45 protein-coding genes (1 of these 45 only partly in view) are annotated in these 54,554 nt (G+C 31.2%); 39 read left to right on the top strand and 6 right to left on the bottom strand.

Annotation, left to right across the window (positions count from 1 at the left end; genetic code table 11):
• On the bottom strand, positions 1 to 868 hold an 868-nt coding region (locus tag GXK57_RS26915; RefSeq protein WP_279285517.1), incomplete at its 3' end, for a DNRLRE domain-containing protein.
• 908 nt (positions 869 to 1,776) lie between these two features.
• Between GXK57_RS26915 and ribD the strand changes: the two genes are divergently transcribed.
• The 8 genes from ribD (at position 1,777) to GXK57_RS18480 (ending at position 14,847) form a co-directional block, all read left to right on the top strand.
• Entirely contained in the window at positions 1,777 to 2,868 is a 1,092-nt protein-coding gene (ribD, locus tag GXK57_RS18515; protein WP_160679157.1) for a bifunctional diaminohydroxyphosphoribosylaminopyrimidine deaminase/5-amino-6-(5-phosphoribosylamino)uracil reductase RibD, read from the top strand.
• A 109-nt stretch (positions 2,869 to 2,977) separates the two neighbouring features.
• A complete protein-coding gene (gene ribA / locus GXK57_RS18510; protein ID WP_160679155.1) occupies positions 2,978 to 4,165 on the top strand; it encodes a GTP cyclohydrolase II in 1,188 nt (395 codons plus the stop codon).
• Positions 4,166 to 4,298: 133 nt separating this feature from the next.
• Positions 4,299 to 4,448 carry a hypothetical protein gene (locus GXK57_RS18505; protein WP_160679153.1) on the top strand — a complete coding sequence of 50 codons (150 nt, stop codon included), beginning with the start codon at positions 4,299 to 4,301 and terminating at the stop codon, positions 4,446 to 4,448.
• Between the two features lie 250 nt (positions 4,449 to 4,698).
• Positions 4,699 to 7,338 (top strand): hypothetical protein, encoded by a 2,640-nt coding sequence (locus GXK57_RS18500; RefSeq protein ID WP_160679151.1) that lies wholly within the window; start codon positions 4,699 to 4,701, stop codon positions 7,336 to 7,338.
• Positions 7,339 to 7,340: 2 nt separating this feature from the next.
• Positions 7,341 to 9,101, top strand: a complete 1,761-nt coding sequence (locus GXK57_RS18495) for a cellulose biosynthesis cyclic di-GMP-binding regulatory protein BcsB (RefSeq protein ID WP_160679149.1) — start codon at positions 7,341 to 7,343, stop codon at positions 9,099 to 9,101.
• A 206-nt stretch (positions 9,102 to 9,307) separates the two neighbouring features.
• A complete protein-coding gene (locus GXK57_RS18490) occupies positions 9,308 to 9,475 on the top strand; it encodes a zinc-ribbon domain-containing protein (RefSeq protein WP_128211325.1) in 168 nt (55 codons plus the stop codon).
• Positions 9,476 to 9,810: 335 nt separating this feature from the next.
• Positions 9,811 to 13,194, top strand: coding sequence for an ATP-binding protein (locus GXK57_RS18485; protein WP_160679147.1), 3,384 nt, complete (start codon positions 9,811 to 9,813; stop codon positions 13,192 to 13,194).
• A gap of 207 nt (positions 13,195 to 13,401) precedes the next feature.
• Complete coding sequence (locus tag GXK57_RS18480) at positions 13,402 to 14,847, top strand: DEAD/DEAH box helicase (RefSeq protein WP_160679145.1); 1,446 nt, start codon at positions 13,402 to 13,404, stop codon at positions 14,845 to 14,847.
• Positions 14,848 to 14,935: 88 nt separating this feature from the next.
• Here GXK57_RS18480 and GXK57_RS18475 read toward each other — a convergent pair whose 3' ends face one another.
• Positions 14,936 to 16,942 (bottom strand): sigma 54-interacting transcriptional regulator, encoded by a 2,007-nt coding sequence (locus GXK57_RS18475; RefSeq protein WP_160679143.1) that lies wholly within the window; start codon positions 16,940 to 16,942, stop codon positions 14,936 to 14,938.
• Between the two features lie 430 nt (positions 16,943 to 17,372).
• On the opposite strand from GXK57_RS18475, the gene ptsP reads away from it, so the two are divergent.
• From ptsP to GXK57_RS18435, 8 genes are all read left to right on the top strand, one after another.
• Positions 17,373 to 18,989: a phosphoenolpyruvate--protein phosphotransferase gene (ptsP, locus tag GXK57_RS18470; RefSeq protein ID WP_160679141.1), complete on the top strand. Its 1,617-nt coding sequence runs from the start codon at positions 17,373 to 17,375 to the stop codon at positions 18,987 to 18,989.
• Positions 18,990 to 19,389: 400 nt separating this feature from the next.
• Positions 19,390 to 20,550, top strand: coding sequence for an MFS transporter (locus GXK57_RS18465; RefSeq protein ID WP_160679139.1), 1,161 nt, complete (start codon positions 19,390 to 19,392; stop codon positions 20,548 to 20,550).
• Between the two features lie 336 nt (positions 20,551 to 20,886).
• Entirely contained in the window at positions 20,887 to 21,462 is a 576-nt protein-coding gene (locus GXK57_RS18460; RefSeq protein WP_160679137.1) for an RNA polymerase sigma factor, read from the top strand.
• Entirely contained in the window at positions 21,449 to 22,903 is a 1,455-nt protein-coding gene (locus tag GXK57_RS18455) for a DUF4652 domain-containing protein (RefSeq protein ID WP_160679173.1), read from the top strand. Before GXK57_RS18460 ends, GXK57_RS18455 begins: the two co-directional genes overlap by 14 nt.
• A gap of 439 nt (positions 22,904 to 23,342) precedes the next feature.
• A complete protein-coding gene (locus GXK57_RS18450) occupies positions 23,343 to 24,674 on the top strand; it encodes a tetratricopeptide repeat protein (RefSeq protein ID WP_160679135.1) in 1,332 nt (443 codons plus the stop codon).
• 15 nt (positions 24,675 to 24,689) lie between these two features.
• Positions 24,690 to 25,865 carry a beta-aspartyl-peptidase gene (gene iadA, locus GXK57_RS18445; RefSeq protein WP_160679133.1) on the top strand — a complete coding sequence of 392 codons (1,176 nt, stop codon included), beginning with the start codon at positions 24,690 to 24,692 and terminating at the stop codon, positions 25,863 to 25,865.
• Positions 25,866 to 25,949: 84 nt separating this feature from the next.
• Positions 25,950 to 26,270: a thioredoxin gene (trxA, locus tag GXK57_RS18440; RefSeq protein ID WP_160679131.1), complete on the top strand. Its 321-nt coding sequence runs from the start codon at positions 25,950 to 25,952 to the stop codon at positions 26,268 to 26,270.
• Positions 26,271 to 26,290: 20 nt separating this feature from the next.
• Positions 26,291 to 27,148: an NAD(P)/FAD-dependent oxidoreductase gene (locus GXK57_RS18435; RefSeq protein ID WP_160679129.1), complete on the top strand. Its 858-nt coding sequence runs from the start codon at positions 26,291 to 26,293 to the stop codon at positions 27,146 to 27,148.
• A gap of 18 nt (positions 27,149 to 27,166) precedes the next feature.
• Here GXK57_RS18435 and GXK57_RS18430 read toward each other — a convergent pair whose 3' ends face one another.
• Positions 27,167 to 27,787, bottom strand: coding sequence for a cell wall hydrolase (locus tag GXK57_RS18430; RefSeq protein ID WP_243156469.1), 621 nt, complete (start codon positions 27,785 to 27,787; stop codon positions 27,167 to 27,169).
• A gap of 66 nt (positions 27,788 to 27,853) precedes the next feature.
• Positions 27,854 to 28,813 (bottom strand): hypothetical protein, encoded by a 960-nt coding sequence (locus tag GXK57_RS18425; RefSeq protein ID WP_160679127.1) that lies wholly within the window; start codon positions 28,811 to 28,813, stop codon positions 27,854 to 27,856.
• A gap of 217 nt (positions 28,814 to 29,030) precedes the next feature.
• Here GXK57_RS18425 and cdaA point away from each other — a divergent pair, with 217 nt between their 5' ends.
• The 8 genes from cdaA (at position 29,031) to GXK57_RS18385 (ending at position 38,176) form a co-directional block, all read left to right on the top strand.
• Entirely contained in the window at positions 29,031 to 29,885 is an 855-nt protein-coding gene (cdaA, locus tag GXK57_RS18420) for a diadenylate cyclase CdaA (RefSeq protein WP_160679125.1), read from the top strand.
• Positions 29,855 to 31,075, top strand: a complete 1,221-nt coding sequence (locus tag GXK57_RS18415) for a CdaR family protein (protein WP_160679123.1) — start codon at positions 29,855 to 29,857, stop codon at positions 31,073 to 31,075. The genes cdaA and GXK57_RS18415 overlap by 31 nt, the downstream gene beginning before the upstream one ends.
• A gap of 319 nt (positions 31,076 to 31,394) precedes the next feature.
• The gene (locus GXK57_RS18410) at positions 31,395 to 32,999 is read left to right on the top strand and encodes an FAD-dependent protein (protein ID WP_160679121.1); all 1,605 of its coding nucleotides are present in this window, start codon (positions 31,395 to 31,397) and stop codon (positions 32,997 to 32,999) included.
• 19 nt (positions 33,000 to 33,018) lie between these two features.
• On the top strand, positions 33,019 to 33,690 hold the full coding sequence (locus tag GXK57_RS18405) for an NAD(P)/FAD-dependent oxidoreductase (protein WP_160679119.1): 672 nt from the start codon (positions 33,019 to 33,021) through the stop codon (positions 33,688 to 33,690).
• 540 nt (positions 33,691 to 34,230) lie between these two features.
• On the top strand, positions 34,231 to 35,136 hold the full coding sequence (ptb, locus tag GXK57_RS18400) for a phosphate butyryltransferase (RefSeq protein WP_160679117.1): 906 nt from the start codon (positions 34,231 to 34,233) through the stop codon (positions 35,134 to 35,136).
• Between the two features lie 75 nt (positions 35,137 to 35,211).
• Positions 35,212 to 36,282 carry a butyrate kinase gene (gene buk, locus GXK57_RS18395; protein WP_160679115.1) on the top strand — a complete coding sequence of 357 codons (1,071 nt, stop codon included), beginning with the start codon at positions 35,212 to 35,214 and terminating at the stop codon, positions 36,280 to 36,282.
• Between the two features lie 305 nt (positions 36,283 to 36,587).
• Positions 36,588 to 37,421: an AIM24 family protein gene (locus GXK57_RS18390; protein WP_160679113.1), complete on the top strand. Its 834-nt coding sequence runs from the start codon at positions 36,588 to 36,590 to the stop codon at positions 37,419 to 37,421.
• A 410-nt stretch (positions 37,422 to 37,831) separates the two neighbouring features.
• Positions 37,832 to 38,176: a phenylpyruvate tautomerase MIF-related protein gene (locus GXK57_RS18385; protein WP_160679111.1), complete on the top strand. Its 345-nt coding sequence runs from the start codon at positions 37,832 to 37,834 to the stop codon at positions 38,174 to 38,176.
• A 115-nt stretch (positions 38,177 to 38,291) separates the two neighbouring features.
• Here the strand turns inward: GXK57_RS18385 and GXK57_RS18380 are convergent, their stop codons facing one another.
• Entirely contained in the window at positions 38,292 to 38,945 is a 654-nt protein-coding gene (locus tag GXK57_RS18380) for an amino acid ABC transporter permease (protein WP_160679109.1), read from the bottom strand.
• A 29-nt stretch (positions 38,946 to 38,974) separates the two neighbouring features.
• Positions 38,975 to 39,763 (bottom strand): amino acid ABC transporter substrate-binding protein, encoded by a 789-nt coding sequence (locus GXK57_RS18375; protein ID WP_160679107.1) that lies wholly within the window; start codon positions 39,761 to 39,763, stop codon positions 38,975 to 38,977.
• A gap of 149 nt (positions 39,764 to 39,912) precedes the next feature.
• Here GXK57_RS18375 and GXK57_RS18370 point away from each other — a divergent pair, with 149 nt between their 5' ends.
• The 15 genes from GXK57_RS18370 to GXK57_RS18300 form a co-directional block, all read left to right on the top strand.
• Entirely contained in the window at positions 39,913 to 40,218 is a 306-nt protein-coding gene (locus tag GXK57_RS18370) for a YerC/YecD family TrpR-related protein (RefSeq protein ID WP_160679105.1), read from the top strand.
• A gap of 152 nt (positions 40,219 to 40,370) precedes the next feature.
• Positions 40,371 to 40,988, top strand: a complete 618-nt coding sequence (locus GXK57_RS18365; protein WP_202127745.1) for a DUF4004 family protein — start codon at positions 40,371 to 40,373, stop codon at positions 40,986 to 40,988.
• Positions 40,989 to 40,997: 9 nt separating this feature from the next.
• Positions 40,998 to 41,744 carry a hypothetical protein gene (locus tag GXK57_RS18360; RefSeq protein ID WP_160679101.1) on the top strand — a complete coding sequence of 249 codons (747 nt, stop codon included), beginning with the start codon at positions 40,998 to 41,000 and terminating at the stop codon, positions 41,742 to 41,744.
• Positions 41,745 to 41,764: 20 nt separating this feature from the next.
• The gene (locus GXK57_RS18355; RefSeq protein WP_160679099.1) at positions 41,765 to 42,556 is read left to right on the top strand and encodes a polymer-forming cytoskeletal protein; all 792 of its coding nucleotides are present in this window, start codon (positions 41,765 to 41,767) and stop codon (positions 42,554 to 42,556) included.
• A 183-nt stretch (positions 42,557 to 42,739) separates the two neighbouring features.
• Positions 42,740 to 43,102, top strand: a complete 363-nt coding sequence (locus GXK57_RS18350) for a DUF2089 domain-containing protein (protein ID WP_160679097.1) — start codon at positions 42,740 to 42,742, stop codon at positions 43,100 to 43,102.
• 28 nt (positions 43,103 to 43,130) lie between these two features.
• A complete protein-coding gene (locus GXK57_RS18345; protein ID WP_160679095.1) occupies positions 43,131 to 43,577 on the top strand; it encodes a hypothetical protein in 447 nt (148 codons plus the stop codon).
• An 11-nt stretch (positions 43,578 to 43,588) separates the two neighbouring features.
• Entirely contained in the window at positions 43,589 to 44,887 is a 1,299-nt protein-coding gene (locus GXK57_RS18340) for an MFS transporter (RefSeq protein WP_160679093.1), read from the top strand.
• A gap of 195 nt (positions 44,888 to 45,082) precedes the next feature.
• Entirely contained in the window at positions 45,083 to 45,337 is a 255-nt protein-coding gene (locus GXK57_RS18335; protein ID WP_160679091.1) for a hypothetical protein, read from the top strand.
• A 319-nt stretch (positions 45,338 to 45,656) separates the two neighbouring features.
• Positions 45,657 to 47,006 carry a phosphoglucosamine mutase gene (gene glmM, locus GXK57_RS18330; RefSeq protein WP_160679089.1) on the top strand — a complete coding sequence of 450 codons (1,350 nt, stop codon included), beginning with the start codon at positions 45,657 to 45,659 and terminating at the stop codon, positions 47,004 to 47,006.
• 200 nt (positions 47,007 to 47,206) lie between these two features.
• Positions 47,207 to 48,661 carry a DUF5050 domain-containing protein gene (locus GXK57_RS18325; RefSeq protein WP_160679087.1) on the top strand — a complete coding sequence of 485 codons (1,455 nt, stop codon included), beginning with the start codon at positions 47,207 to 47,209 and terminating at the stop codon, positions 48,659 to 48,661.
• A 92-nt stretch (positions 48,662 to 48,753) separates the two neighbouring features.
• Complete coding sequence (msrB, locus tag GXK57_RS18320) at positions 48,754 to 49,209, top strand: peptide-methionine (R)-S-oxide reductase MsrB (protein ID WP_160679169.1); 456 nt, start codon at positions 48,754 to 48,756, stop codon at positions 49,207 to 49,209.
• Positions 49,210 to 49,400: 191 nt separating this feature from the next.
• Entirely contained in the window at positions 49,401 to 49,793 is a 393-nt protein-coding gene (locus GXK57_RS18315; protein ID WP_160679085.1) for a secondary thiamine-phosphate synthase enzyme YjbQ, read from the top strand.
• Between the two features lie 525 nt (positions 49,794 to 50,318).
• Entirely contained in the window at positions 50,319 to 50,918 is a 600-nt protein-coding gene (locus tag GXK57_RS18310; protein WP_160679083.1) for a nitroreductase family protein, read from the top strand.
• Between the two features lie 545 nt (positions 50,919 to 51,463).
• A complete protein-coding gene (locus GXK57_RS18305) occupies positions 51,464 to 52,885 on the top strand; it encodes a 6-phospho-beta-glucosidase (RefSeq protein ID WP_160679081.1) in 1,422 nt (473 codons plus the stop codon).
• Between the two features lie 383 nt (positions 52,886 to 53,268).
• Positions 53,269 to 54,554, top strand: partial view of a nitrite/sulfite reductase gene (locus tag GXK57_RS18300; RefSeq protein WP_160679079.1) — the 5' portion only. It continues 265 nt past the right edge of the window; only the first 1,286 of its 1,551 coding nucleotides appear in the window; its start codon is at positions 53,269 to 53,271; the stop codon falls past the right edge of the window.

The raw sequence follows: 54,554 nt of genomic DNA, 5'->3' as shown, positions 1-54,554 counted from the left end.
GCCCAGTAATACCAGTAGCACCTGTAGGACCGATAGGGCCAGCGTCTCCAGTAGGCCCAGTAATACCAGTAGCACCTGTAGGACCGATAGGGCCAGCGTCTCCAGTAGGTCCAGTGATACCAGTAGCACCGGTAGGACCGATAGGACCAGCATCTCCAGTAGGGCCGGTAACACCCGTAGCGCCAGTAGGTCCTGTAATGGATATAGATCCTGTTGATCCAGTAGCACCGGTTGTGCCAGTAGGACCAGTAGGACCAGTAGGACCAGTAGGACCAGTGGAACCTGTAGCTCCGGTTATGCAGGTACATCCAGTTGGAGTGCTATCTTCGTAGGTTATTATTAAAGTAGGTCTTCTATCAACAAACTGATATTTGGAAGATCTAAAACCTATTATAGATTGATAGTTGTGTTCTATTCCTACAAGTGTTATTCCATAGTTGGGTATTAAATTGTAATACCAGTTTTTTACTAAGTTTGTTATATCAATGCTTATAAAGTTGTTTATATTAAAATCTGTTACTGTAGTATAATAATTTGTTGGTTTAACATTTGGAGTGTTATTCCAATTAGTTAAGCATTGAGAAAAGTCACTTAGATTTGAATAAATTCTTACTAGCTGAGGTGAAAGCTGAGCATCAATTGACTGCTTTTTAAAAACAAAAAGATTTAATTTCGCTTCTTTTAATATTTTTCCCCTAGGTATCATGCTAGATATATCGAACTTAATTAGGCTCCTAAAGTTATTATAACAAAAGCTATCATTCACTATTGAACCTGTATAAAGAATAGGAGAGTAGCAATTTATTTCATTAGGAGCACCACTACTTATGAAAGTATCCTGAGAAGGATTAATTTTTATTATGGGCACATAATCCTCTCCTTTTTATCAAATTAACTATAGTTAAAGTCTATAGTCTAGATATAATATGTATTAGCTCCTATAAATGTACATAAATATACGAAAGAGATATATTATATTCAATATAAAGTTTTTATTTACAGTTATTTTATAAATTTCAATTTTAGGGAAGTAATACAGATGCTATTCTTTAATTTTAAGAAAAACTTAAGATTATCGTAAGCTTAAATTAACGTTATTCCTATATCATAATATTGTAGCTTAGTTATTGGAAAAAGGGGAATTAATATGAACTCATATAGGGATGAGAAAAATAGTATAAATAATCTAAGTGTTATTTTTGATATTGTTGTAATAATTATTTGTATAGTAGGGATCGTTTTTGCATTGATTAATTAAAGATTAATTTATAATAATAAGGTTTTATCGAGGAGTGCTGTTTTTAGCTCATTGTAATAAGTTATTAGAAAACTAAATAACTTATTACAATGAGCTCTTTATTATTTAGGAAATTATAAAAAAGTTCTCTAGCTAAACCTACCAATACCAATGGTTTATGATAGATATTTATGATAAAAAGTAAAGAGTTATTTCACTTACAATAACTTTTTATCATATGTTCAGAGGAAGCAGATCCTAAAAGTTAATTAAAGAAGGCTTTTTAATAAATTTTGTACTAGGTAGATAAGTGGAATTATAAGTTAAACGATAATTATTATTAATTAATATTGACGATGAATATTAGCTATGATAAATTTATACATAATAAAGTAAATACTTGAAATTATAAATAATGATTAGCTATATGGATATAATAAAATTATATTAATCTGATTTTTTATTATGGAATTAATAACATATTGAATAACATATTTTATACTAAAATTTGGAATATTAGAAATTATAGAGGTGTTTTTATGAATGAAGTATATATGAATATGGCCATAGAGTTAGCTAATGGAGGAAGTGGATTTGTAAATCCCGATCCACTTGTAGGAGCTATAATAGTTAAAGAAGGCAAAATTATAGGACAAGGATATTATAAAGCCTACGGCTGTGAAAAGGCTGAAATAGGTGCAATAAAAAACTCTATTGAAAATACTAAAGATGGAGAACTATTTATAAATATAGAACCAGAGTTATCGATAGAAGATAAGAACTATATAGACTTCGTATTAAATAGTGGTATTAAGAAAATATATTTAGGTATGGAAAACCCGAAAAGTGGATTTAAAGGACAGATGAAAAGAATTTTTTCTAATATGGGTATAGATGTTGAATATAACATACTAAAAGAAAAATGCGAGGAACTAAATGAGATATACACTCACTATGTAAATAAAGGAACACCATATGTATTTACTAAATGGGCTATGACTCTTGATGGGAAGCTTGCAAGCAGAACAGGGGATTCAAAGTGGATAAGTAGTGAGAAAAGCTTAGAATTTGTTCATCATTTAAGACAGAGAGTAGCAGCTATAATGGTAGGAGAAAATACGGTTAAGGTGGATAATCCATTACTTACAACTAGATTAACAGGAATTACTATATCAAATCCGTTGAGAGTCATAGTTTCTAAGTACGGAGACTTACCATTGGACTCCCATGTTTTAAAGGTTGATGAGAATGTTAAAACATTAATTGTAGTATCAACTAAAATAGATGAAAAAAAAGAAAAAGAGATAATAAGTACTGGTGCAGAGCTGGTAAAGGTAGAAGAAGTTGATGGTAAGCTACCTTTTAAAGAAATAGTAAAGCTGCTTGGAGAGAAAAATATAGATTCACTATATATAGAAGGAGGAAGCTCTTTATTGGCTTCAGCTTTTGAAAGTGGAATTGTGAATAAAGTATATGTTGCAATAGCTCCTAAGATAATTGGTGGACAAAATGCAGTGACTCCAGTTGGTGGACTGGGAATTGAAAAGATGAATGATGCTATAAGATTAAAAAAAGTAAGCCATGAGATAGTTGGCGATGATGTAATCATTAAGGGATATATAGCTGAATAAATCAAATAGACTTTATGGAAATCTGTAGTAAAATAATAGCATATTATATTTATTTGAATGGGTTTAATAAAATTAGGATGAAGATTAAATAACTTTTAAGGAGGATATTATGTTTTCAAAAATTAGTGAAGCAATAGAGGTAATTAAGAATGGAAAGCTTGTTGTACTGGTAGATGATGAAAACGAAGAAAATAATGGAGTATTGGTGGCACTATCAGAGTTAATAACTAAGGAAAGTATAAATTTTATGACTAAGCATGGAGCTGGTATTATTTATGCGGCTCTTGAAGAGAATAGGTTTGAAGAGTTAAATCTACCTAAGTTAGTTGATGGAAGCGGAGTCAGCAGTAGAAATGAGTTCTCAATTTCTTTAGATCACGAAAGTACCACTAATGGTGCTTCTGCAGAAGAGAGAGCTATAACAGTAAAAAAACTTATACAATCTGGAGAAACAAGACAAAACTTTAGAATACCAGGAAATATATTTCCATGCAAAGCTGCAACTGGCGGAGTACTAAAGAAAGCAGCAAATGTAGAAGGTGCTGTTGATTTAGCAAAACTTTCAGGATTGTATCCATCTGCTGTCATAACACAAATACTAAATGAAGACGGATCTATCGCAAAGTTAGCTGATATAAAAAGCTTAGCAGAGGAAAATAACTTAAAGATTGTGTCAATTGAAGACATTATAGCGTATAGAAGAGAAAGTGAATGTTATGTTACTAAAGAAGCAGAAGCAAACTTGCCAACAGCATATGGAGACTTTAGAATGGTGGGATTTGTTAATAAGCTAAACGGAGAGCATCATGTAGCTTTGGTTAAAGGAGATATAAGTGAAGAAGATGAAGTCTTAGTAAGAGTCCATTCAGAATGTCTTACTGGAGATGCATTTCACTCATTAAAATGTGATTGTGGAGAGCAATTAGCAGCTGCACTTAATACCATAGAGAAAGAGGGAAAAGGAGTGCTGCTATATCTTAGGCAAGAAGGTAGAGGTATAGGTCTTATAAATAAAATAAAGGCATATAAACTTCAAGAAGAAGGTTTGGATACAGAAGAAGCCAATATAGCTTTAGGATTTCCTGCTGATATGAGAGACTATGGAATAGGAGCTCAAATACTTAGGGAATTAAAGGTGAGAAAGGTAAGATTGATGACAAATAACCCTAAGAAGTTAGTTGGTATAAAAGGTCATGGAATAGAAGTACTTGAAAGAGTGCCTTTAATAATGGATACTAATCTCCATAATGAGAGATATTTTAAGACAAAGAAAGAAAAAATGGGACATTTGTTCTAAAGCTAAAATAAAAGTAATTACTATGTTGAAAAAGCAGAAATTTCTTCTTAAAAAATAAGAAAAGCTGACTATTTAAAAAGATAAATGATAATACTAGATAGGAAATCTTATTTTCAGAGAGGAGAGATTTAATATGCCAAACAATAATAATAATTCTCAAAAAAATAACAGCAAAAGAGATGTTGAGCATTTTAACGATCAACTAGGTGAAAATGCATCAGAAGAATATAGAAGTGAAGAATATTCTAATGCATTAAAAAATGATACTAAAAATAAAAAATAGATATATTAGCTAGATGATATGAGAGTTTAAACATACCATTTATGATTAATTTATAAAATTAGGATTTAGCATAGCTACTGGTGATGCTAAGTCCTTTTCTTTTATTATTGTATTAATTTGAGCAAGCATTTGAATAAACTGTGTTACAACTATGTAGTTTTGGTTAAGTTAGGGGTTTATTGGTATGAATGTATTTTGCACTAAGAGGAATAATATTAGTTGAAAAAATGTAAGTAAAATCGAGGGCAAAATGAGAAAAATAAAGATTAATTTAAATGATTCAACTTTTATAATAATAGCAGTGCTTTTAATATCATTAATATGTTCACTTACCTTATTCATAAGACCATTAATAGGAATGGCAGACAATGGGGATTTCTATAGAATAATAGGTCCTAATGGTTTGTATCATATTTCTAATTGTGATAGTGATGTGTTCTTTGGATACTTTAATAAGCAATATGGCATTTATAAGTACTTTAATGAAAATGGATTTATGCTTTTATCAACGCATGCATTAATAATACAAGTTGCTTTAATTATCAATAAGCTTTTAAATAGCAGAGAGACTTTTGATATAAGATTTTTATCTTTCATTTATATGATTGCTACTAATGTAGCAGCGTATTTTATATTGAAGACTTTCTTGAAAGAGATGCAGTTTAAGAGGTATAAAATTTTTGTCGTAGTGCTTTTCGTTCTAATATTTTGCGATACTGGATATATAGCATACTTTAATTCCTTTTATGGAGAGGCTGTGAATTTTAGTTTTTTTCTATTGAGCATAGGTTTGCTTATATATATGTACTCTTTTGATAAGATTAAGATTCCATATCTTCTCGTATTTTCCGTAGTCTCTTTGATATTTATTGGATCAAAGCAGCAGCTTGCACCAGTTGGAATAATATACGCTCTTATACTTTTTAGATTGATGATAACGGAGTGCTCCAATTCAGTAAAACATACCTTAAAGGTTATTATAGTTTTTTTTGTTATATGTTCTGCAGTTTTTTATTTTTCTATAGTAGGACCATTTGATTATATAAACAGATATCATTCTATGACTAGAGGAATATTGATAGATGAGCTTGGACCAGAAGAGGTTCTAAAAGAGTTCAATATTAATCCTCAATATGCTATGCTTGCTGGTAATACTTTTTATAATCCTATACCAATAATACAACCTGAAGATAATAAACTAGTGAAAGAGTTTTATTCCAAATATTCTTTTGGTTCAATAATAAAATATTACTTAAGGAACCCAGCAGCGATAGGAAAGATGCTAAGTATTGCGTCAGAGAATGCATACAGTATAAGACCAACAGCCATGGGGAACTATGAAAAGATGGAGGGGAAAGCCTTTGGACAGAAAACTTCATTTTTTACTACATATAGTTATATTAAGGTAAGATATTTTCCACATAATATCTTTTTCACAGTGATTCTTATAGCAAGCTATTTTTTCTTTTCTATTAAGGATTATATTTATTATCTTAGAATAAAAGATGTAAAGCATCAATTGATTGAAGAAGTGTTTCTATCTATTTTTCTCATAGGAATTACGCAGGTGTTTGTGTCAATCTTAGGTGCTGGGGATGCTGACTTAAGTAAGCATCTATTTATGTTTAATCTAAGTTTTGATATGCTGCTATATTTTTCTTTTATACGTATATTTAATCATATGCAAAATAGACAAAAGATTAAGGGGAAGCGAGGAATTTTAAATAAGCTTAAGTTAATAATTATTATGAGTAGCTTAACTATATTTTTTTCTTATGATCAATGTAATGCGGCTGAGAGAAAGGTAATGATTTTATATGACTCCTATAAGTATTTTTCAGCGGACTATAGTAATCTAAATTGTTTAGTAAAGCTTGTAATGGAAGCAAATAATTCGGCTATAAGCATTAGAAGAGTACCCTGTGATTTAGGAGATGTGAATAGTTATAGTAAGATAATTGTACTGGATAATGATGATGGTGAGGTAGCTGAAAATACCTTATATAAATTAAGCAACTATAAAGGAAAAGTTATATGGTTATCTAACAATCGTAATAAGATAGATAAATTGATTAATAATCCTGTTAAAACTATGAATATAGCCATTTTTAATCTAGATATAGATGATTATATAAGCAAAAGTACTATCCTAAAAGAGTTAGATCAAGATAAGCTTAGAGAGAATAGGAGATATCTTGTTTTGGAAAAGATATATCCGTTTATAAATTTAACTGAATTTAAAGAGAAAGTGGATTTTTTTAGTACTAAAAACATTCCTTTTGTATGTGAGGTAATGCCGATTTATGAAAATATAGATTTTATCTCTATGAAGAAGTTCACAGATTCCTTGGTTTATGCGCAAAACAAAGGGGGAGCAGTGGTATTACATTCACCTGTTTCTTATATATCTGATCCTAAAGGAGAAGAGGTTATTGAAAAAACTCAAATAGCTTTTTCTAATTACTTGAAATATAAGGTATATCCAGTGGCTGTTAGTATTCCAGATAGATGGATTTATAAAGATGATTATGGTTCAATGTTAAAATTATCAAACTCAATATTAATTGAGAAAGATAAAAAAGATAACATTATAGATTCTAATATATTAAGTGTAAATACTTATGAAACTGTAATAGAAAAAGTGGATATAGGAGATTTTATTAAGGATCCAATAAATCAAATCAGTCCAATAGGAATAACTATAAATTCTGACATAGGCTTGGTGGAACTTAAAGAAAATATTTTTTCTTTAAGCAGGGGAGGGATAAATTTTAGTGACTTAAGGGACATAAATCTTAGAATTAGATTAAAAGATGATGAGATAAGAGGTAGTGATCATAAGATCTATCTAAATGGTAATTTACAATATTCTAGGTCTGTGGGGGAATAGTAATGAACCAAAGACGTTTTCAAAAAAAAGTAATTTTATTTGCCCAATATGTTCTTCTATTTTTTATGTTGTTGAGTTTACCAATACAGTCTGTTAAAGTTAATGCTACGGAAAATAAAATTAAAGATTATTCTAAAATTAATTTGCAACCTAATGCTAATAATGAAAAAAGATTTTATATTAATAATAATCTTGAGATGTTAAATGATACACTTGTTTGTAATACTGACTTTTTGATTAACAAGTGGTGGGATATTCAAAAGCTAGAAGTAGATTTGCAAATGAGTATAAAAAAGAATATAGGAATATCATTGTTAGCAAATGGAAAAGAGTTTTACTCTGATAATTTAAATTATGATTCTAATACCAGTCAGAAGAAGATTAAGGTGCAAATACCTAATAGTTTAATCCGGGAAGGTGCGAATAGGATTTCCTTTAAAACTATAAGTGAAGATAAATTACTAGGCTATGAAGCTATAAATATATCTGATAAATCTAATATAGTAGTTCAGTTTAGGGATAAGGAAGTAACAAACAATATAGAGCAATTTCCATATCCATTTCTTAGGATAAGCGAGAATAAAAATTCTAATTGCAGTATTCTTATACCAAGAAACTATACAGATGAAGAATTGGAAGGTGCTCTGTCACTATCTTCCTACTTAAGAAGGCTTAGTTTAAATAAAGAGTTTAGAATAAGTCTAAATAGGTATACTCCAGAGCTATATAATGGGAATAAAGATATAATATTTATAGGAAATTATTCAAATATTCCTTCTGAAGTAGCAGCAGATTATATAAATCCTAAGAATATAGATTATAACAAAACTGCAGTTATAGAAAAGGTAAGGGTTAAATCTAAGAAAAACAAGGCTGGTCATAGTGCACTTATTATTCTTTCAGATGATGATAGCTTAAAAATGAAGGCTATAAAAGTATTAATGGATAAAAAGTTAGTAGATAGCATAAAATCAAATATATTTACAGTGGATAAAAATACAAGTTCAATAACTGATAAGAAAGTTAGTTCACCTGTAATACAAGAATTCAAAGAGCGTAATGATAAAAAGAGATATTCTAGCTATAGATTTGAAAATTACCCAAAACCATTTATTATAGATAATAAGTTTAATAATACTGCATTGATATTACCAGCTTATTTAAATGAAGATGAACTAAACAGTTTATGTTATATGGTTTCATACTTAGGAAGTAGTGTAAATGATGAATCAGAAACACTTAAAGTTATCAATTGCAATAAGTTTAATGATGAATATAAGAATATGAATTTAATAATATATGGCACTGCTAAGAATAATAATATAATAAGATCTTTAAATGAAAAGCTATGGTTTAAATATAAAACCGATTATACAAAACTTTTACAAAATGAAAAGTTTTGTTTTTATGATGACTATGCAAGTAATGCAGCCTTTTTCCAATTTGATAAATCTCCATTTGATGAAAAAAATGCAGCATTAATATTGACCTCACCTAGTAATGACACATTGAGAAGATCTATAGAATATTTATCTTCATCAAGGTTTTCTTCGAAAATCTTAGGTGATGGAGTAGTGATAGATAGGTATGGAAATTTAAAAAACTTTAAGTTCAAGGAAGAAATGGCTGAGCCAATAAGTAGTCAGTTTAAAAAGTTAGACGATAAACCTAAAAAATTAATAATACATTCCATAATTCTTCTTATTGTTTTATCTACAATATTATTATTAAGTTCCATAATTAAGAAAGTAAAAAGAAAATAAAGCATTCTCATATGATGTGGATAAAATGGAATAAAATGTTTAATAAAGTTCTTGCTAAATACTTTTATGTGTGTTATACTGAATTCGTTGTGATAAATTTTAATACAACGTAAAGATTTAATTAATATGATAGAACATACCTTTTTAGGCATATACTAATCCTATTTTTAAATCTTAATATATGAATAAAAAGGAGAAATGTTCAAATGGCAGATAAGAATTTAGTTTGCAAAGATTGTTCAAAAGAATTTGTTTTCACTGAAGGAGAACAAGCATTCTACAAAGAAAAAGGATTCGAAAACGAACCACAAAGATGTCCAGAATGCAGAAGAGCAAGAAAGCAACAAAACAATAACAGAGGATTCAGAAGATAATAATTGACTGAATATAGGCTATCTAAGAGAATTACTTCTTTTAGATAGCTTTTTTACTGTTAAGAAGAAATTATAAAACTAATTACTAGGTAAACCTAGTAATTTAAGGGTGTATAATAGATATTTAGGTTAACAGTAAAAAAGAAATCTTATTGGCCTGTCAGAATTTCTTCACATATCTTCAGAAAAGGCAGATGTGTAAAAGTTAGTTGGACTTAATTTCCATTATGTTAAGTAGTCTTTTTCTGGTAAAATCAATTAGAACTATATAAACTTAGAAACTAATCGATAATTATATATTTAGTTTAATAAAAATATACATAGAGGGGTTAAAAATGAAGTGTTTTAAATCTCCAAAGTTGAGAGTATCAATTATGCTCTTCGCGGTCATATTATTATTCAGTTCTTTAATTATGAATAGTATAAACATAGGAAAGAGTAGTAGTTTGCCACAGGCGAGGTTAGGTGTAATTGATCTGAGAAATTGGAACTTTCAAAAAGATGGATTGCTAAATCTAAGTGGTCAGTGGGAATTCTATAGCGGAAGATTGTTTGAACCACAAGAATTGGGTAATGTATCCCTTGATGATAAGCAATATTCTTATATACCTGGTATATTTGCTACTCAAGGATATGGAACATATAGATTAAAGGTTTTAGTAAATAGACCAGAGGAACTCTATTCGCTTAAAATTGATTACATACAAAGTGCATACAAGCTTTGGGTTGACAACAACCTAGTGATGTCAAATGGCACTGTGGGAGATAGTAAGAAGCGCATGATCCCTCAGCTTTTACCTAAGGTTGGAACACTAAGTTCTGGTAGTGGTGAATTTTACATAACTCTTCAAGTAAGTAATTATTATAGTAAGTTTGGCTTTATAGATAACATAGTTATGGGAAATCAGGATAAATTGAGCAGTTATAGAGACAAAAAACTAGCTTTTGACTTGTTTATTTTAGGAAGTACGTTTATAGCAGCTTTATATAATTTGGGGGTTTTCGCTAGAAGAACTAAGGACAAGGCACCGCTGTACTTTTCACTTGTTTGCTTATTGGTTGCTCTTAGAACCATGTTCATAGGAGAACGATTTTTCATAATGTTGTTCCCAAACTTTAATTATGAAGTGTCGGTAAAAATTATGGTTCTTACCTTTTACATATATATCCCTTTTATAATACTATTCATAAATAAGTGTTATGGAGAGATATTGAACAGAAATTTAGTAAGGATAGCTGTAGGTTCTGGAATTGTATATACACTCATAGTTGTTTTGAGTCCTATTAAATACTACTTAGAATATATACTTCCATTCGAAGGTTTTGCATTAGTCATGCTCTTATATATGATGTATAAAGTATATAGTATATATATGATAAGTGGAAAAGCTGACTACATAGCTTTAGTAGGGTTGTTTGCATTATTTATATCAAGAGTAAATGACATATTATATGAATATAGTATAATAATAACTACATCTTTAGCTCCTATAGGAACTCTTATATTTATAATAGCTAATTACTATGTGTTAGCTGGAAGACAGTCTGAAGCTTTCAATAGCTTGGAAGTAGCCAGTGAAAAGCTTAAGTCTATAAATAAATTAAGAGATGACTTTTTGGCTGTTACTTCACATGAACTTAAGACTCCACTTAATGGAATAATTGGATTGTCTCAAAGTTTGATAAATAATAATGCGTTGAGCCATGATGATGACGAAAATGTAAAGCTAATAAATTTAAGTGCCAAGAGATTATCTAATCTAGTGGATGATATGATGGTATTTTCTAGACTAAAGAACGATAATATAGGGCTTTGTATCAAGCCAATTAATATAAGTAGAATAGTGGATATGGTTATAAGATTCTTAGAGATATCAGTAAAAAGTAAAGATATAAATATAATAAACTTAGTTGATAACTCTGTTCCATATATACTGGCAGATGAGGATCGTATTCAGCAGGTATTGTATAATTTGCTGTCAAATAGTATTAAGTTTACTCACAAAGGTGATATAGTAATATCTTATAAAGTTGAAAAAGGATATATAAGTATTTCTGTAGAGGATCAAGGTATAGGAATACCAAGTGATAAGATTAATAATATATTTGAAATATATAAACAAGTTGATGGGGTATCTTTAAACTATGGAGGTACTGGAATAGGTTTGTATATAACTAAGAAGCTTGTTGAGTTACATGGTGGGATAATAAAAGTAGTGTCTAACTATGGAAGTGGTAGTAAGTTTACTTTCACTATTCCTTTATGCTCGGAAGAACAGTTAATTGAATATATTATCGATGAAGAAGAAATCGACATTACTAAAGTTACAGATGAAAGTATAATTAAAAATAAATTGAATAACGAAAAACAAGCTTCAGCTCAGCATGAAATAAGTGAGCTTAATAATGAAGACTCGGTTTCTAGAGTGTATTCCTATAAGATTTTAATAGTTGATGATGAATATGTGAATTTAAAGGTATTAGAAAATTACTTGACTGAAATTCCTTCTTCTATCCTTATTGCTTCTACAGGAAAAGAAGCGTTGCAAGTGATTGAGGAGAATGAAGATATAGATCTTGTAATTCTAGATATGATGATGCCGGATTTATTGGGGTACGAAGTCTGTGAAAGGATAAGAAAGAAGAAAAATATCTTTGAACTTCCTATACTTATAATGACTGCTGATAGAAGAATAGAAAGTATAATTACTTCCTTCCAGTGCGGAGCTAATGATTATCTCACAAAGCCTTTTGATAAGAATGAGCTGCTTGCTAGAATAACAACACTATTAATGCTAAAGAGTAAGGTTAAAGAAACGGTAAATCTTTCTGATCAAGTATTGGCAGCTAACAAAGAAGTTGAGTCTTTAAATGAGCAGAATGAAGAGCAAAATAAGAAAGTGGAAGCTCTCATGGAATATGATAAAATCAAGACTGAGTTCTTTACCAATATATCTCACGAGCTAAAGACGCCGCTAAACGTTATTTCTAGTACAATACAACTGTTAAATTCCTTAGACGAGAATAAAACCTTAGGAGATGAAAAGATAAAGTATTATCTTAGCATAATGAATCAAAATTCCTTAAGGCTTCTAAGGCTTATAAACAATCTTATCGATAGCACTAAGATAGATGGAGGTTATTTAAATCTGCAGCTTAAAAATGATAACATAGTTTATGTAATAGAGGATATATGCCAGTCTGTAACTGAATATGTAAATACTAAAAATATAAGCATAATATTTGATACGGATGTTGAGGAAAAAATAATGGCCTTTGATGAAGAAAAAATTGAGAGAATAATCTTGAACCTTCTTTCCAATGCAGTCAAATTTACTAGAGAAAATGGAAGTATATTTGTGAATATATATGACAAAGATGATTGTATAGAGATTTCCATAAAAGACACAGGTATAGGGATTCCAAAAGAAATGACAGAATATATATTTGAACGTTTTGCCCAAGTTGATAAATCAATTACTAGGCAGAATGAAGGTAGTGGAATAGGACTTTCTCTAGTGAAATCTTTGGTTGAAATGCATGGTGGTACTATAAGAGTTGTTAGCGAAGTAAATGTTGGAAGTGAATTTATAATAGTTATGCCAGCAAAAGTATTGGATGTTGATGAAAACTCTATTGCTTATAAGCAGATTAGAGAAGATTCGAAATTAAAATATGATAAGAGCTTATCTATTGAGTTTTCTGATATATATTTATGATTAGATTTGCAACTAAAGTTTAGCATAATATTTGCAAAAAACACTGGTATTCATAATACCTAAGTTGGAGATATTATAGTATAAATATTTATGGTGGATTGTTTTAATATTATTATAATGATGCTGATTGAAAGTTATAATCAACAATATGTAGCCAATATTAATATGATACATCTTTATAAATAAGAAATAATGAGGTTAAAATATATGAGTAATTTAAGTTTTGAAGAATTAGGAATTAGTGAAGAACTATTAGAGGCGTTACATAAGTTGGGGTACAGAAATCCTTCTAAGGTTCAGCAGCAAGTAATACCTAAGGCTATTGAGAATAATGATATAATAGTAAAGGCTCAAACTGGAAGTGGAAAGACCGCTTCATTTGGAATTCCTTTATGTGAAACAGTTGATATAGAAGAGAGAAGTCCGCAAGCTTTGGTATTGACTCCAACTAGAGAACTTTGCGTTCAAGTTAAGGAAGAAATATCAAATATAGGGAGATTGAAAAAGGTTAAAGCTGTTGCGGTCTTTGGAAAGCAGCCATTTAGTGATCAAGTAAGGGAGCTTAAGCAAAGAACTCATGTAGTAGTTGGAACTCCGGGAAGAACCTTGGATCATATAGATAGAGGAACCATTGTATTAGATAAAGTAAAATATTTTATCATAGATGAAGCCGATGAAATGCTAAATATGGGATTTATAGATCAGGTGGAGCAAGTGATGAAAAAGCTTCCCAAGGATAGAGTTACTATGCTTTTCTCAGCAACTATATCTGAAGAGATAGATGTACTTTGTAGAAAGTATATGAAGGATCCTATAAAGATTGAGATTAATCCTGAAAGAATAACTACAGAGAGAATCAAACATGTTTGCTACAAAGTAGGGTATGATTATAAGTTTAATTTATTAAAAGATATATTGATAACAGAAAATGTAGACAGTTCAATAATATTTTGTAGTACAAAAGAAAATGTTGATGAAGTTAGTGAAAAGCTAAAAGATCAAGGTTTTCCATGCAGTAAGCTTCATGGAGGCATGATGCAAGCAGAAAGATTAGAGGTTATTAATAGTTTTAAAAGAGGGTATTTTAGACTTTTAGTAGCTACTGATGTGGCAGCTAGAGGTATAGATGTCCAAGATGTAACTCATATAATAAACTATGATATACCAATGGAGAAGGAAAGTTATGTGCATAGGATAGGAAGGACTGGCCGTGCTGGTAAGCAAGGTAAAGCAATAACCTTTGTAAATAGCTTTGATAATAGATTCTTGCTACAGATTGAAGAGTATCTAGGATTTAGTATTTCTAAGGAAGAGATGCCTAGCAAAGACTTAGTTTTCAATATGAAAAAGGCTTTTTTAGAAAAGCTTAATTCTAAGCCTGTATTAAAAAAGGATAAAAGCAGTGAGCTAAATAAACAAATATATAAAATATATATAAATGCAGGAAAGAAGAAGAAGATAAGACCTGGAGATATAGTTGGAGCTATTCTTAATATAGAGGGTATTAGCAGTGATGATATAGGGATCATAGACATTCAAGATGGATTCTCTTATATTGATATCCTTAACGGAAAAGGTAATATAGTGTTAGAAGGGTTAAATACATCAAAGATAAAAGGTAAGGATGTTAAGGCTCAAAGAGCAAAAAAATAGCATAGATGGGGATATTTTAAGATTTTATAAAGTTAAATAAACCATGTATAGATAAAGGTTAATATCTATACATGGTTTTTTACTACTATTAGTCATTAACTACTATATTGTACTTTTGGCACTTTAAGGAGACAGTTCTATGGGTTAGTCCTAATGCTTTCCCGGCCTTATTGAAACTCTTATATTTCTCCATAGCAGCTCTTATGATTTGCTTTTCATATTCTTCAAAAGGCAAGATCTCATCGCTATCTATATTTATAACGCTCTTGGTATTAGTAGTAGACTTCTTTAAAAAGGACGGAAGATCGACTTCTCTAATGTACTCATCTGTACATAAATTCATAGCTCGCTCAATTATATTTTCTAATTCTCTTATATTTCCAGGCCAGGAGTAATCCTGCAGCAGAAGTATGCACTCCTTACTTATACCTTTAATATTCTTATTTAATTTTTCATTTAGTTTTGTTATAAAGTGTTCAACTAAAAGCCCTATGTCTTCTTTCCTTTCTTTCAATGGAGGAAGATGGATAGGGAGAACATTGAGTCTGTAGTATAAGTCTTCTCTAAACCCATTATCTTTTATCATTTCTTCAAGATTTCTATTGGTAGCTGCTATTACTCTAACATCTATTTTTTGAGGCCTAAGTCCTCCTAAGCTTTCAATTTCTCTTTCTTGAAGAACTCTTAGTAGCTTAACCTGCATAGAAAATGGCATATCGCCTATTTCATCTAAGAAGATGGTGCCTTCATCAGCTATTGCAAATTTACCAGGTTTACTTTTTACAGCACCTGTAAAGGCACCTTTCTCATATCCAAAAAGTTCGCTTTCTAGTAAGTTCTCTGGTATTGCTGCGCAGTTAACTCTAACAAAGGGCTTATCTTTTCTGTCGCTATTATTATGTATAGCTTTTGCAATAAGCTCCTTACCTGTACCGCTTTCTCCTCTTATTAACACTGTAGAAGTGCTTTTTGAAGCCATTTCGCATATATGCAGTATGTCTTTTAGAGCGCCAGAGGAACCTATTATATCTTTAAAAGAGGATTGTAAAGATGCGTGCTTATTTAACTCCTCTTTATAGTAGTTTAATTCATCTTCAGAGCGTTTTAACTTACCCATTAGTTCTTTGATTTCATTTATTGGCTTAGAAGTAGATATAATTCCTTTAAACTCTCCATCTATAAAAATAGGATCTACAGTTGTTATTATTTCAACATTTTCCTTATTATGAATTACGTTTTCTATTTTTTTTCTTTCAGTAAAGGCTTTTACCCTATATCCGTTAGGAGATAAGCTGAAAATATCTTTTCCTATAACATTCTGTGATGCCTCAGGAAGATGTTCCTTATAAGCTGGATTTGTATAGCTTACCTTTCCATATTCGTCAACAAAGCAGATCATATCATGTGAGGCTTCCAATATTTTGCTGAATTTTTCGTTTAACTCTTTCATTCCAACAAGATCGGAGACATCTTGAAAAACTCCAACTGCACCTATCACAGTATCATTAGTAAAGATAGGGCTTCGATTTACCATTGTAATCTTATTGTTTATATGTTGTATCTGGCCAAATTGTTTTATCTTTCTCTCTATTATTTGAGGTAGCTCACTAGTAGGTATTATATTGTTAACATTTTTTCCTATAACCTCTTCATATTTATGATCAATTATATTTAGAGCATAGTCGTTTATACTTATTATATTGTAATTTAGGTCTATAACGATAATTCCTATAGGGACATTTTCAAGTATTTGGTCATTTGCAATTTTGCTTTCTTCTATAAAGGCATCTATAGAATTCATTAAGGTTGATCCTTGGTTTATATGTGTTTCTATATAATTAAGCAATTCTTGTACTGCATTTATTCCGCCTAAGGTTTCCTCTTTGCATCCAATTAGTATTGTTTCGTTGGAATGAACCCTTAAGGATAATAGCGCAAGCATACTTATACCAAGCCAATCAGTATACTCGCTTTTCTTTATATATAGATTAATATTAAACTTTGACTTTATCTGTGATGCTTTATTTACTATCATTGCTGCGAAACGTGTATGTAATCCATTTGGGTCTTTTATAAATATTTCTTTTGAGTACATAAATCATCCTCCTTAGGCTTGATAAAATTTATCAAGGTGTAAAAGCTCTTGATAAAAAATAACAACCTTGATTATATCATATAAAATCAAGGTTTGTAATAGAATATATTAGAAGATAGAAAAATAGGTTGATAAAAAGTATCAGAAATCAATAATTTTTTTGAAGAGAATAAGAAAAATAATTATTAGTTACAATACATATTGAAGAAAAATTCTTCTTTTAAAGAGAGTTATTGCAATTTTTTTTACATTTTATGGTCTCAATTCGAGAAAAATGTTAAAAATATGTCGATTTAAATAAGTTGGCACGATAATTGCTTTAAATATTAGAGGTTGAAAATGAACAGTTAAAATGTTTATTGTTTGAGATGAATTTATCTAGAAATATAAATAATAGTTTATTGTTTTATTTATAAGGAGGAATAACATAATGAAAAAAGGTATTGCAGCATCAAAGGGTTATGCAATAGGTAAAGTATTTATACAAGAGCATGAAGAAATCGTGATAAGTGACGTAAAGATAAGCGATATACAAGCAGAAAAGGGATTACTTCAAAGAGCATTAGTTTCAGCTAAGGAACAATTAGAAAAGATAAAAGCAAAAGCTGCTGAATCAATGGGAGAAGAAAAGGCTGCTGTTTTTGAAGCTCATATAACACTTTTAGATGACCCAGAATTTACAGGAGCTATGGAGCTTGAAATAGAAAACAATAGCTCAAATGCTATGAAGGCTGTTGCTGATGTAACTAATACATTTGTTATGATCTTCGAATCAATGGAAGATGCTTACATGAGAGAAAGAGCGGCTGATATAAAGGACGTTTCAAAGAGAATAATAGCTAATGTTGCTGGTAAGGTTGATAGTTTTGAAATAACAGAAGAAAATACTATAGTTGTAGCTCATGATTTAACTCCATCAGATACAGCTCAACTTGATAGAAGTAAGGTTGTTGCTTTCTTAACTAACATAGGTGGTAGAACATCACACTCTGCAATCATGGCAAGAACTCTTGAAATTCCTGCTGTTGTAGGTTTAAAAGATATAACTACATCAGTAAAAAATGGAGATATTGTTATAGTTGATGGTATTGAAGGAATTATAATAGTTAATCCAGAAGAAGCTGTAATTGAAGAATACAAGACTAAGAGAGAAAAGTTTATAGCAGAACAAGAAGAGTTAAAGAAACTTATATCTGTTAAAACAACTACTAAGTCAGGTAAGAGAGTAGAAGTGTGCGGAAACATAGGTAAGCCTGAAGATGTACATCAAGTTTTAGCTAATGGTGGAGATGGCGTAGGTCTATTCAGAACTGAATTCTTATACATGGATAGAGATAGTGCTCCAACTGAAGAAGAACAATTTGAAAGCTATAAGTATGTTCTTGAAAAGATGGAAGGAAAGCAAGTTGTTATAAGAACTCTAGATATCGGAGGAGACAAGACACTTCCATATCTTCCACTACCAGAAGAAATGAACCCATTCTTAGGCTATAGAGCTATAAGACTTTGTTTAGATAGAAAAGAAATATTTAAGGTTCAGTTAAGAGCTTTATTGAGAGCTTCAATATACGGAAACTTATGTGTAATGTTCCCAATGATATCTGGCTTAGAAGAATTCCTTCAAGCAAAAGAAGTAGTTGACGAATGTAAGGCTGAGTTAAAAGCAGAAGGAAAAGAATACTCAGAAACAACTCAATGGGGTATCATGGTTGAAATACCAGCAGCTGCTGTTTTTGCAGATGAGCTAGCTAAGTATGTAGACTTCTTCTCAATAGGAACAAATGACTTAATCCAATATACATTAGCTGCTGATAGAATGAGTGAAAAGGTATCATACCTTTACAATCCAATGCACCCATCAGTATTAAGACTTATAAAGATGACTATAGAAGGTGCTCATAAACATGGAAAATGGGTTGGTATGTGTGGAGAAATGGCTGGAGATGAAACAGCTATACCAACACTTGTAGAATACGGATTAGACGAATTCTCAATGAGTGCAAGTTCAATACTAAATGCTAAGAAGATAATAATGGAACAAGAATAATTAACATCCCTAAATGTTAATTCAAATATAAATCAAGCTTATGATAATAGCTAACCCTAAGGCTATTATCTAGTATCCTTTTTAAACCCTATAAAAGGGATGTGAAAATTAAGTTTGATGAGTTTTATAGAAAATAACTCTTATCCCTAAATACAAATACTGAAAATAAAGCTTTTGCTTAGTGCAGAAGCTTTATTTTTTTACTGTTGTAATTTACTGTAATAAAATTTAGTATATCTAATAAATTGTAAGGACGCAAACTTGATACTTCTCTGAAATATTTTCTTTCAATGAAAATTTATTTACATTTGTATAGTAGGATAGTAGTATAGTAAGAGATTTGTACGGACAATAGTTAGTTATAGAAGAGTATTAAACATTGAGGGGAGGATGTGGTGCAATGGCAAGAAGTGAGGTTGTGAAGTTTAAAGAAGTTCAAGTTTGGATAAACATTTGGAGCTGCATATATAACTTATTTATATTAGTATACTTGAAATCCAAGGGGCTAGACAATGTGCAGGTAGGAGTAGTTAATGCGATTAATATCATAGCCGGAACGGGTGGACAACTTATATTAGGATATCTTTGCGATTTAAAAGGAACTATAAAGAAGTTTATGATTCCTATGCTTGTTATACTGTTAGTGATATCTATGGTTGTAAGTTACTTAGGCGGAAATCTGTTGATTATAGCTATAGCAATTCTAGCTTTTATACAGGCACCAGTTGTTATGCTTATGACAACTTGGGCTATTAATAGTTCTGAGGAAACAAGAAGACAGTTCGGAGGAATAAGAGCTTTTGCTGCTTTAGGATTTGCTTTTACATCTTTGATAGCAGGAAAAATATTTGAAGTTATAGGGCTTAATAACATGTTCTTTTTTTATGCATTTTTCATGTTGATTACCCTTATAAGGACTAGAAGCATAAATGATATAAAGATAGCAAGAAGTAGTAATAAGGTAAGTCCTTTCATACTTCTAAAGAATAAAGAGTTTATATTGATAATGATAATTTCCTCGGTTTACGCTTTAGTAATGAATATAATTTCTTTTAGTTCTCTTTTAATGCTAGACTTAGGTGGAACCACTGCCCATGTAGGTATATCAGCCTTTATAGCTGCACTTGTGGAGGCACCAGTGTACTTCGGAGCTCAAAAGCTTATGAGAAATAGGAGGAAAAGTTCTCTTCTTATATTTGCTATGACAGCTTATACTATAAGGTTTATATTCATGTATTTTGCAACCTCTTATGTTCATCTACTTTTATTATCTTTTACACAGGTAATAACATATGCTATTTTTGAAATTGTAAGTAAGTATATGACTAGTGAAGCAGTTCCTTTAGAGCAACAGAATACAGCCTATAGTGTAATAGGAGCTGTTAGCTCTGTACTAGGTGGAGGGTTTTCTATCATTGCTGGAATGCTTATAAATAAGTTTACACTTAAGGTAATACCATTTAGTGCAGCAGTAGCTTCAATTGTAGTTTTGATATTTATACTGGTTTACGCAAAGTTATATGATAAAGATGAAAAAGTTAAACATAGATATACTGCTTAGAAATATGTTTTAGACAGTATGGTTTGAAATTAAACTTTTTTGCTATTAAGTCCAGTATAAGTTTTTTTGTTGGCTAAGCCTAGCAATATCAAGGACTTATAGCAGCTATGGTGAACATTAAAAATAAATATTATTCCACTGCCAGAACTTCTGCATAGATATTGGGAAAGGCAGATACGTAAAAAAGCACACTGAAGAAGGTTCAGTGTGCTTTTTTTTATTCTTTACAGTGAACTAAATTACTATAGTATACGTATATAGGTTGAAATGCATTGCTTATATAAGTATCATTACTTTTTATCTAATATTATAATTACTTTAACTGGGGTGAGTATTTTGAATGAGGACATAGAGCTAGTTACTAATGTACTTAGAGGAAATATAGATAGCTTTAATACTTTAGTTAACAAATATGAGCTAATAGTACTAAGGTTTGTATATTCTATAACCAAAGATAAAGAGGCATCAGAGGATATAGCACAGGAAACCTTTATAACTGCCTACAATAAACTTTATTTATATGATAAAAGATATAAATTTTCTAATTGGCTGCTTCAAATAAGTAAGAACAAGGCTATTGATTTTATAAGAAAATATAAAAGAGTATATGAAGCTAATATAGAAGAAGCTAACAATTTAAGTTCAGGCGAAGCTTCACCAGAAGAACAGCTTGAATATAGTGACTTGAAAAAGGAAGTGCAAACCTTTATAGAATCCTTAGAGGAATTGGATCGCCAAATTATATTGCTAAGGTATAGTGGAGAAAGAACATTTTTTGATATTTCACAGATTTTATCAATTAGCGAATCAACCGTTAAGAGAAAATATTATAGGCTTAGGGAAAAGTTTAAGAAGTCTATAAACTATTGTAAAACCTTTGAGCAGGGAGGTATCTCTAATGAATTGTTATAGTTTCAAGAAAAAGTTAGACTTATATTTGGAAGGAGAACTTCAAAAGGACATAAAAGCTTCTATGGATAAACATATAAGTCAGTGTGAACAGTGTAGAAAAATATATGAAGAAGAAAAAGAAATAGAAGAGTTATTATTTAAAGCATTAAGTTTTGAAAAAATAGATTTTAAAAGCTCAAGAAACGAGATTATTAGCTCTATAGATAAAGATAAATATAAAAAGGGTTATAAAAGTAACGTGAAATTTCATTTTATAAAGAATAAAAAGATGTATGTAATGGCGGCATCCTTTCTATTAATTCTTATAATGATACCCTTTATGAAAAATTATATAGCAGGATTAAGATCTGAAAATCAAATTGCTAAGTCAGTCTCTGCTGATAAAGACAAAAGCAAGACTCTAACCACTGAAAATAACAATAATACCAGCAATAAGATTTCAGGTACAGGTGAAGCAAGCAATAGTTATCAGGATACGGTGAAAAAATCAGATGTAGCTACTATGACCATTGATAAAATGGATGATGTTCTGTCTGATATTAGTAGAAAATATCATCCAGTAGATTTCTATAAATTAAGTGAAGATAAACAAAAGGAAATGCTGCTGAAAGGCCAATCAAAAGCTAAGGCATCACCTAGCAATAAATACCAAGCATATATTATAGGTAAAGGTGAGAATGTTGATAAAGAAGGAGCAGGAGCTTTAGCAATAAGAGATACTTCATCAGGTAAGCTAAAATACTATGAAGTTGGAGAAGATCTGGGAACAGTTTCTCCTCTATATGTGGAGTGGTATGATGATGATAATCTTTTAGTTATTGTAGGAATGGCCTATGGAAAAGTAACTAAGGGAGGCAGTGTTTATTTACTTAACATGAAATCCAATAACACTGTATTAGTATATGGAGCTCAAGTTCCTTTAGAGCAAGTAGTATCTTTAAGTAATAACAAAGGTAGTTTAAACTTGTCAATAATAAAATATAAGGACAATAATATGACTTCTTATGATACCACTAACAAGACCATAAATTATAGCATTGAGGATAAGAATACATTGCTAGATTCAAAACAAAAGCATGATGAGATGTTTTTGTTAGAGGAATACAATAAGTTGTTTAATGGAGATACGTCAATAAAGGAAAGCAATATACTGTCTGGTGGAGTTAAACTAGACTATATAAAAAATGATGCCAATAATTTTGGATTATTATTAAAAGCTAATATAAATAGAGTTTTGAGCATAAATTCTTATGAATACAATAAGTTTATAGAAAAGTTTGGTTTATCAGATTTTAAGGTATATGTAGTAGAGTTGAAAGATGATAAAAACAATTCTTATATTTATCAAATGATTATTTTAGGGAAAGAAAAAAAGCAAAGCAATTGGAAGATATATCATGTGTATACAATACCTCAAGGTTATGCTGATATAAAAAATTAGAGTAAATTGAAAAAATCACTAATGAAAAAAACATCATTAGTGATTTACTCTTTATTAAATAGAAATAAAATGAGATTTAAGGTGAATATAATATTGTAATAAAGATATACTTTAAAGAAAGAGTAAATAGAGAATATGTCGCCTGCCAGAATTTCCTCACCTGCGTTCGGAAAAGGCAGATGCGCAAAAAAAATCACTAATGAAAAAATCATCATTAGTGATTTTTTTTAGCAATATACACAAAATAACTAAAGATAAAGTAAATTAATTCGAAACAACTATTAGTGTGAGTAATGGAATATATTTCATTACTTAAATCTTTGATGATATAATTAAGTTTATAGTAAACATATAAAATTAAAATATAAAGATATAAAACTACAAATATTAGATGAATATAGTATATAAGAATTCATTATATGCATAGGGAAGGAAATCTATGAAGGATTGGAAAAAACGATACGATAAAGCTATACATTTATTTCAAAATGGAGATATCGATAAGGCACTTGCTATATGTGAGGTTCTTATTTCTGAGAACCTTAAAAATACCTCTGCGCTAAATCTAAAAGGGCTTCTTCTATATATTAAAGGTGATTTAAAGGCTGCGGAGTCTACCTGGAAGATAAATAAAGATTTTAATAATGATAGTATATCTAAGAGCTATCTAAAAGATATTGAAAAAGACTGGAGTAGAGCTATATTATATGAAGATGCCTTGAAGGACATAAAAGGTATGTATATAAATGAAGCTGAAAAAAAATTAAAGATCTGTAGCGAAAGTGACTTTAATAAACTTAATGTAAATAATGCTATAGCTTTTTGTTTTATAAAAAGAGGGCAATATGAAAATGCTAAGTCTTGTGTAGATATAGTTAGAGGAATAGATAAAGATAATAAAGTAGCTTTAGATAATCTTAAGGTCATAAAAGAGTTTTCTGAAGAACATAAACCAAAAATAAATTATAAATTAGTTATAGGAATAGTAGCCATATGCGTTGTAAGTGTTGTATCATATGTATCCTATAAGCCTGTTAAGAGATATGTATCAAAGGTGACAACAAATTATTTGGCATCAAAGCAGGAGAAGAGTAAAAACAGTATTCCTATTAATGATAAGAATAATTTAAGTACAAATAAAAATACTACAGATACAAGTAAAAATCAAAATGCTACTGATACTAATAAGAATCAAAATGCATCAAAACAAAATAATACTGCTGAACAAAAGAATAATACTAAAGTAGAGGAAAAAAAGTTCCCAGTAGATGAAGTCAAGGCTGCTGTAGATGCTAAAGATTTTAATAAACTATATACTATAATAACTTCTTTTGATAAAGCAAAGCTTGGAGTTAACGATGTAGTAACTTACAATAGTGGAGAGGATTTACTGAAAAATAATGGAGTTCAAAGCTTTTATGATACAGGAAGTAAGTATTTTAACGCTAAGGACTTTGCAAAAGCTAAAGTAGAATTTGAAAAAGCTATTGCCTTCTCAAAGGGTAATTATTTGGATCAGCATATTATTTATAGATTGGCTACAACTACTGAAAATCTAGGAGATTATGAAAAAGCTCTAGGGTACTATGATCAGTATATCAATAATTACTATGGAGAAAACTATACTGATCAAGTTTTATATAAACTTGCCACAATAAATTCTAATACTGACAAGGCTAAAGCAAAGCAATATGCTCAAAAGATACAAAAGGATTATAGTAAATCTATTTATTATAACACAACCATAAAGTCTATATTAAATTCGCAGTAGAATAGGAGGAAACATATGATTACTGTTATAAAGAACGTTGATGTATATTCACCTAAACATTTAGGTGTTAAAGATGTGGTTATTGTAGGTGATAAGTTAGAAGGTGTATACGATAATATAACTATCCCTACAGATTTTGTAAATATAGCAGTAATAGATGGTAATGGCAAGGTTATGGTACCAGGATTTATGGATTGTCACGTTCATATAATGGGAGGCGGCGGAGAAGGCGGATTTAAAACTAGAACGCCTGAACTTCCCTTTAGTGAAATTGTTAAGGCAGGAATAACTACTTTAGTTGGTTGTGTGGGAACAGATGATGTATGCAGAAATATGGTATCACTACTAGCTAAGGCCCATGCACTAGAAGAAGAAGGCATAACAACTTACTGTTATACTGGATCATATCAAATTCCTGTAAAGACCGTTACCCAAAATATTAAGGGAGACTTGATGCTTTTAGATAAGGTAATAGGAGTAGGAGAGGTGGCGATTTCAGATCATAGAAGCTCTCAACCTACCTATGACCAGTTTGCCAATGTGGTTGCAGAAGCTAGAGTTGGAGGATTGCTATCAGGAAAAGCTGGAGTTGTAAACATCCACTTAGGAGATGGTACAAGAAAGTTAGATTATCTTTTTAAACTTATAGAACAAACAGAGATACATCCTCATCAACTTCTTCCTACTCATGTGAATAGAAATGGTGAACTGTTTAAAGATGGTATAAGATATGTACAAAAAGGCGGCTTTATTGACTTAACAACAAGCTTTGATCCCAAGAATATGGCTGCAGGTGAAGTTAGTCCAAGTAAAGGATTAAAGATAGCATTAGATCAAGGTGTTCCGGATGACCATATAACTTTTTCTTCTGATGGTAATGGAAGCTTGCCATTATTCAATGATGAAACAAGAACTACCGAAGTTGGGATGTGCTTAGTTTCTTCTCTTTACAATGAAGTAAGAAAGGCAATAATAGATGAAAAGATACCAATGGAAAGAGCTATAAAAGTAATAACTTCTAATGTGGCAGATATATTGAAACTTCCATATAAGGGGAGAGTAGAAGCTGGTAAAGACGCAGATTTAGTTTTATTAGATAAAGAGGGATTAGAAGTAAATACAGTCATAGCTAAGGGTAAGGTTCTAATGCAGGATAAAAATATACTTGTAAAGGGTACTTTTGAAAAATAAAAGTGGACGTTTGACTTTTTATAATTAGAATATATAATATAGTTATAAATACCTATTAGGGGTATAATTAGGAGGAAGCTTTTTATGGTTAAGCATGTGGAAGAAAAGGATTTTAATGAAGTTGTGTTAGAAAGTCAACAATTAGTATTAGTAGATTTTTGGGCTACTTGGTGTGGACCTTGTAAGATGGTTGCACCTATATTGGAGCAACTTTCAGAGGAAATGAACAACGTTACATTTGCTAAGGTGGATGTAGATAACAACCCAGGTTTAGCAGACAAATACGAAATAGCAAGTATACCGACTATTATGCTGTTTAAAAATGGAGAAATGGTTAATAAAGTTACTGGATTTAGACCTAAGAGTGAATTGGTAGATTTAATAAATAGAGGATTACAGGCCTAAATATCAAAGGAGATATAAAATTGGATAGATATGATGTTGCAATTATAGGTACAGGTGCTGCTGGCCTTTCTGCTGCAATAAATGCTAAGGTTAGAAATAAGAATATAATCTTATTTGGAACCAAGGAATTAAGTTATAAGCTGGCAAAAGCGCCTAAAATAAATAATTATCTAGGCTTTCACGATTTAACAGGAAATGAACTGAAAGGTGAGTTTAAGAAACATTTAGAAGCAATGGATATAACCATTACAGAAGAGAAAGTAAATAACGTATATGCGATGGGTGATTACTTCGCTCTAATGGTAAATGACAAGATGTATGAAGCCAGTGCTCTTATTCTTGCTACTGGAGTAGAATATACAAAGCCACTAGCTGGAGAAGAGAAGCTATTAGGTAAAGGGGTAGGATATTGCGCTACTTGTGATGCTCCTCTTTATAAAAACAAAGTTGTAACTATAATTGGATATAATAAGGATGCTGAAGAAGAAGCTAACTATGTTAATGAATTAGCTTCTAAAGTATACTACATACCTATGTATAAAGGTGAGTATAAATTGCAAGAGGGTATAGAAGTAATAAATAAGAAGCCTATTGAGATAGTTGGAGAAGATAAGGTAGAGAAACTTATCTTAGAAGACTGTGAATTGGGTACAGATGGTGTTTTTGTTCTAAAGGATAGTATTTCACCGTCTCAACTAGTACCTGGATTAGAAGTTAAAGAAGGTCATATATCAGTTGACAGGTTAATGAAGACCAATATAGAAGGATGTTTTGCTGCAGGAGACTGTGTTGGTAAACCCTATCAATATATAAAGGCAGCTGGTGAAGGTCAAATTGCTGCTCTTACTGCAGTTTCATATCTTGATTCAAAAAAATAAGAGATGTTAAAACATCTCTTATTTTTTCGTCTGGAAAAATACGTGTTTTCCGATGGTTTTCATATTCTTTTTATCAATTTGCTTCATCCAACTACATGTTGATGTTTGAGGGTTATAAAAAAATAATGCATCACTAGTGGGATCATTACCTTTAATTGCATCAATAACAGCAGAGCGGCACTCAGCGTCTGGAGTAACATGTATTACCCCATCTTTTACGCATGAAAATGCATTTTTCTGTTTTATGACTTTCTCAATAGAGTTTGGAAAACTTGGATTTGTAACTCTATTGAGAATTACTGATGCAACGGCAACCTTTCCCTCATAGGGTTCGCCATGACTTTCCGCAAAGACCACTTGAGACATTAGATATATGTCATTGTCCGTTAAGTATAAATGGCGATTTTGATAGTTAAAAACTTCAACTACTGCTTCTTTTTCATGATATAATTCGCTTGATTCATTTGTCATTCCTCTTCCATAAAACTTTATATTATTTTCGCTCATATTCTGGGTTGTAATTATCTTAGGGCCTTCGTTTATAGGAGAATAATTTATTATTTCTTGTGCAAATACATTAACGCTGTCAAAAATCAAAAATATGAATAAGAAGAAAACACAGCATTTAAGTTTATTCATAAAAAACCTCCTTTGGTTTTTACCCTCTCAGCATATTGTATCCAAAGGCATATTTTTCATACATATTTAATTTCTAGATTTATAACTATCATAGCTTTTAGTAAATTTCTCATAGGAAGAATTCATATCATCATATTTAGAAAAAGCATCTTTAAGCTTTTCAGATTGATTGTCTTTTGATTTAAGTGCTTCATCTAGTGAAGCTATATATACATCGTATAGTTTTAGGGTTGATTGGAAGTCTGAAAAACATTCAACCCCATCTGATGGAACTGAAATTTCGTAAAGTGAGGTCTTTAATTTCTCTAATTCAACTAGTTTGTTTTCTACATCACTGCTTACTCCACTAAGAGACCGGTTTTCTTCTAAGGCTCTATTTACTGCTGAGGTCAGGTCTTCTTTCAAAGGAGAAAAATTTTTCAAACAATTATCAAATGCGATTAAAAACTCATTTTTTTGGCTAGTCTTTATATCAGAGTCTCTATTTAATTTTACTAATTGATTTACGTAATTGGATACATTAGAAAAGAAGTTTGTAAAACTTGTAGTCAAATTTATGTTCACTCCTCCATCTGTACACTTTTTGTAATAGTTAGTACAATCCCCTTCGTACTTGCTCAAGTTTTGAAGTGAGGCTTGTATATCTTTTGAAGATGGATTTTTCAATATATTCAAGGTTTGCTCAAATAGTTTCATATTGTTATTTAGACCTAAAGCTAGACTATCATATGTGTTCTTATACTTATCCGAAGGTTTTATTTTCTCAAGCATATTCTTTTCATTTAACAGCTTGGACAAATTATCTGTAAGAACAGTTTTTGCTAATTCAGTATCTAGAGAAGATGAGGCTATTGGGGCCTTTAAGTTATCATTTATAGCTATTATGTTTGACCCTATGCTTACTAACTGCTTATGGTCTGGATGTAGAAAACTCTTTATCAAAAAGTAAGCAGGTGCAGCAACTATTAAAATTATTGCAGTAGAAATGATTAATTGTTTCTTATATTTTTTTAGTATTTCAAACATTTAAGTACCTCCTTTTTTTTTCATATGAATATTTTTTGAAATATAGAGTTATAGATAAGTAGTATTATTAAATCTTTAATTTAGATATATTCCAAAACTTTTTAAATATTACTATTGTGAAAATAGTAAAAAATACAAATTTTATTACGATTGTATATATATGTGGGTTATAAATAGTGTATAATTTTAATAGATTAGGATATTAGGGGTGACAGAGTTGCAAGAAGTTTTAAATATGATTATTAATACTATAAAGAATATATCAATATGGTCCGTTTTGGATATCCTAGTGGTTTCTTATATTTTCTTTAAGGGATATATGTTGATAAAGGAAACAAGAGCAGAGCAATTGCTAAAGGGTATAGCGTTAATAGTTGCATTACTACCAATAAGTTATCTTTTAAGATTAGATATGCTTTACTTTATATTAAGTAAAACTATAACAATTGGTGTTTTGACAATTATAATAATCTTTCAGCCGGAGATAAGAAGGGCTCTAGAACATATTGGTAGAAGCGCTTTTGATGATTTACACGTTATGCAGGACGATGAGGCTCTTGAGGAAGTTATAACAGAATTAGTCAATGCAGTTGCCAATTTAGCGGAAACAGCGACTGGAGCACTTATTGCAATAGAACAAAGTACGGGACTTGGAGAGGTTATTAGTAATGGTACAGAATTGGATGCTAAGGTTTCCTCTGCACTTCTTGAAAATATTTTTGTAGTAAACACCCCTTTACATGATGGCGCTACAATAGTTAGAAATGACAGAATTGTAGCAGCAGGGTGTGTGCTACCTCTGAGCAGTAATACATCAATAAATAAAAAACTTGGAACTAGACATAGAGCAGGAATAGGGCTTTCAGAGACTTCAGACGCACTTATTATAATAGTTTCAGAGGAGACTGGAACTATATCCTTAGCTGTAAATGGGAGACTAACACGAAATTATGATAAAGATAAGCTAAAGAGTATACTAATGCGTATTATGATAAATAGAAGAGAAAAGAGGGTAAAGACTTTAGGGGAGAAGGTGAAGGTATGGATAACAAAGATAAAAAGGCAGAAATAGTTATAAGAATTGTATGCCTTATCATCTCCTTTGGACTTTGGCTTTATGTATCAAATGTACAAAACCCTACTAGAGAGTATAAGCTAGATAAAGTGCCTGTGGAACTTATTAATGCTGATGCGCTAAAAGAAGCTAAGCTAGCTTTATCCCCACATCAAGATTTTTATGTATCTTTAAATCTAGAGGGACCTAGTAGTGAAGTATACAAGGTAACCCCTTCACAGTTCAAAGTGACTGTAGACTTATCCGCTTATGCTCTTAAAAAGGGAGAAAATAGAATAAGAGTGGATATAGTAAACTATCCATCTAATATAAATATAAAAAACAATAGTTTTTTACTTGTAACTATAAAAGTAGATGATTATGTTGAGAAAAGCATTCCTATAAAGCAGGAAATTAAAGTGACTACAAAATCTGGTAACTATGCCGATGCACCAGTGCTAAAACCAAGTAGCGCTGTAATATCAGGTCCTGGAGAATATGTAAATAGTATAAAAAATCTACTAGTAAGCAGTGATGTTAAGGATATAGATACTGATACAGTACTTAATCTTCCTATAAAGGCGGTAAATGATGCTGGAAAGGCTGTTGAAGAAGTGAAAATAGCGCCTACCAATGCCGAAGTAACTATACCGGTTAAAAAGGGAAAATTAGTACCAGTAAATGTTGTAACCAAGGGAAACCTGCCTTCAGGATATGTAATGAAAGATTTTGGATCAACCACCGACAAAGTTGAACTTGTAGGAGATGAGACAGTGCTTAGTGGAATTAACAAGATAGATACTGAGGTAATCGACTTATCTACTATAAATGATTCGAAAGAAGTAAGTGTGAACTTAAGTGTTCCTCAAAGTGTTAGAGTTGCTAGTAACTTAAATAAGGTGAAGGTTAGGTTTACCTTAGGCAAATACACAACTAAAGATGTAGAAGTTCCTATCACTACTAAGAACCCTACAGATACACTACAGACAGTCATAGATCCTCAGAAAATAACCGTTAAGATAAGCGGTCTAGAAGACGATATAAATACTTTTAAACCTGACAGCATTAAGGCAGAGGTGGACTTAGCTGGTGCAAAAGAAGGGGATAATACTATTCCTATAGTATTAACAAATAGCAATGATAAGATTAAGGTTGTATCTCAAAGTAGTGATAAGGTAAAAGCTACACTTACAAAAAAGCAGCAGTAATTTAAGGTGCTTTTAAAGTACACCTTTGAAATTATAAGTGGGCATTCAGCCAATGGTTAAATGATTTTTAGCAAAGAATGTAAGGTTCTAGACTTTGATAATTTAAACTTAAATAAATATAATGTTAGATAAAAACTAACCGAAGAACAGAGCCTCGGTTAGTTTTTATCATTTAGAAACTTTATATGGAGGATATACTTGTGTGGGTATAATTATGATGAGAGTTAGTTTTTTATTCATTAAAATCTGCCAGTTGATATTCTCTTAATCCTTTGCTAAAATTAGTACTCAAAGACCTTAGATTAATGGAGGTAAAATTATGACTATAAGAATAAATAATATAGTGCTTGATATAGATGACGACTTATCTTTAATAAAAAACAAAGTGGCAAAAAAATTAAAAATTTCAAAAAGCGAAATTCCTAATTTGAAAATAATAAAAGAATCAATAGATGCTAGGAAAAGAGATATCATAAAGTTTAATTACTGCTTAGAGCTTGAACACAAAGATGAAGTTTCCATAGTTAATAGAGCCAATGATAAAGACGTTAAGCTAGATGATAGTGTTTTTGTAGAAGCAGTAAAACCTGGGACCAAGCCTATGACTAATAGACCGGTGGTTATAGGTATGGGTCCAGCAGGTTTATTTGCAGCGTTACTTTTGGCTAAAAGTGGATATAGACCAATAGTGTTTGAAAGAGGAGAAGCTGTGGATGAGAGAACAGCTACTGTGGAAAGATTTTGGAGTACAGGGAAGTTGAATAAGGAATCAAATGTCCAGTTTGGAGAAGGTGGCGCTGGAGCTTTTTCAGATGGAAAGCTAACAACAAGAATTAAGGATAGAAGATGTGACTTTATTTTAAGTGAACTCATAAAAGCTGGAGCACCTGAAGAAATAGCATATATGGGTAAGCCTCATGTGGGTACAGATATACTTAAGACTGTAGTGAAAAATATAAGAGAACAAATTAAAGCTTTTGGTGGAGAGGTTCATTTTTCTTCTAAGCTTGAAAGAATAATACATAAGGATGGTTCGGTTAAGTCCATAATAGTCAATGGAAATGAAATTCCTTGTGACAATCTTATAATAGCCATAGGACATAGTTCCAGAGATACTTATGAAATGATGTGCAGAGAAGGAATAACTATGAATCAAAAGCCTTTTGCTATTGGGGTGAGAGTAGAACATCCACAAAGTTTGATAGATATCAATCAATATGGCAAGTTTGCAGGCCATCCTAGATTAAGAGCAGCAGAGTATAGGCTTACCCATACAAGTGATAGATTAGATAGATCTATATATTCCTTCTGTATGTGTCCGGGAGGTGAGGTTGTGGCTGCAGCTTCAGAACAAAATAGGTTGGTGGTTAACGGCATGAGCTATCATGCAAGAGATAAAGAGAATGCTAACTCAGCGGTTGTTGTAACTGTTGGGCCTAAGGACTTTGAGGGATCCTCTCCCTTGGCTGGAATGGAGTTCCAAAGGCATTATGAAGAGTTAGCGTATAAGGTTGGTGGAGGTAACTACATAGCTCCAGTGCAATTGGTGGGTGATTTTTTAAGAGACAAAAAAAGTACAAGACTTGGAAAAGTAAGTCCTTCATATACGCCTGGATATAATTTTAGCGAACTTAAAGATTGCCTTCCTTTATATGTTACAGAAGCTCTTAAGGAAGGTCTTGTTAATTTCGATAAGAAGATAAAGGGGTTTGCGGATGACAGTGCAGTTATGATCGGAATAGAAACTAGAACCTCTGCTCCTGTAAGAATAGAGAGAAATGAAAATTTAGAGAGTATTTCATTAAAAGGCATGTATCCCGCAGGAGAAGGTGCTGGATTTGCTGGAGGCATAGTTTCAGCGGCTGTTGATGGCTTAAAGGTTGCTGAAAATATAATAAAGAATTTTTGTCCACTAAACAATTAAGTTATATGGGGGAATAATAATGATACAACAACCTAAATATGCCACGCTTCAAAAAGTAAGAAATGATAATAGAACCTATGGTATTACACCTAGAATTCCAGGAGGTTTTATAAAACCAGAGGATCTTGTTAAGTTTGCAGAAGTTGCAAGGAAGTATAACGGAGTTATAAAAATAACCTCTGGGCAAAGAATAGCTATACTAGGATTAAAAGCCGAAGATGTGGAGAAAGCATGGGAAGAACTTGGTATGGAGCCAGGAGTAGTATCACCTTACTCTGTAAAAAATGTTGAAATGTGCCCAGCATCCTTCTGTAAGAGAGCTAAGCAAAATTCGCTAAAACTTGGTATGAAGCTTGAAAAAAGATTTTATGCCGCTGCAGCACCTAACAGAACAAAAATAGCTGTTGTTGGCTGTAGAAATTCTTGTACTAGTGCGTATTCTAAAGACATTGCTGTTATAGGTGACAAGGAAGGCTATCTGATAGCTGTAGGTGGCAGTTCTGGATTTTATCCTAAACTACCACATATAATAGCAGAAAAACTTTCTGAGGATGAGGCTTATAATATGGTTGAGGCTGTATATGAGTTCTACAACAACAAGGCTGAGTTTGGTGAAAAAATGTCAGACTTTATAGAGAGAATAACCATAGAAACCTTCAAGGAAGGCCTAAATCAGGTATACAATAAATAAAATAGAAAATCACTGATGAGTATTTCATTGGTGATTTTTTATTCTATTTAGAAAACTATAAAAATATAAAAAAATTTCTATAAATTTTCAGAAAACTTCTATTTTATAAGTTTTTTTTGTTAAAATGTTGTTAAAGACAATTTTATATTAGTTTAATCTGTATTTATGATGTTAATTGTGATTAAAATATTAGTCTTAATAGGTGTATGATAATTAATAATTGCATATATACTGAATTTCAATAGGCTATATGAAGTTGTAAATTTTATATAATAATTATTTATATACAGACTAGAAATGATATAATTGTTTTATATTTTAGAAATATTAGTATAAAATAATATAGTTATTTCTGATAAGTATATTATTTTTATAAACAAATTTGTTATAAAATTAACAAGAAGTAACTAAAGATTCCTAAATCCAACTTAGAGTTGCACTTGTCTAAACATCTTGTATAAGTTTTTCAAGCAGATGTATCTTGAAAGTTGAATTAGGGAGTTGTAATAAATTAAAAAATTAAGAAGAGGTGCAGTATAAATGAGTAAAAATTTTGATGAATTACTTTCAAAGCTAAAAGAAGTATCAAAGAAAAAGGTATCTGTTGCAGTTGCTCAAGATGAGCCTGTACTTGAAGCAGTTAAAGCAGCTAAAGAAAGAGGAATAGCTGATGCTATATTAGTTGGTGATCAAGTTAAGATAAGAGAGATTGCAGAAAAAATAGGTATGGATTTAACTGAATATGATCTTATTAATGAACCAGATCCTAAAAAGGCTGCACTTTATGCTGTTGAACTAGTATCAAAGGGAAAAGCTGACATGGTTATGAAAGGATTAGTAGATACTGCTACTTTCTTAAGAAGTGTTCTTAATAAGGAAGTTGGACTAAGAACAGGAAAGCTTATGTCCCATGTAGCTGTATTTGAAGTAGAAGGAATAGACAGATTAATATATGTAACTGATGCTGCTTTTAATACATATCCTGATTTAAAAGCAAAGGTAGATATATTAAATAACTCAGTTAAAGTTGCACATGCTTGCGGATTAGAACTTCCAAAAGTAGCTCCAATTTGTGCTGTAGAAGTTGTAAATCCTGATATGCCTGCTACCATAGATGCTTCATTACTTTCAAAAATGAATGATAGAGGACAAATAAAGGGATGTATAGTAGATGGACCTCTTGCTTTCGATAATGCTTTATCAGAAGAAGCAGCTCATCATAAGAATGTTAAGGGACCAGTGGCTGGAAAAGCAGATATATTCTTATTACCAAACATAGAAACTGCAAATGTTATGTACAAATGCTTGACTATGACAGCGAAATCTAGAAATGGTGGTATTTTAGTTGGAACTTCTGCTCCAGTTATATTAACTTCTAGAGCAGATAGCTTTGAAACTAAAGTAAATTCAATAGCTTTAGCAGCATTGGTAGCTGATACTAAATAGTGTAATTAAATCCATATAGATGATATAATTTATTTGGTTGGTTTCTATAGAATAATTCTTCAAGGAGGAGAAAACATGGCTTATAAAATATTAATAATAAACCCAGGTTCAACTTCAACTAAAATAGGTGTTTACGAAGATGAAAATCCAGTAATAGTAGAGACACTTAGACATTCGGCAGAAGAAATAGATGCATATGCTACAATTTATGATCAATTTCAGTTCAGAAAAGATGTTATACTTAGTGTTTTAAAAGAAAAGAACTTTGATGTAACTACTTTAGATGCTGTAGTAGGTAGAGGTGGAATGCTTAAACCTATGGCAGGTGGAACTTATGAAGTAAATGAAGCTATGCTAGAAGATTTAAAGGTTGGAGTTCAAGGACAACATGCTTCAAACCTTGGTGGAATAATAGCGAACGAAATTGCTAAGGAAATAGGAAAGAAAGCATTTATAGTTGACCCAGTTGTTGTTGATGAACTTGAAGCTGTAGCTAGACTTTCTGGAGTTCCAGAACTTCCAAGAAAGAGTAAGTTCCATGCTTTAAATCAAAAGGCTGTAGCGAAGAGATATGCTAAAGAACACGGAAAAGCATATGAAGATGTAAACATAATAGTTGTTCATATGGGTGGAGGAGTTTCTGTAGGAGCTCATAAGAATGGTCAGGTTGTTGATGTAAACAATGCTCTTGATGGAGATGGACCATTCTCACCTGAAAGATCAGGGGGAGTACCTTCTGGAGATCTTATAAAAATGTGTTTTAGCGGTAAATACACTGAGGACGAAGTGTACAAGAAGATAGTTGGTAAAGGTGGATTTGTTGCTTATCTAAACACAAATGATGCTAGAGATGTACTAAAGCTTGCTGAAGAAGGTAATAAAGAGGCCCAATTAGTTTTTGATTCATTTATTTATCAAGTATCAAAAGCTATAGGTGAGTTCTCAGTTGTTTTAAAAGGTAAGGTTGAAGCTATAGTATTAACTGGTGGTATAGCTTATGGACCAAAAGTTACTAAAGCTATAACAGATAATGTTGATTGGATTGCTCCAGTTGTAGTTTATCCAGGAGAAGACGAACTTCTAGCTCTTACTCAAGGAACTATAAGAGTTTTAAATGGGGAAGAAACAGCAAAAGAATATAAGTAATAATAATTAATAAAGGTTATACATGGGACAAGGTTGTGATAAGAGCTTTTACCATGTATAATCTTTTTTTATTCTTAGTTTATTATTATGGGTAATAATTTGCCTATTTTGTCTATATATTGTTTATAATTTGTGGTATTATGTTATTATTTGATTATAGTATTAGAATAAATATAATTGTAACTTGATAAATTATAGATAAAGATATATCACTTAGATTTAAAAGTATAACATTCATTAAGAAGTGCTGTATCTACATATAAATTTTAAATAGTTTATGTATTATAAATTTATGGGGGTGTCATATGAGAACATCACTAAATATAACTAATAAGCTTACAAAGTTGTCTGAAATGCAGGGAGACTCAATTTTTCAAATACTTGAGTTCGATGAGCTAAATGGTGGAAACGATATTGATTCTGCAGTTAAGTTTAAATTCATGAAGGACGCAGGAATTAAACTAAAGCAGATAAGAATAATTCTAGATGATAGTGCTGTAAAGTTAGAATCAGGTGCACTGAGCTACATGAAGGGAAGTATAGAGTTAGAGAATAAGGTTGGTGGAGTTCTTGGATTTAGTAAAAAGCTTATAAATAGCAAGCTCACTGGAGAAACTTTATTTAAACCTAGGTATATAGGTTCTGGTGAAATATTCTTAGAACCTTCCTTTGGTCATTATGCTTTATTGGAGTTAGAAGATGAAGAGGTAATAGTGGATGACGGCTTGTTTTATGCCTGTGAAGATTCTGTAGAAGTTGGAGCTTCGATGCAAAAGTCTATATCATCAATGCTTTTAGGCAATGAAGGTGTGTTCCAGACCAAGATAAGTGGTAGTGGGGTTGTTGCCTTGGAAATACCTGTTCCAGAAAATGAGATCTTTAAGTGCAGATTATCTAACGATACATTAAAGGTAGATGGTAACTTTGCCATATTAAGAACAGGAGGCATTGAGTTTACTGTTGAGAAATCTGCAAAGTCAATAATAGGATCTACTACAAGCGGTGAAGGTTTTCTTAATGTATATAGAGGTACTGGAGAGGTTTGGTTAGTTCCTACCAAAGTTATATACGATAAACTTCAAAGCACCAGCTTAAACAGCATGACAAATCCTACAGGAAATCACAATAATGAGCAGTAAATAGTAATGCACTGAAATATGTTGATTTAAATAAGACGATTCAATGATGTTGAGTTTTATGATAGAATAGAAGTATTATGGTATTTTTATGTATAATGAGAAGGGGTTTAGATATAAAGCTTTAGCTCATTTTTTAAATTTAAGGAGGTGAGCCTAATGGATCTTATGACTGGTGTTGTTGTTGCGTTCCTAGCTGCTTTTGTCATTGTTGGAGTTTATGTTACTGTAAAGAGCGAACAATTTAAAAAAGAAGAGATGAAGAATAACGAAAAGTAAAAAAAGTGGCCAAATGCAGGTAGTTTCCTGCATTTTTTCTATATAAAGCTTAAATTATAGCAAGTTTTCATTGATGATGAGTATATAAATTTTATTAAGAAGTGATACATTTATATAAATAAGGAGGAATAATGATGCCATTTATTAATTCAAAGGTGACACTAAGTTTAACACAGGAGAAAGAAGAAAAATTAAAGAGCGAGCTTGGAAAGCTTATAGAGATAATTACGGGCAAAAGTGAAGACTGGTTGATGGTAGGATTTGAAGAAAATCAAGTTTTATATTTTAAGGGGAAAAAGCTGGAGTATGGAGCTTTTGTAGAGATAAAGATATTTGGAGGAGCTCCTAAGGAGGCACTTAATGAGTTTACTAAGGCTCTATGTAACCTGTATACAAAAGAGCTTTCTATTAAACCTGAATCAATTTATGTAAAGTATGAGGAAGTTAATAATTGGGGTTGGAATGGAGCGAATTTTTAGTAATTAGATAGTTTTAGATACGAATAAAAACCAGAATTCGCAGATATAAACGGACGTAGAAAAAATATAGGAGTAGATAAAACTTAATTTAAAGTTCTATTTACTCCTATATTTATTATATATCAGCTAAAGCAAATTTCTTTTCTATAAATCTAAAAGATGAGGTAAAGAAGGTTGTCATGGTTAGGTACATTATTGATGCCATAAAGAATATCTCTAATGGTCTAAAGGATTCATTAGCCATGTGTTGTGCATTGCTCATCAAATCTGTCATAGCAATAGTTGAAACTAAAGCCGTATCCTTAAGCAAGGCTATAAATTCATTTGCCACTGCCGGAAGCATTCTTCCAAAGCTTTGAGGAAGTATTATATAAAATACTGTTTGTATATAATTTAAACCCTCAGTTTGAGCAGCTTCCCATTGGTTCTTATTTACTGAAAGCATAGCACCTCTTATAGCTTCTGCTACATAAGCTGATATGTTTATGCTTAAACCTAGTATAGCGGCTTCAAAGGAAGTGAGGGTAATATTAATTTCTGGAAGACCAAAGTAGATTATAAATAGTAAGATCATCAATGGTATTCCTCTAAAGAACCAAGTATAAAAGGTTCCTATGGATTTGAAAATCTTGTTGTTAGAAAGTTTCATTAAAACAACAACGAATGCTAATACTAATCCGCATAATATTGATATAACTGTAAGTTCTATTGTCATCAAGCAACCTTCAAACAAAATTGGAAGGTATTTTGCAATAATTTCGCTTTTCATAAAAACAACCTCTCTGTAAATGATATAAATTATTTTGAAGATGTTATATCTTCACCAAACCAAGTTTTTGATATTTTAGCAAGAGTTCCATCCTGCTGCATATCTTTTATTGTCTTATCAAAACTATTCTTAAGGTCACTATCTTCTTTTCTAAGACCTATAGCAATAGGTTCAGTAGTTACTGCTTTTTCTAAGACTTTATAAGTATCAGCTTTTTCTTTTATATAATATCTTGCTACTAATTCATCTACAACTACTGCATCTATACGACCAATTTTTAAGTCTTGAAGAGCTGCAATGTTTTCATCATATAATTTTGTGTCTTTGAATGTTGACTTTGTATCTTTTATTGCATCCTCGCTTGTACTTCCTTTTTGAACACCTACTATTTTCCCTTTTAGATCATCAGGTGCTGCGATAGAGGTATTATCTTTCTTTACTACAACAACTTGTCTTTCATTTAAGTATGGTGTAGAGAAAGCTATTTCTTTTTCTCTTTCAGTTGTTACGCTCATTGCAGAGATTATTACATCAAATTTTTTCTGTTTTAAACCTGGTATAATACCATCCCAGTTGTATGGCATAAACTTTATTTCTTTGTTTAGACGCTTTGATATTTCTTTTGCCATATCTATATCGAAACCTTGAAGATCACCCTTGCTATTCTTAAAGCCCATTGGTGGAAAGGAATCGTCTAATCCTACTATTATAGTGTTAGAAGAAGCTGAATCCTTCTTTGCCTGTCCACAACTTACTAATGAAACTGATATTGTCGCTATAGAAACAATTGTTAATAATCTTTTCATAAACTTATTCATATAAAACATCCTCCTAAGTAACTTATGAATTTATTATACTTTAATATAATAAAGTTGTAAAGTGATAAATAAATAAAAATATTACCAATTACTAAAAGATATAGCAATGTTGGTTGTAAGATGTTAAAATACTGATGTGAGGTGATTACATGAGCAATTATGAATCAAAGCTGAAAAGTGAAGATATTGACTATTTTTTTAAAGCCATATTAAGTCTGGAAAATATAGAAGAATGCTATAGGTTTTTTGATGATGTAGCTACTATAAATGAGATAAAGGCTTTAGTGCAAAGGTTACAAGTGGCTGCTATGCTTAAAGGTAAAAAAACATACACAGAGATAGCCAATGAAACAGGAGCTAGCACTGCGACTATAAGTAGAGTAAATAGGTGTTTAAACTATGGCAGCGATGGTTATAATATAGTTTTAGAAAGATTAGGTTTAATAGAAAAATAATAAAACAATGTTTTATAGCTTAATTACATATATACCAATAATATAAGATAAAGGCCGCTATCTAAATAAGATAGTGGCCTTTATTAATTTTTAAAATAGCTATTGTCAACGTAACAATGTTTTGTTATACTAAGTTCATGGAGGGATTAAACATGGAAGATAACTTGATATCAAAAAAAGAATTATTAGAACTGACAGGGATATCCTATGGTCAATTATATAGATGGAAGAGAAAGAATCTAATTCCAGAAGAGTGGTTTATTAAAAAGTCATCCTTTACAGGACAGGAAACCTATTTTCCAAAGGATAGAATACTAGATAGAATTAATGTGATTTTACAGATGAAGGATGATGTTTCTCTAGATGATTTGGCGGAAAGATTTCAGGGTACAACAGTGAAAGCTAACTTTTCTATTCAAGAGTTAGTAGAAAGAAACATTGTTACGCAGCATGTTGTAGATATGTTTAAAAATAGCTTTAGGTTAAATGATGAAATTACCTCTGATGAAATGGTCTATTTATCTTTATATAATCAGTTGTTAAGTGAAGGAAACTTAAATATAGATGAAATAAACTTTACAATTAAAGGTTTGATAGACAATTATACCAATATAAAAAATAAGGACTATGAATTGGTCTTTATAAGAAGGCTTGGGGTAGGAATAGGTATATTAGCTGAAACAGGGAATGTTGTTTTAGGGGATGGAAAGATATTAGAGAGAATAAATATAAATAGTTTTACTGAAAAAGTAATAAGTAACTTGGTATAGGAGGGTATTATGAATAAAGAATTTTATAGCGATAGAGGGGACTTAGAGATTTCGGGAGCTGGTAAATCAGGAGGAGGAAAATATAATAAGGTAGAAGTTAATGGAGCTTCAAAAATTAATGGAGATATTGACTGTGTAGAATTTGAAGCTTCAGGTGCAGCTAAATTCGAAGGAAATGTAAAAACAGTTTCGTATAACGTAAGTGGGGCTACTAAGTGTATAGGAAATGTAGAAGCTGATTTTTGTGAGATTAGAGGTGCAGGTAAAATAGAAGGAAACCTACATAGTAAGAATAGTAAGATTGAAGGAAGTTTTAAAGTAGGTGGAAATTTTATAGGTGAGATTATTGATATACAAGGTGCAGCAAAGATAATTGGAGACTGTGAAGCTGAAGATTTTAGATGCTCTGGAGCTATTACTATTGGAGGGCTTCTAAACAGTGAAAAAGTATCTATTGATATTGCTGGGCGTTCTGAAATACCTGAAATTGGCGGTAAGATTATAAATGTAAAACTAGCACCTTTTGGCATTGGATTTTTATCTAAGATAACTAAAGCCTTGTTTAATACCTCTATTAATGAACTTAATTGCAATGTAATAGAGGGTGATGAGATTTGCCTAGAAGGAACTGAAGCAAGAATAATAAGAGGAAATGATGTTGTTATAGGTAAGAAGTGTACTATTCAAAGAGTTGAATACAAGAATAGTCTTTCAATTGATCCAAGCAGCAACGTTCTAGAACAAATAAAATTATAATTTTAGGGAGGAAGTTAGAGATGGAAAGAGTGTATTTTGAAGATAGATCAGATTTAAGGATATCAGGGTCTGGTAAAACTGGAGGCGGAAAATTCAATTCAGTAAAAATAAGCGGGTCTGGAAAGATAACTGGAGATATAAACTGTGTTGATTTTAAATGTTCAGGGTCATCTACAGTAGAAGGCAATATAGAATGTTATGAATGTAAGGTAAGTGGAGAAACCACTATAAGAGGAGATGTAAAAGGTTCGTCATTTGTGGTGTCAGGGTCTTCATCAGTAAATGGTAATATTGATAGTGAAGACGTAAGAATAAGTGGAGATTCAAATATAGGAGGAGATATATTTGTTAAGAATTTAAAAATCTCCGGTGGCTCAAAAATTGGTGGCAATTTAAAAGGTGAGCAGATTTCCGTATCTGGCGGTATAAAAATAGGTGGTAATTGTGAGGCTGAATATTTTAGATGTTCTGGAGAGTTTACTATAGGAGAGATGTTAAACGCAGAAAGAATAGAAATAAACCCTGCAGGAGAGTGTAAAACTCAAGAAATTGGTGGCAAAGAAATTGAAATAAGACTTAGAAGTAATGATTTCTTTTTAGCTAGCTTTATTAAATTCATATCTCTTAACAGAAGCAGAGTAGTATGCGATTCTATAGAGGGAGATAATATCTATTTGGAGGCAACAAGAGCAAAGATAGTAAGAGGAAATAGTATAACCATTGGAGAAAGATGCGAGATAGATACAGTAGAGTATAGCGGAGAGATAAATATATTGGAAGGCGCTGTTGTTAAGAATCAAGTTAAAATATAGTTTCATTCAAATCTATAGGTGAAGTAAATAATGAAATTAATATAATCAATATCGAAATTAATTATATTTATAAAATACAATAAATAAATTGAGATAATTAATTTATTTATTAAAAATATAAAAACAATTATTTACAAAGGATAGAATAGTTGCTATAATAAACCTTGGAAGGAGTTGCCCTATATGTATAAAACTATAAGTAAGTGCCCTATATGCGGAGGAGTGCTAAGAGTAACTAAGCTTAAATGTGCAAAATGTAATACAACTATAGAAAATGAATTTAGTTTTTCAAAGTTTGAATCTTTATCAAAGGAGCAGCTTGCATTTGTTGAAGTATTTCTAAAATGCAGAGGGAACATTAAGGATGTTGAAAAGGAGCTTGGGATATCTTACCCAACAGTAAGAGCTAAGCTAGATGAAGTGATCAATGAACTTGGGTTAAAAGAAGATAACGAAAAACAAAAGAATGATGAGATTTTAGATAAACTTGAAAGAGGAGAAATATCTGCAGAAGAAGCAGCAAGTCTTTTAAGAAGAAATAATTAAAATAATAAATGAAAGGGGAAGATTATTTATGCAAGAAGAAGTTCTAAGAGTCTTGAAAATGATAGAAGATGGAAAGATTGATGCTGAAAAAGGGGCTATGCTCATTGATGCTTTAAAAAATAACAGCTTAGATAATGAAGAAAAATTTGAGGTAGAAGAAGTAACAACTGAAGATAAAGTTGTTAATTCTGAACAATTAATTCCTTACATTGATAGCAAAGTTAAATCCTTTGATGAGAAGATGTTGTATGTGAAAGTGGATTCTCATGATGGTGATAGAGTAAATGTACAGTTACCTATGAGTTTCGTAAAGAAGGTAATAGAGGCAACAGGTAGCATTCCAATAAGAGCTGAAGGAATAGATGCTAAGATAGATATGGAAATGCTTAAAAGTGCCATAATGAATGATATATCAGGTAATCTTGTAGATATAGAAAGTCATGATGGAGATAAAGTTCTAGTAATAATTGAATAGGGGAAGTAATAATGAGTGAAGAAGTAAGAGCAATAGAAAATTCCGATACTACAGAAGAAAACTCTACAGATAGAGTAGAAAAACTATGGAATAAAAACTTCTTTCTACTTTGGCAAGGACAGCTTGTTTCTTGCTTTGGAGATGCAATATACGAAATAGCCTTAGGTTTTTGGGTGTTGGCAGTTACAGGATCTTCAGCACTTATGGGAACTATAATGGCCATTACAATGATCCCAAGGATTATAATATCACCCTTTGCTGGAGTACTAATTGATAGAGCAAATAGAAAGGCTATAATTTTACTTTCGGATTTTATAAGAGGTGCAGCAATTATCTTAGTTGGAGTTGCTATATATAAAGGAGCAGGCGCAGTTTGGATGGTAATGGTAGCGGGTATACTGCTTGGTATATGTTCGGCATTCTTTGGGCCTAGTATAAGCTCTGTAATGCCTGATATAGTGCCTAAATCAAAACTACTACAAGCAAATTCTAGTTATCAAATGTCTACAACAGGAGCAAACCTTGTAGGTACTATGTCAGGAGGAGCTATATTTGCAATTCTTGGAGCTCCTATTATGTTCATATTAAATGGATTCTCATATCTTTTCTCCGGATTTATGGAGTTATTCTTAAAAGTTCCTAAGGTTATTCACAAAAAAGAAAAAGCTAATTTTAAAGAAGATTTTATAGATGGATTAAACTTTTCAGTAAAGTTTTCTGGGTTAAGAAATATAATTGTACTGGCTTGTGTTATTAATTTTTTTGCTCAAGTCGGGATAGTCTTATTTATGCCTTACTTTAATTCTACTCCAGGCTTAGATGCAAAAAAATATGGTATAGCTATGGGTATATTCACTTTAGGCATGATATGCGGAATGATGTTTTTGTCTATAGTAAAAATAGCTCCAAAGAAAAAGTTTAATGTATTCGTAATAAGTGGACTTGTCAGCATGGGGGCTATGGTTGTTGCTCCTATAACCGAGAATATATATGCTATTTGTATATTATTATTCGTAGCTGGCTTATTGAATGCTATGTTGAATACTTTACTGAATACAACCACTCAGTTAATAGTTCCTCAAGAAATGAGAGGAAAGGTTTTTGCATTGATGGGAACCTGTACTCAAGCACTTTCTCCTATCGGTATGATAATAGGAGGAATTCTTGGAGGCATATTAGGCTCAAAACAAGTTATAGTTGGAAGCTTTAGTGCAACTATTATATTTATAGCGTTTTTCGCATTTATGAAGTCTGTAAAAAAAGTTATTAATTATGATCCTGAACATGAAACCTTAGAAGATATAATGTAAGTATTATTACTGATTAATGTATATTGGTTTATTAGCTAATAAGTGATATGCACAGGTATAACTTAGTGACAAATTTATATTATTAAAATCTCAGCTTAGAAGTTAGAAGAACTTTAAAAATAGTTATTAGGTTGAAGAATATATCCTTAATATAAGGTTAAATAATCTTGGAAAATTGAGATTGGGGGAAGGGTAATGAAAATAAGTGTAAGAGAAAAAAATGGTAAAGGGTTAAATATAAGAGTTCCTATGGGAGTTTGCAGATTTTTTATTAAAACTGGTATGTTTGGATTAAAGCACTCAAGAGACTATTTAGATGAAGAGGTATTAAAATATTGTAATCCAAAGTTAATGGATGTGGCATTAAAGGAGTTAAATAAAAACTATAAGGGACTGACAATAGTGGAAGTTCAGGATAAAGATGGAGACCATGTTAAGATAACAATCTAGCATACATAGGTGCCTTAAGGTGCCTATTTTTTTATGATTAATTTTATTTCTTTAGGATACTTTATATTTATGAAGGTTGAAGGATTATGTAGAGAAAGAAGTTTATCTGGATATTAAAGGGATAAATGTAAGCAATCTGACGAAATTTATGGGAATTTTAATATTATCGTAATTTCTTCGTTGTTGCTTAATTAGGATAACCTTCATATAATATACACTAGAGGCTATTTGCTACAATATAAAACTTAATGATTTTGTGAGTTTTTGTAGTTAGCCATATATACAAAAAGTAAAAATCCAAAAGTGAGGTATATATTATATGGGAAGAATGTTTGGAACTGATGGAGTTAGAGGTATAGCGAATACTGAGCTTACTGCACTTACAGCTTATAATCTAGGGAGAGCTGGCGCTTATGTATTAACAGAGGGAACACATAAGCCTAAGATTTTAGTTGGTAAGGATACAAGAATATCTTGTGATATGCTTGAATCAGCTTTAGTTGCAGGTATACTGTCAGTTGGTGCAGAAGCAGTAGCAGTAGGTGTAGTACCAACTCCAGCAATAGCTTATCTAACAAGAGAGTATGGAGCTGATGCTGGAATAATGATATCAGCATCCCATAATCCGGTGGAATATAATGGAATTAAGTTTTTTGATAATAGAGGATATAAGCTTCAGGATGAATTAGAGGATGAAATACAAAGAATAATAGAAAGTAACTTTGAAGGTGTTCCAAGTCCTACTGGAGAAGCGGTTGGAAGAAAGAGAAGAGAAGTTGGTGCTTTAGAAGATTATATAGAGTTTGCTAAGAATACAATTGCATTTGATTTAGATGGGTTGAAGGTTGCATTAGACTGCGCAAATGGAGCTTGTTATTCTGCAGCGGTTCAAGCATTTAGGGATCTTGGAGCAGATGTTTTCATAATTAACGACAATCCAGATGGCACTAACATAAATGAAAACTGTGGTTCAACTCATCCAGAGGAGCTTATGGATTATGTTGTTAAAAAAGGCTGCGACGTAGGTTTTGCCTTCGATGGAGATGCAGATAGATGTCTTGCGGTTGACGAGAAAGGCAAACTTATCAATGGAGACTATGCAATGACTCTTTGTGCAAAGCATCTTAAAGAAATAGGAAGATTAAAAGACGATACATTAGTAGTTACTGTTATGAGTAACTTAGGTCTAAAGATTGCTTGCGAAAAAGAAGGAATAAAGATTATAGAAACTAAGGTTGGAGACAGATACGTACTTGAAGAGATGGTTAAGGATGGATATGTACTTGGTGGAGAACAATCAGGGCATATAATATTCCTAGATTTCAATACTACAGGTGACGGTTTAGTTACTGCACTTCAAATGGCTTCAATAATAAAGAAAAGTGGAAAATCACTAAGTGAATTAGCATCTATAATGCATGAATTACCACAAGTTCTTGCAAATGCTGAAGTCCCAAATGAAATGAAGAACATACATGAAGAAGACGAAGAGATAAAAAGTGAGATTAGAAAAATAGAAGAGGCTCTTCATGGTGTAGGAAGAGTTCTTATAAGACCTTCTGGTACAGAGCCTTTAGTAAGAGTTATGCTTGAAGGAGAAAATCAAGAGGAAATAGATAAGTTAGCTCACGATTTGGCTAAGTTGATAGAGAGAAAAGCCAATAAGTAAATATAAAGTTATAGAAAGATGTCCACAGAGGTGGGCATCTTTTTTTATCGTCTGACAGATTTTTCTCAGATACATTCGGAAAGGAAGATTCACAAAAAAGGTCTATTGAAGAAGGCCGCTTCAGTCAGCTTCTTTTATTTAGTAATATAACTCCAATAATAAAAGTATAATAAAATGAAAGCTTTTTTGGAGGGTGTTTAATGAAGAGAAAGGAATCAATAAATGAGGCTGAAACGGAGAATACAAAAAGAAAACCAATTCTTAAAAACTCTAAGTTTTTATTAGTCGCTGCACTTATATTATTGGTATTGACTGCTTCAATACTCATAAACTTAAGTAGAATAACAACTTTTTACTACATAAAAAGGGCAGAGGCTACTATTAACTCAAAAAAATATGAAGTTGCAATAAATTATTGTGATAAAGTTCTTAAAAACTCTGATAAGGATACTAGAGCCATAGTTCTAAAGTCTAAAGCTTTAGAGGGAAAAGCAGACATAATAGGTGCAATAAAGCTACTTAATGAAGGGATTTCTAAGCTAAAAGGTGAAGATGCTCTAAAATCGCAACTTGATGAGATAATAAAATCTTTAAAGTTTAACCAGGAAAATATTAAAATCTATGAAGGACAAAGTTTGGTTATGCCAAGCAGTATTAAAGCGTACACCTCTGATAATAAGGAGGTAGAGTTAGGTGTGAAGTGGTTTGCTAAGCCTTTATCTACTGATATAGCAGGAACTTATATATTGGGAGGAAACTTAGAGCTTATAAATAAACCTGTAGAGTGTAAGCTAGATATAATAAAATTTACTGGTAACACCGAAGGAAATATAAATAACAAATCAAATATGGTTCAAAAAGATAGTTCTATTTTCTTTGTAAACGGTGAGGATAATAATAACATTTATAAGATGAATATAGACGGCACTGACAAGAAAAAGCTTACAGATATAAAAAATGAAAATAATCTAATTACAGCCTTTTATAATCTTAGATTAATTGATGGTGTTTTGCTAGGAACTAAGTTAACTGGCTATATAAATTCTGATTATAACACGGAAGTATTTAGAATGGATACTAATGGAGAGGGTTATAAAGTTATATCTCAGGGAAAGTATTCTGATATACTGGATGTAAATAATAAAAAGGTGTTTTATAAAGAATATTATCCAGATAGTTCAACAGATAAATATTTTGAATATGATATAGCTGCTGATAAGAGTACAAGTATAGACTACGAATATTTGAAGTCTAGGAACTTAAATACTGGAGAGATATCAATCAAAAATCCTCAGGATAAAATGTTGTCTAAGTATGTACAAACTACTGAAAAATATGAGTATAGTTTTATGCTAAATGACAAAGATATAAACTATAACTACTTTAACAATCACAGTGGAGAACTTCATAAGAAAGATATAAATACTAAGGAAGATAAGCTTATTGAGAAAAATATTTTATGTGCTAATATATTAAATAATAAAATATATTTTTCAAATGATGATGGCATATATGTGGTTGATGAAGTGAACTCATCTAAAAAGAAGTTGTTAGACATAAAGGGTGCGACAGATATAAATTTATGTGATGGCTATCTAACTTATAGGGATACAACTACAAATTATATTAAGCTAATAGATTTGAAAAATAAATAATCTACTATGTGCATTTACGTTTTAAATTATATTTGCTAGCAACTTACAAATAATAATACTTACTTAATTAATTGGAGGGATGAGATTTGCCAATAAATAAATATACTAAAGAGAGTGATGAAAAGTTAAAGGAAAGATTAACTCCGCTTCAATATGAAGTAACACAAAATAACGGTACAGAAAGGCCATTTACAAATGAGTATGATACAAACTTTGAAGAAGGAATTTATGTTGATATAGTTTCTGGAGAGCCTCTATTTGCATCAAGTGATAAATACAATTCCGGCTGTGGCTGGCCGGCTTTTACTAAACCTATAAATAATGACTTTATAAAGGAAAAAGCTGATTTAAGCCATAATATGCATAGAGTAGAGGTAAGAAGTGCAGATGCAGATTCTCACTTAGGTCATGTCTTTACAGATGGGCCAGAAGAAGAAGGCGGACTAAGATACTGTATTAATTCAGCTTCTCTAAGATTTATACCAAAAGATAAATTGGTACAAGAAGGTTATGGAGAGTTTATAACCTTATTTGATAATATAATCTAAAAAGTACATCGCTAAAATTGTTACTGTGATAAAATTAAAATAATCAATGGTTTATCCATAGATGTATTACCTATTAACTAAACTTATATTTTTCCTAGATATATTAAAGGAAAGTTGAAGACAGAGGTTTAGTTACTATAGGTATACATCTATATTTTTTATCTAATGTTGAATAGGAAAGAGGTATTTTGATGGAGCATAATGTGAAAACCAGAGCAAAGGATGAATTTATAAATATTACTCCTATGATAAGACAGGAATTAAAAGATAGTGGTGTGAGAAATGGTATAGTAGTAGTTTTTGTGCCACATACTACTGCGGGAATAACTATTAATGAGAATGCAGATCCAGACGTTGTTTCTGACATGCTTTTTGCTTTTAGAAATGTGTTTCCAGAGAGTAAAGAGTTTAAACATTTTGAGGGTAATTCACATGCACATATAAAGGCATCCTTAATGGGCTCTTCTGTTAATTTGATAGTGGAGAATGGCCAGCTTAAGCTAGGTACATGGCAAGGAGTTTACTTTTGCGAATTCGACGGCCCGAGGGATAGAAAAATATATATAAAGATTATAGAGGGCTAAACTATATTATTTATGAATATATAAATAAATACAGAGTAAGATAGGAACATAAAGGAGTCTAGAAGTCTTTTATGTTTTTTATTTTCTGGCTATGTTAAAACACCGCGTTTAAATTAATTGCTCGCTCATATAGCATCTCCTTCATAGCCACTTAATTTAAACAACATTTTTAAACATAGCATATTTTTAGAATATAAAATTTATAAAAATCATGATTAAAGAGCTAAACAGTAAATAAAAAAAAGATTCTATTAAAGCATTGTGTTGAACATAGGATAGATAGAAGCATTAAGAAAAAAACTAGGTGATATTTATGATTTTATTAGCATAACTTTGAAAAAGAGGGTAGAGATAAAAAACTACTAAAAAATATAAAAGTTTTATAAAAATACTTGACTGTTGAGAATTGGTATCATATAATTTATATATAGTTAGTTACAATAAGTTAGTAACTAATATTAAGTATAAAATAACATATGAATTCTAATATAAAAAATAAAAATAAATATTACGGAGGTAATTAAAATGGAAAAGAATTTTTTTGATGCTATAGAAAGCAGAAGATCATTTTACGGAATTAGCAAGGAAGCAGTAGTTTCTGATCAGAAGATAAAAGAGGTTATAGAAAAGGCAGTAAAGTATGTACCATCTGCATTTAACTCTCAAAGTGCTAGAGTAATATTATTACTTGGAGCTCAACATGATAGACTATGGGAGATAACAAAGGATGCTTTAAGAAAGATAGTACCAGAAGATCAGTTTAGCTCTACTGAGGACAAGATAAATTCATTTAAAAATGGCTATGGAACAGTATTGTTCTTTGAAGACAGCAGTGTTATTGAGTCTTTGCAAAATCAATTTGCGTTATATAAAGATAACTTCCCAATATGGTCTCAACAATCAAGCGGCATGCATCAATTCGTTGTTTGGACAGGATTGGAAATAGAAGGCTTTGGAGTTTCTTTACAGCACTATAATGAACTTATTGAGCAAGATGTTAAGAGTGAATGGAATGTTCCTGCTAACTGGAAGCTTATAGCTCAGATGCCTTTTGGAAAACCAACAGCAGAACCAGCTGAAAAGCAATTCCAACCATTAGAAGAAAGAGTTAAGATATTTAAATAATATATAAATTTAGTTAATGAAAATCGCTTTTGCGATTTCTTTATATAAAATATCGGGATATAAAACTACTGTTAATAGACGTTTTATATCCCGAATTAATTTTAAGACTGAAAAAATCATTTAATTATATTAGCTCACTAATATAGCATCTATTCATAAACAGCTAAATTCAACAATGTTCTTAAGCATAGTCTGAAGTAAAAGAAATAGTTGAAGATACTTTATACGAAAAGATTTCCTAAATAGTTTAGCATAGCTTATATTTAATTTTCAGAATTAGAAAAAAATTATGCTGATGAAAAGGTTATAATAAGGGCATAAGATCGATTAAAGCAATTAATAATAAACATTAAGATAATATTTTTTACTATCTGCATCTGATTGATTCAAAGTGATACAATGACTTTTCACTATATGTAATAAAAAAAGAAAACTTATTGGTTTCAAATGTATTTCTTGCATATATCTGCATATACGAAGAAAAGATTTTATTAAGCAACTAATTTTAGAAAAATTATATATTTTAATAATTGGGAGGAATATTTATGAAAATGAAAGAAGGGTTTTTATGGGGAGGAGCAACTGCTGCTAACCAATTTGAAGGCGCATGGAATAAGGATGGCAAAGGTCCAAGCACTGCTGATATGATGACAGGAGGTACTCACACTACCCCAAGAAGAATTACTCCTGTTTTGGAAGAAGGAACATATTATCCAAGTCATGAAGCTATTGATTTTTATGGGCATTATAAAGAAGATATAAAGATGTTTGGAGACATGGGATTTAAGGTATTCCGTATGTCAATAAACTGGAGCAGAATATTTCCTAATGGAGATGATTTAGAACCAAATGAGGAAGGCTTGAAGTTTTATGACAACGTATTCGATGAATTAATAAAGAATGGTATAGAGCCATTGGTAACAATATCTCATTATGAAACTCCATTTGGACTTACTCAAAAGTATAATGGATGGGCAGGAAGAGAAGTTATAGACTGCTACTTGAGATATTGCGATACTATTTTTAAGAGATATAAGGATAAAGTAAAGTACTGGCTTACTTTCAATGAAATTAATGTTCTTACTATTCCTTTCGGTGCATTTATGGGTGGAGGAATATTGACTAAGGAAGATGAAAATTCTGACCAAACTAGATATCAAGCATTACATCATCAATTTGTAGCTAGTGCAAAAGCTGTTAAGCTAGGACATGAGATCAATCCAAACTTTAAGATTGGCTGCATGATAGCATATATGACTCTTTACCCACTTACATGTAATCCAGATGATATATTATTAGCTCAAAAAGAGGATCAACTTAGAAACATGCTTTGTGGAGATGTTCAAGTAAGAGGATATTATCCAGCATTTTCTACAAGATACTTTGAGGAAAAAGGCATAAGCATAGATATGGAACAGGGTGATGCTGAGGCATTAAAAGAGGGAACTGTTGACTTCTATTCCTTTAGCTACTATATGTCAAATGCAGTTAGTGCGGATCCAGAAAAACAAGAAGAGGCAAAGGGGAATTTACTTGGAGGCCTTAAGAATCCTTACTTAAAAGCTTCAGATTGGGGTTGGCAGATTGATCCTAAAGGGTTAAGATGGACTTTGAATCATATTTATGATAGGTATCAAATTCCTGTAATGGTAGTAGAAAATGGATTAGGTGCAGTGGATGTAGTTGAAGAAGACGGATCAATAAATGATGATTATAGAATAGATTATTTAAGAGATCATATAATAGAGATGGAAGAAGCAGTTAAAGACGGTGTGGAACTTATGGGATATACAATGTGGGGATGTATAGATTTAGTAAGTGCTTCTACTGGAGAGATGAAGAAGCGTTACGGTTTCATATATGTTGATAAAGATAATGAAGGCAATGGAGATCTTAGCAGAAGACCAAAGAAGAGTTTCCACTGGTATAAGAAAGTTATTGCTTCAAATGGTGAAGATTTAGCATAAGGCTAATTTAATATAAAATAATTATTAAAGAGAAGGTTAATCTAAGGATTGACCTTCTCTTTACTGTATAGACTAGTTGTAACTTTTTTGCTCGGCTAAAGTTGGTAATATTAGGGTGGGAGAGCGGATTAATAAGAAATGCCTTATAAAAGAAAAGTTAGTTTAGTAAAGTATAAAATAGTTTAAAAATTACCATTATAATAAGTATACTAAGATTAAACAATTACCCTAGATAATGTGCGGAGAAGCTTTGACAACTTCTAAGGGAATAAATGACTTTGTGATTAAAATCACAGTTTTACTTGGTATAAATATAGTAGTATACTTTTGTATAAGAGTATGAAATTAACAAAAAATACTACTTAATTGTTGGGGTGATTGTAATGAGTGATTTAAAAGAACAATTAATTAAAGACATTGAGAATTTTAGAATTATAGGTCATAAATTCTTAGATGGTGAGATAAATAGAGCTGAATTTAAGAAGACTTCAGGTGGAATGGGTGTATATTCTCATAGAAGTGGAACAGAATTCATGGTAAGATTAAGAACTTTTTCAGGAGTTCTATCGAAGGATAAACTAAAATTCATTTATGGATTAGCGGACAAATTCAATCTTGAAGGGGTACATCTTACAACTAGACAAGATATACAACTTCATGGATTAGGTATAGATGAAATATATGAGATTATGAAAGCTGCTTTAGAAGAAGGAATACATACTAGAGGAGCTGGTGGTAATTTTCCAAGGAATGTAGCTCTGTCACCACTTTCAGGCGTTAATCCTAAGGAAGCGTTTGATGTAACTCCATATGCTATAAAGGTTAACGAACATTTTTTAAGTAAAATAACAAGCTACAAATTACCTAGAAAGTTAAAGGTGGCTTTTGCTAGCAGCAATGAAGATGAGGCTCATGCTACAGTTACAGATTTGGGATTTTTAGCAGTAAAGGAAAATGAAAGAGAATATTTTAAACTTTATCTAGGTGGCGGACTTGGAAGAAATCCTAAGGTTGGAATAGAATATGATGAACTAGTAGAGCCAAAGGATGTATTATATCATGTAGAGGCAATGACTAGCTTGTTTATTGCTGAAGGTGATTATGAGAATCATGGCAAGGCTCGTATTAGATATATAGTTGAGAGAATGGGAGCAGAAGCTTTTATTCAATGCTATAAGAAGCATTTAGAGAAGGTTAGGACAGAGCAAAATATAAGTTTAGAGGTAATTAATAAAAAAGTTGTTAAAGAAGGCAGAAAAACTAATTTAGTTAGTAATAGGCTTTTTGAGCAAAAGGTTGAAGGACTTTATAGTGTATACTTCCATCCTATAGGAGGACAATTAAAGTTATCTGTATTAAAGATGCTTTTAGAGGAAATAAGCGTCATTGAAGAAGCTGAAGTAAGACTTACAATGAATGAAGGTTTATACATAATAAACCTTAACGGTGAAGAGGCTGAAAGATTAATAAAGCTTACAAAAACTCTAGGTGGAGAAACTAGATTAGAACAGTCAGTAGCTTGCATTGGTGTACCTACTTGTCAAATAGGTGTTTTAAATGGACAAAAGACACTTCAAGAAATAGTAAGCAAATTCAAGGAAGAAAATATAACAGAAGATATATTACCAAGAATTCATATATCAGGTTGTGCCAATTCTTGTGGAGTACA

The organism is Clostridium sp. C8-1-8 (assembly GCF_009928445.1).
GTDB lineage: Bacteria > Bacillota > Clostridia > Clostridiales > Clostridiaceae > Clostridium_AR.
The sequence above is the reverse complement of the archived record's forward strand: the minus strand, read 5'-3'. Positions and strand labels throughout refer to the sequence as shown.

What these genes read in the sequence shown, in the direction of transcription:
- GXK57_RS18365 (WP_202127745.1), top strand. Translation starts at nt 40,371, where the DNA reads ATGGAAGATAACTTGATATCAAAAAAAGAATTATTAGAACTGACAGGG.
- ribD (WP_160679157.1), top strand. Translation starts at nt 1,777, where the DNA reads ATGAATGAAGTATATATGAATATGGCCATAGAGTTAGCTAATGGAGGA.
- GXK57_RS18360 (WP_160679101.1), top strand. Translation starts at nt 40,998, where the DNA reads ATGAATAAAGAATTTTATAGCGATAGAGGGGACTTAGAGATTTCGGGA.
- GXK57_RS18380 (WP_160679109.1), bottom strand. Translation starts at nt 38,945, where the DNA reads ATGAAAAGCGAAATTATTGCAAAATACCTTCCAATTTTGTTTGAAGGT.
- ptb (WP_160679117.1), top strand. Translation starts at nt 34,231, where the DNA reads ATGAGTAAAAATTTTGATGAATTACTTTCAAAGCTAAAAGAAGTATCA.
- ribA (WP_160679155.1), top strand. Translation starts at nt 2,978, where the DNA reads ATGTTTTCAAAAATTAGTGAAGCAATAGAGGTAATTAAGAATGGAAAG.
- GXK57_RS18310 (WP_160679083.1), top strand. Translation starts at nt 50,319, where the DNA reads ATGGAAAAGAATTTTTTTGATGCTATAGAAAGCAGAAGATCATTTTAC.
- iadA (WP_160679133.1), top strand. Translation starts at nt 24,690, where the DNA reads ATGATTACTGTTATAAAGAACGTTGATGTATATTCACCTAAACATTTA.
- GXK57_RS18385 (WP_160679111.1), top strand. Translation starts at nt 37,832, where the DNA reads ATGCCATTTATTAATTCAAAGGTGACACTAAGTTTAACACAGGAGAAA.
- GXK57_RS18475 (WP_160679143.1), bottom strand. Translation starts at nt 16,942, where the DNA reads ATGTACTCAAAAGAAATATTTATAAAAGACCCAAATGGATTACATACA.
- GXK57_RS18355 (WP_160679099.1), top strand. Translation starts at nt 41,765, where the DNA reads ATGGAAAGAGTGTATTTTGAAGATAGATCAGATTTAAGGATATCAGGG.
- GXK57_RS18485 (WP_160679147.1), top strand. Translation starts at nt 9,811, where the DNA reads ATGAAGTGTTTTAAATCTCCAAAGTTGAGAGTATCAATTATGCTCTTC.
- GXK57_RS18455 (WP_160679173.1), top strand. Translation starts at nt 21,449, where the DNA reads ATGAATTGTTATAGTTTCAAGAAAAAGTTAGACTTATATTTGGAAGGA.
- GXK57_RS18425 (WP_160679127.1), bottom strand. Translation starts at nt 28,813, where the DNA reads ATGTTTGAAATACTAAAAAAATATAAGAAACAATTAATCATTTCTACT.
- ptsP (WP_160679141.1), top strand. Translation starts at nt 17,373, where the DNA reads ATGAAAAAAGGTATTGCAGCATCAAAGGGTTATGCAATAGGTAAAGTA.
- GXK57_RS18450 (WP_160679135.1), top strand. Translation starts at nt 23,343, where the DNA reads ATGAAGGATTGGAAAAAACGATACGATAAAGCTATACATTTATTTCAA.
- buk (WP_160679115.1), top strand. Translation starts at nt 35,212, where the DNA reads ATGGCTTATAAAATATTAATAATAAACCCAGGTTCAACTTCAACTAAA.
- GXK57_RS18465 (WP_160679139.1), top strand. Translation starts at nt 19,390, where the DNA reads ATGGCAAGAAGTGAGGTTGTGAAGTTTAAAGAAGTTCAAGTTTGGATA.
- GXK57_RS18325 (WP_160679087.1), top strand. Translation starts at nt 47,207, where the DNA reads ATGAAGAGAAAGGAATCAATAAATGAGGCTGAAACGGAGAATACAAAA.
- GXK57_RS18390 (WP_160679113.1), top strand. Translation starts at nt 36,588, where the DNA reads ATGAGAACATCACTAAATATAACTAATAAGCTTACAAAGTTGTCTGAA.
- GXK57_RS18340 (WP_160679093.1), top strand. Translation starts at nt 43,589, where the DNA reads ATGAGTGAAGAAGTAAGAGCAATAGAAAATTCCGATACTACAGAAGAA.
- GXK57_RS18305 (WP_160679081.1), top strand. Translation starts at nt 51,464, where the DNA reads ATGAAAATGAAAGAAGGGTTTTTATGGGGAGGAGCAACTGCTGCTAAC.
- GXK57_RS18375 (WP_160679107.1), bottom strand. Translation starts at nt 39,763, where the DNA reads ATGAATAAGTTTATGAAAAGATTATTAACAATTGTTTCTATAGCGACA.
- GXK57_RS18405 (WP_160679119.1), top strand. Translation starts at nt 33,019, where the DNA reads ATGATACAACAACCTAAATATGCCACGCTTCAAAAAGTAAGAAATGAT.
- GXK57_RS18500 (WP_160679151.1), top strand. Translation starts at nt 4,699, where the DNA reads ATGAGAAAAATAAAGATTAATTTAAATGATTCAACTTTTATAATAATA.
- GXK57_RS18370 (WP_160679105.1), top strand. Translation starts at nt 39,913, where the DNA reads ATGAGCAATTATGAATCAAAGCTGAAAAGTGAAGATATTGACTATTTT.
- GXK57_RS18350 (WP_160679097.1), top strand. Translation starts at nt 42,740, where the DNA reads ATGTATAAAACTATAAGTAAGTGCCCTATATGCGGAGGAGTGCTAAGA.
- trxA (WP_160679131.1), top strand. Translation starts at nt 25,950, where the DNA reads ATGGTTAAGCATGTGGAAGAAAAGGATTTTAATGAAGTTGTGTTAGAA.
- GXK57_RS18480 (WP_160679145.1), top strand. Translation starts at nt 13,402, where the DNA reads ATGAGTAATTTAAGTTTTGAAGAATTAGGAATTAGTGAAGAACTATTA.
- GXK57_RS18415 (WP_160679123.1), top strand. Translation starts at nt 29,855, where the DNA reads ATGGATAACAAAGATAAAAAGGCAGAAATAGTTATAAGAATTGTATGC.
- GXK57_RS18495 (WP_160679149.1), top strand. Translation starts at nt 7,341, where the DNA reads ATGAACCAAAGACGTTTTCAAAAAAAAGTAATTTTATTTGCCCAATAT.
- GXK57_RS18490 (WP_128211325.1), top strand. Translation starts at nt 9,308, where the DNA reads ATGGCAGATAAGAATTTAGTTTGCAAAGATTGTTCAAAAGAATTTGTT.
- GXK57_RS18505 (WP_160679153.1), top strand. Translation starts at nt 4,299, where the DNA reads ATGCCAAACAATAATAATAATTCTCAAAAAAATAACAGCAAAAGAGAT.
- GXK57_RS18410 (WP_160679121.1), top strand. Translation starts at nt 31,395, where the DNA reads ATGACTATAAGAATAAATAATATAGTGCTTGATATAGATGACGACTTA.
- GXK57_RS18430 (WP_243156469.1), bottom strand. Translation starts at nt 27,787, where the DNA reads ATGAATAAACTTAAATGCTGTGTTTTCTTCTTATTCATATTTTTGATT.
- GXK57_RS18335 (WP_160679091.1), top strand. Translation starts at nt 45,083, where the DNA reads ATGAAAATAAGTGTAAGAGAAAAAAATGGTAAAGGGTTAAATATAAGA.
- glmM (WP_160679089.1), top strand. Translation starts at nt 45,657, where the DNA reads ATGGGAAGAATGTTTGGAACTGATGGAGTTAGAGGTATAGCGAATACT.
- GXK57_RS18315 (WP_160679085.1), top strand. Translation starts at nt 49,401, where the DNA reads ATGGAGCATAATGTGAAAACCAGAGCAAAGGATGAATTTATAAATATT.
- GXK57_RS18345 (WP_160679095.1), top strand. Translation starts at nt 43,131, where the DNA reads ATGCAAGAAGAAGTTCTAAGAGTCTTGAAAATGATAGAAGATGGAAAG.